At 74.8% G+C, this 44,102-nt stretch carries 36 protein-coding genes; 23 read left to right on the top strand and 13 right to left on the bottom strand.

Features of this window, described 5'->3' with window-relative positions:
- Positions 1–183: 183 nt before the first annotated feature.
- The 3 genes from ABZ234_RS26900 to ABZ234_RS26890 all read right to left on the bottom strand — a co-directional run bounded on the left by ABZ234_RS26900 (position 184) and on the right by ABZ234_RS26890 (position 5,650).
- A complete protein-coding gene (locus ABZ234_RS26900; protein ID WP_355013891.1) occupies positions 184–1,797 on the bottom strand; it encodes an MFS transporter in 1,614 nt (537 codons plus the stop codon).
- A gap of 286 nt (positions 1,798–2,083) precedes the next feature.
- Positions 2,084–4,879 carry an FtsX-like permease family protein gene (locus tag ABZ234_RS26895; protein WP_355013890.1) on the bottom strand — a complete coding sequence of 932 codons (2,796 nt, stop codon included), beginning with the start codon at positions 4,877–4,879 and terminating at the stop codon, positions 2,084–2,086.
- A gap of 3 nt (positions 4,880–4,882) precedes the next feature.
- On the bottom strand, positions 4,883–5,650 hold the full coding sequence (locus ABZ234_RS26890) for an ABC transporter ATP-binding protein (RefSeq protein WP_355013889.1): 768 nt from the start codon (positions 5,648–5,650) through the stop codon (positions 4,883–4,885).
- A gap of 366 nt (positions 5,651–6,016) precedes the next feature.
- Between ABZ234_RS26890 and ABZ234_RS26885 the strand changes: the two genes are divergently transcribed.
- The 7 genes from ABZ234_RS26885 (at position 6,017) to ABZ234_RS26855 (ending at position 12,108) form a co-directional block, all read left to right on the top strand.
- Positions 6,017–7,276 (top strand): histidine kinase, encoded by a 1,260-nt coding sequence (locus ABZ234_RS26885; RefSeq protein ID WP_355013888.1) that lies wholly within the window; start codon positions 6,017–6,019, stop codon positions 7,274–7,276.
- Between the two features lie 115 nt (positions 7,277–7,391).
- Entirely contained in the window at positions 7,392–8,051 is a 660-nt protein-coding gene (locus tag ABZ234_RS26880) for a response regulator transcription factor (RefSeq protein ID WP_355013887.1), read from the top strand.
- Positions 8,052–8,167: 116 nt separating this feature from the next.
- A complete protein-coding gene (locus ABZ234_RS26875; protein WP_355013886.1) occupies positions 8,168–8,536 on the top strand; it encodes a VOC family protein in 369 nt (122 codons plus the stop codon).
- Between the two features lie 249 nt (positions 8,537–8,785).
- Positions 8,786–9,490: a beta-ketoacyl-ACP reductase gene (locus ABZ234_RS26870; RefSeq protein WP_355013885.1), complete on the top strand. Its 705-nt coding sequence runs from the start codon at positions 8,786–8,788 to the stop codon at positions 9,488–9,490.
- Positions 9,491–9,589: 99 nt separating this feature from the next.
- Positions 9,590–10,354 (top strand): enoyl-ACP reductase FabI, encoded by a 765-nt coding sequence (fabI, locus tag ABZ234_RS26865; RefSeq protein ID WP_267949231.1) that lies wholly within the window; start codon positions 9,590–9,592, stop codon positions 10,352–10,354.
- A gap of 187 nt (positions 10,355–10,541) precedes the next feature.
- The gene (locus ABZ234_RS26860; protein WP_344184903.1) at positions 10,542–11,303 is read left to right on the top strand and encodes an SDR family oxidoreductase; all 762 of its coding nucleotides are present in this window, start codon (positions 10,542–10,544) and stop codon (positions 11,301–11,303) included.
- A gap of 178 nt (positions 11,304–11,481) precedes the next feature.
- Positions 11,482–12,108 carry a TetR/AcrR family transcriptional regulator gene (locus ABZ234_RS26855; protein WP_267949233.1) on the top strand — a complete coding sequence of 209 codons (627 nt, stop codon included), beginning with the start codon at positions 11,482–11,484 and terminating at the stop codon, positions 12,106–12,108.
- A 54-nt stretch (positions 12,109–12,162) separates the two neighbouring features.
- On the opposite strand, the gene ABZ234_RS26850 is transcribed toward ABZ234_RS26855, so the two are convergent.
- Both ABZ234_RS26850 and ABZ234_RS26845 read right to left on the bottom strand, forming a co-directional pair.
- Entirely contained in the window at positions 12,163–14,124 is a 1,962-nt protein-coding gene (locus ABZ234_RS26850; RefSeq protein ID WP_355013884.1) for a helix-hairpin-helix domain-containing protein, read from the bottom strand.
- 133 nt (positions 14,125–14,257) lie between these two features.
- Positions 14,258–14,803 (bottom strand): MarR family transcriptional regulator, encoded by a 546-nt coding sequence (locus ABZ234_RS26845; protein WP_355013883.1) that lies wholly within the window; start codon positions 14,801–14,803, stop codon positions 14,258–14,260.
- Between the two features lie 98 nt (positions 14,804–14,901).
- Between ABZ234_RS26845 and ABZ234_RS26840 the strand changes: the two genes are divergently transcribed.
- On the top strand, positions 14,902–17,178 hold the full coding sequence (locus ABZ234_RS26840; RefSeq protein WP_344184013.1) for an LLM class flavin-dependent oxidoreductase: 2,277 nt from the start codon (positions 14,902–14,904) through the stop codon (positions 17,176–17,178).
- Positions 17,179–17,250: 72 nt separating this feature from the next.
- Here the strand turns inward: ABZ234_RS26840 and ABZ234_RS26835 are convergent, their stop codons facing one another.
- Positions 17,251–18,204 (bottom strand): aldo/keto reductase, encoded by a 954-nt coding sequence (locus ABZ234_RS26835; RefSeq protein ID WP_344184014.1) that lies wholly within the window; start codon positions 18,202–18,204, stop codon positions 17,251–17,253.
- A gap of 245 nt (positions 18,205–18,449) precedes the next feature.
- Here ABZ234_RS26835 and ABZ234_RS26830 point away from each other — a divergent pair, with 245 nt between their 5' ends.
- From ABZ234_RS26830 to ABZ234_RS26810, 5 genes are all read left to right on the top strand, one after another.
- Complete coding sequence (locus ABZ234_RS26830; RefSeq protein WP_267949238.1) at positions 18,450–19,289, top strand: undecaprenyl-diphosphate phosphatase; 840 nt, start codon at positions 18,450–18,452, stop codon at positions 19,287–19,289.
- A 99-nt stretch (positions 19,290–19,388) separates the two neighbouring features.
- Entirely contained in the window at positions 19,389–20,180 is a 792-nt protein-coding gene (locus ABZ234_RS26825) for an MSMEG_4193 family putative phosphomutase (RefSeq protein WP_355013882.1), read from the top strand.
- A gap of 133 nt (positions 20,181–20,313) precedes the next feature.
- Positions 20,314–20,895 (top strand): DUF3090 domain-containing protein, encoded by a 582-nt coding sequence (locus ABZ234_RS26820; protein ID WP_344184017.1) that lies wholly within the window; start codon positions 20,314–20,316, stop codon positions 20,893–20,895.
- Between the two features lie 64 nt (positions 20,896–20,959).
- Complete coding sequence (locus tag ABZ234_RS26815) at positions 20,960–21,712, top strand: SCO1664 family protein (protein ID WP_344184018.1); 753 nt, start codon at positions 20,960–20,962, stop codon at positions 21,710–21,712.
- A gap of 222 nt (positions 21,713–21,934) precedes the next feature.
- Positions 21,935–22,735, top strand: a complete 801-nt coding sequence (locus tag ABZ234_RS26810; protein WP_267949242.1) for an HAD-IIA family hydrolase — start codon at positions 21,935–21,937, stop codon at positions 22,733–22,735.
- Positions 22,736–22,969: 234 nt separating this feature from the next.
- Here the strand turns inward: ABZ234_RS26810 and ABZ234_RS26805 are convergent, their stop codons facing one another.
- Positions 22,970–23,353, bottom strand: coding sequence for an RNA polymerase-binding protein RbpA (locus ABZ234_RS26805; protein WP_267949243.1), 384 nt, complete (start codon positions 23,351–23,353; stop codon positions 22,970–22,972).
- 900 nt (positions 23,354–24,253) lie between these two features.
- Here ABZ234_RS26805 and ABZ234_RS26800 point away from each other — a divergent pair.
- The 7 genes from ABZ234_RS26800 (at position 24,254) to ABZ234_RS26770 (ending at position 30,714) form a co-directional block, all read left to right on the top strand.
- Entirely contained in the window at positions 24,254–25,624 is a 1,371-nt protein-coding gene (locus ABZ234_RS26800) for an ATP-binding protein (protein WP_355013881.1), read from the top strand.
- On the top strand, positions 25,624–26,028 hold the full coding sequence (locus tag ABZ234_RS26795) for a roadblock/LC7 domain-containing protein (RefSeq protein ID WP_267949245.1): 405 nt from the start codon (positions 25,624–25,626) through the stop codon (positions 26,026–26,028). The genes ABZ234_RS26800 and ABZ234_RS26795 overlap by 1 nt, the downstream gene beginning before the upstream one ends.
- Entirely contained in the window at positions 26,025–26,384 is a 360-nt protein-coding gene (locus ABZ234_RS26790) for a DUF742 domain-containing protein (protein WP_267949246.1), read from the top strand. The genes ABZ234_RS26795 and ABZ234_RS26790 overlap by 4 nt, the downstream gene beginning before the upstream one ends.
- Complete coding sequence (locus ABZ234_RS26785) at positions 26,365–26,988, top strand: ATP/GTP-binding protein (protein ID WP_355013880.1); 624 nt, start codon at positions 26,365–26,367, stop codon at positions 26,986–26,988. The genes ABZ234_RS26790 and ABZ234_RS26785 overlap by 20 nt, the downstream gene beginning before the upstream one ends.
- Before the next feature lie 158 nt (positions 26,989–27,146).
- Positions 27,147–28,364 carry a cytochrome P450 gene (locus ABZ234_RS26780; protein ID WP_267949248.1) on the top strand — a complete coding sequence of 406 codons (1,218 nt, stop codon included), beginning with the start codon at positions 27,147–27,149 and terminating at the stop codon, positions 28,362–28,364.
- Positions 28,364–29,617 (top strand): cytochrome P450, encoded by a 1,254-nt coding sequence (locus ABZ234_RS26775; protein ID WP_355013879.1) that lies wholly within the window; start codon positions 28,364–28,366, stop codon positions 29,615–29,617. Before ABZ234_RS26780 ends, ABZ234_RS26775 begins: the two co-directional genes overlap by 1 nt.
- A 164-nt stretch (positions 29,618–29,781) precedes the next feature.
- Entirely contained in the window at positions 29,782–30,714 is a 933-nt protein-coding gene (locus ABZ234_RS26770; protein WP_355013878.1) for a hypothetical protein, read from the top strand.
- A 327-nt stretch (positions 30,715–31,041) separates the two neighbouring features.
- Here the strand turns inward: ABZ234_RS26770 and ABZ234_RS26765 are convergent, their stop codons facing one another.
- From ABZ234_RS26765 to ABZ234_RS26740, 6 genes are all read right to left on the bottom strand, one after another.
- Complete coding sequence (locus ABZ234_RS26765; RefSeq protein ID WP_355013877.1) at positions 31,042–32,391, bottom strand: hypothetical protein; 1,350 nt, start codon at positions 32,389–32,391, stop codon at positions 31,042–31,044.
- On the bottom strand, positions 32,388–33,056 hold the full coding sequence (locus ABZ234_RS26760; protein WP_355013876.1) for a hypothetical protein: 669 nt from the start codon (positions 33,054–33,056) through the stop codon (positions 32,388–32,390). The genes ABZ234_RS26765 and ABZ234_RS26760 overlap by 4 nt, the downstream gene beginning before the upstream one ends.
- Positions 33,057–33,137: 81 nt before the next feature.
- Positions 33,138–34,394 carry a hypothetical protein gene (locus tag ABZ234_RS26755; RefSeq protein ID WP_355013875.1) on the bottom strand — a complete coding sequence of 419 codons (1,257 nt, stop codon included), beginning with the start codon at positions 34,392–34,394 and terminating at the stop codon, positions 33,138–33,140.
- Between the two features lie 70 nt (positions 34,395–34,464).
- Positions 34,465–36,150 (bottom strand): ATP-binding cassette domain-containing protein, encoded by a 1,686-nt coding sequence (locus ABZ234_RS26750; RefSeq protein WP_355013874.1) that lies wholly within the window; start codon positions 36,148–36,150, stop codon positions 34,465–34,467.
- Between the two features lie 235 nt (positions 36,151–36,385).
- Positions 36,386–37,024, bottom strand: a complete 639-nt coding sequence (locus tag ABZ234_RS26745; protein WP_355013873.1) for an NUDIX hydrolase — start codon at positions 37,022–37,024, stop codon at positions 36,386–36,388.
- 30 nt (positions 37,025–37,054) lie between these two features.
- Positions 37,055–38,572 carry a hypothetical protein gene (locus tag ABZ234_RS26740; protein WP_355013872.1) on the bottom strand — a complete coding sequence of 506 codons (1,518 nt, stop codon included), beginning with the start codon at positions 38,570–38,572 and terminating at the stop codon, positions 37,055–37,057.
- A gap of 542 nt (positions 38,573–39,114) precedes the next feature.
- Between ABZ234_RS26740 and ABZ234_RS26735 the strand changes: the two genes are divergently transcribed.
- The 3 genes from ABZ234_RS26735 to ABZ234_RS26725 all read left to right on the top strand — a co-directional run bounded on the left by ABZ234_RS26735 (position 39,115) and on the right by ABZ234_RS26725 (position 44,001).
- Positions 39,115–40,950: an ABC transporter ATP-binding protein gene (locus tag ABZ234_RS26735; protein ID WP_355013871.1), complete on the top strand. Its 1,836-nt coding sequence runs from the start codon at positions 39,115–39,117 to the stop codon at positions 40,948–40,950.
- Positions 40,947–42,719: an ABC transporter ATP-binding protein gene (locus tag ABZ234_RS26730; protein ID WP_355013870.1), complete on the top strand. Its 1,773-nt coding sequence runs from the start codon at positions 40,947–40,949 to the stop codon at positions 42,717–42,719. Before ABZ234_RS26735 ends, ABZ234_RS26730 begins: the two co-directional genes overlap by 4 nt.
- 313 nt (positions 42,720–43,032) lie before the next feature.
- Positions 43,033–44,001: a TIGR03557 family F420-dependent LLM class oxidoreductase gene (locus ABZ234_RS26725; RefSeq protein WP_355013869.1), complete on the top strand. Its 969-nt coding sequence runs from the start codon at positions 43,033–43,035 to the stop codon at positions 43,999–44,001.
- Positions 44,002–44,102: the final 101 nt, after the last annotated feature.

The raw sequence follows: 44,102 nt of genomic DNA, 5'->3' as shown, positions 1-44,102 counted from the left end.
GGCAGCCCCTCCGGCCCCCGGGGCCGCGCGCTGCCCCGGCCCGGCGGGCGGGCGCTCCTCCCCGGCGGCAGTTCCGGGGTCCCGCACGCGGCCGGCCCCGTGTACCTCGGAAGGGCGGTGCGCCCCGAAGCCGGGGAAGGGGCCGGGGTCTCGCGCACAGTGTCCCTCAGGAGGACAGGTCCCTCAGGAGGGCGGCGCGCCCGGCCCCCGGCCGTCCGAGATCTCCCCGGCCGTCGAACCCGGGCACGAGCGCAGCGGCGGCCCCGCCACACCGCAGAACCGCAGCGGCTGGTCGTCGGCGCGCGGGGCCACGGCACCGGCCTCTTCGGCCATCGCACCGCGTTCGGCCGCCTCCGCGGCCTCGGGCATCCGCCCGCGCGGCAGCGCCAGCGCGCACAGGGAGGCCAGGACGCACAGGCCCGCCAGTATCAGCATCGCCGGGCCGAACCCCTGGGCGATCTCCGCCGACGCGGCGCCCGATCCGGACCCCTGGCTCCCGGAGCCGCCGATCCCCGCCAGGACGGGGACGGCGGCCACGCCGATGAGCTGCGCGGCGCGCGCGAACGTGTTGTTCACCCCCGACGCCAGCCCCGCGTGCCGCTCGGACACCGACGCGAGCACCGTCGCCGTCAGCGGCGCCACCGTCGTCGACAGCCCCAGCGCCACCAGGAGGACCCCGGGGAGCACCCCCGTCAGGTAGGGCGCGTCCGGGCCCAGGCGGGACAGCAGCACGAACCCCGCGGCCAGCAGCAGCGGGCCCGCCACCAGCTGGGGCCGCGGGCCGATCCGGGCGGCGAGCTTGCCCGAGCGCGCGGAGAGGGCGAGCATCAGGAGCGTGATCGGCAGCGACGCGGCCCCCGCCGCGACCGGCGAGTACCCGCCCACCTCCTGGAGGTGGATGACCAGCAGGAACAGGAGGGGCCCCAGCGATCCGTAGATCAGGACCGTCGCCGCGTTCGTCACGCTGAACGGGGTGGAGGAGAAGATCCCCAGGGGCAGCATGGGGTTCGCGGTGCGCGCCTCCACCGCGAGGAAGGCGCCCAGGGACAGCACGCCGACCACCACGCCGGTCCACACGGCCGGGGTGCCGCCGACCGCGCCCCACTGGATCAGCGCGTAGGTGATCCCGCCCAGGGCCACGACCCCCAGCAGCGCGCCCGGGTAGTCCAGCCTCCGGGGGGCCTGGGCGTCGCGCGACTCCGGCACCTTGAACCAGGCGATCGCCAGCACCGCCGCGGCGATCGGCAGGTTGATGAGGAAGATGAGGCGCCAGTCGCCGATCTGTACCAGCCAGCCGCCCACGAACGGCCCCACCGCCGAGGCCACCCCGGTCAGCCCGGACCACGCCCCGATCGCCCGTGCGCGGTCCTGCTCGCGAAAGCCCGCCTGGAGGATGGCCAGGCTCCCCGGGGTGAGCAGGGCGCCGCCCACGCCCTGCACCACGCGTCCGGCGATCAGCCACTCCAGGGTGGGCGCGAACGTGCACAGCGCCGACGCCAGGGCGAACACGGCCACGCCCGCCATGAACAGGCGGACCCTGCCGAACCGGTCCGACAGGGAGCCGCTGAGCAGGATGAGCGCGGAGAGCGTCACCATGTAGCCGTTGACGATCCACTGCAACCCGGACAGCCCCGTGTCCAGGTCCTCCTGGACGGCGGGCAGCGCCACCGTCACCACCGTCGAGTCGAGGAAGGCCATCCCCGAGCCGAGCACGGTGGCGGTCAGCATCCACCGGGCGGCCGGTGTCCCCCAGGCCACCGCGCCGCTCGTCGCCGGTACCGAAGCAGATCCAGACACAGCACACACCCCCGGTCCACAGTACGGCGCGGACCCCCCCCCCCCCGGGGGGGCGCCCGTCAGTTGTGCCCGCGTTTTGGAGGGGTTGTGCGGGCCCAACACGCAGGGGAGCGCCCCCCGGAGGGAGGCCGCCGGGGCCCCCCCCCGCCCCGGCCCCCATCGCGGCCGCTCCCCACCCATTCCCCACCACCCCCACCCCCCCGCGCCCCCGGTCGGGGGCGCCCCCCCCCCCGCGGGGGGGCCCCCGCGTCTCTTGTCCCCGAGTTGTGCAGGATGTGACCTGCCCCTACTCGCTGGCGAGCGCCCCCGTGATGGAGGCCCCGGCGGCCCGGCGGGCGGGCAGCACGGACGCCAGCAGGCCCGCGAGCACGGCCACGGCGATGAACACCGCGATCTGCCCGGCCGGAACGGTGAGCACCATGTCGGGCAGGGTCGCCGCGCCCGCCGCCCAGCCGAACACCACGCCCAGCACGATGCCGATGCCGGCGCCGATCAGGCACAGCAGGACCGCCTCGACGCCCAGCATCCGGCGCAGCTGCCCCTTGGCCAGGCCCAGCGCGCGCAGCAGGGCGGACTCGCGGGTGCGCTCCAGCACCGACAGCGCCATCGTGTTGGAGATGCCGAACACCGCGATGACGATCGCCAGGCCCAGCATCGCCGCGATGGTGTAGAAGGCGATGTCCATCATGTCCGAGAACTGGTTCTTCATCTCGGCCACCGACATGACCTGCATGGTCGGGTGGTCGTCCACCGCCGTGTAGACGGCGTCGCGCACCTCGGAGGCGTCGGCGCCCTCGGCCGCGCGGACGTAGACCATCTCGCTGTCGGTGGTGTCGGGGAACAGCGTGGCGAAGTCCTCCGGGGAGACGACCGCGCCCCACAGGGTCTGGGCGTCGGCCAGGACCGCGGCGACCTCCAGGTCGACCTCGCCGTCCGGGGACGGCAGGGTGAGGGTGTCGCCCACGCCCAGGCCGCCGGCCAGCCCCTCGGAGAGCAGCACCTCGCCGGGACCGAAACCGGAGATCTCGCCCTCGACGGTCTCGCCGGTGATGTCGACGCCGAGCTCGGCGCCGTCGTAGGTGCTGACGGAGAGCGAACCCACGGGGGAGGCGTCGTAGCCCTCGACCGTGCCTCCGCGCTGGGCGATCACCTTGTCCAGGAGGGGGCTCTCCGCGAGGGCGTGCTCGACCTCGGTGGGGACGAGGGGCATGCCGGTCTCCCCGGACGCGGACGTGTCGGCCCCCTCCTCCGGGGAGGCCGCGCCGTCCTCGGCCGCGGCGTCCTCGGGCGACGCGCCGTCGGCCGGGGCCTCGCCCTCCTGCCCCTCCTGCGCGCCCTCGGGCGGGGACTGCACGGTGTCCTCGGCCGGGGCGCCGTCCGTCCCGGCGCCGTCCTGCGCGTCCTCGCCGGAGGCGCCGTCCTCCGCGGGGGCTTCCTCGGCGACGGTGTCGCCGCCGGAGGCGCCGTCCATCGAGTACTGGGCGCTGACCTGGTAGTCCACCGGGAACTGCTCGTCGAGCATCCGGGTCATGGTGGACTCCAGGGAGGCGCTGACCACCGAGTAGCCCGTGATGAGCGTGGCGCCCACCGTCAGGGCGATCATCGCGGTGGCGGCCCTGCGCGGGCTGCGGGTGGAGTTGTCCACCGCCAGCATGCTGGGCACGCCGACCCTGCGCAGCGGGACGCCGACCAGGCGGACGATGCCGCGCACCAGGAGCGGGCCCAGCACGACCACGCCCACGAAGGCGATCAGGGCGGCCGCCGTCACGATGACCGGCCCCATCTGGTTCGGGCCGGACACCTGCGTCAGGGCCACCAGCGCGGCCGAGACCAGGAAGGTCAGGACGCCGAACACGACGCGCATCCAGCCGGTGCCCTTCTCCAGGCCGCCCGCGGTCGCGCTGGTGCGCAGCGCGGCCAGCGGCGGGACCCGGGTGGCCCGCGTGGCCGGGACCAGGGCGGAGCAGACGGTCACCACGGTGCCGACCGCCAGGCCCACGATCACGGCAGACGGCGTGATCACCACGGGGACCGAGCCGCCCATGCCCAGCAGCGGGCCGCCGAACGCCGCACCGGCCATGCCGATGCCGACGCCCGCCAGGACGCCGAGGGCGGAGGCGATCAGCCCGACCGCCACCGACTCCAGCAGGACGGACCGGAACACCTGGCCGCGCTTGGCGCCGACGCAGCGCAGGAGGGCCATCTCCCGCTGGCGCTGCGCGATGAGGATGGCGAAGGTGTTGTAGATGACGATCCCCGCCACGAACATGGCGATGAACGCGAACAGCAGCAGCGCGGTCCGCATCATCGCGGTGTCGCCGCCGGCGGACTCGGCCATCTCCAGGCCGAAGGCCTCGCCCGTCTGCACGTCCGCGCTGTCGCCCAGCAGGGCCGCGACGGCCTCGGCGGCCTGCTCGTCGGTGTGGCCCTCCGAGGCGAGCACGTCGATCTCGGTGTAGCCGGTGGCGCCGGTCATCTCCCCGACGGTGTCGGGGGAGAAGACGAGCGCGCCGCCGTAGCTGTAGCCCGGGTCCACGCCGAAGTCGACCAGGCCGGTCACGGTGAACTCGCGCTCCTCCTGCGCGGGGTCGAGCACCGTCACCGTGTCGCCGACCCCGAAGCCCGCCTGCTCGGCGGTGGAGCTGGCCAGGGCCAGCTCGTCGGGGCCCCCGGGCAGCTCGCCCTCGTCCGCGGAGAAGCGGCTGGTCTCCCCGATGGAGATGGCGGCGGGCGGCATGAAGCCGAACGCGCGGCCGTCACGGTCCAGGAGCACGGCCTGTCCGCTGACGATGCCGTCGGCCCCGGCCACCTCGGGCAGGGCCCGGACGCCGTCCAGCTGGGCCTCGGTCAGCGGTTCCGGCTCCGAGGGCTCCGCCGGGTCCGCCGGCTCCTCGGCGGCGGGGACCGCGATCGCGTCGACGCTGGTCGCGGAGCCCATGACGGACTTCTCGTAGTTGGCGTTCAGCGTGTCGGCGAACACCATCGTGCCGGAGACGAACATGACGCCGAGCAGGATGGCCATCACCGTGGTGAAGTACCGGGACTTGTGCATCCGCAGCCCGGCGAGTGTGGTGCGCAGCATGGATCAGACCTCTTCCAGCTTCAGCAGCCGCGCGGAGACCAGTTCGGCGGTGGGCTCGAGGACCTCGTCCACCAGGCGGCCGTCGCGGAGGAACACCACGCGGTCGGCGTAGGAGGCCGCGACGGGGTCGTGGGTGACCATGACGATGGTCTGGTGCAGGTCGCGGGCGGAGCCGCGCAGGAAGGCCAGGACCTCCGAGCCCGAACGCGAGTCCAGGTTGCCGGTGGGCTCGTCGGCGTAGACGACCTCGGGGGCGTTGAGCAGGGCGCGGGCGACGGCCACGCGCTGCTGCTGCCCGCCGGAGAGCTTCGCGGGCAGGTGGTGGAGCCGGTCGCGCAGGCCGACCACGTCGACGATGTGCTCGAAGCGCTCCTTGTCGACCGCGCGCCTGGCGATCTGGGAGGGCAGCAGGATGTTCTGCTCGGCCGTGAGCATCGGCAACAGGTTGAACGACTGGAAGATGAACCCGATCCGGTCGCGGCGCAGCAGGGTCAGCTCGGCGTCGCGCAGACCGGTGATCTGGGTGCGCCCCAGGTGCACGGTGCCGGACGTCGCCACGTCCAGCCCGGCCAGGCAGTGCATCAGCGTGGACTTGCCGGAGCCGGAGGGGCCCATGATCGCGGTGAACGCGCCCCGGTGGAACTCCACGTCGACCCCGGCCAGGGCGTGGACCTTGCTGTCGCCGGTGTCGTAGGTCTTGGTGAGGCCCCGCGCGACCACGACCGGTGGCGAGGCGACCGGGGGGACGGTTTTCACAGTGGACTCGGTCACGACAGACAGCTCCAGAGACGGTGGGACGACGGATGTACGGGAGGTGGTTGATCGGTGTTGCCCGCGCCGGGGGACCTCTCGTCCGGCCCGGCACACCACAACGCTAGGGCCGCGGGGGCCGCCGGGGCGTCCACCGCTGGGCCGATCCCGGGGTCGGCCGAAGGAGGGGTGCGCGGCGGGTTCGGGACTCCTTCGTCTGGCCGACCCGCCGACTTTCGTCGGGGGCGGCCCCGTCACTGTCCGTGTTATTCGGCCGACATGGCGGCTATGACCTGCGATGACGCGAAAGTCGAATGGTCGTGGCGGCGCGGCGGGACGGCCGTCGGACGCGGGGGACCGGCGGGAGCCGCCCGTAGAATCCGCACCATGAGGACCTGGGTCAACGACAGGGGGCGGTCCGTCGGCGCCCGGTGGCGGAGCAACTGGCAGTGGTGGTGGGACCGCAGGCTCCGCATCGCCGACTGGCTCTACGCCCTGGGGACCCTTCCGCTGAGCCTGCTCCTCCAGGTGGGCGCGAACGGTGTCTTCCGAGGTGCGTTCGAGTCCGGATCCGCCGTCCTCTCGCGCTCCGGGTCCGTGAGCGCGATGATCGCGCTGCTCGGCCTCGCCGTCGTCCTCTCCGTGGTCCCGGCCTTCGCGGCGGCCGCCGCCATCCTGTTCCGGCGCACCCGGCCCAAGTGGCTGCTCCTGATCGCGGTCGTCCTCCTGGCGGGCTTCGGCAACTTCGTCCCGGCCTCGATCGCCATCTACTCCTACGCCGTCTACTTCGACAACCGCAGGCTGGTCGCCGCCTGGTTCGCCCTGCTGTGCCTGGCCACCGGCGGCGGATACGGGACCAACGGCCTCACGTACGTCATCGCCGTGGTGTTCTTCCTCGTCGTCCCGGTGACGGCGGGCCTGTGGATCGGGACCAGGCGCCAGCTGGTCGAACGGCTCCACGAGCGGGCCGAGAGACTCGAACGCGAACAGCACCTGATGGCCGAGCAGGCCCTCACCACCGAGCGCACCCGTATCGCCCGGGAGATGCACGACGTGGTCGCCCACCGGGTCAGCCTCATGGTGCTGCACGCGGGCGGGCTGGAGGTGTCCTCGGAGGACGCCCGGACGGTGGAGGCCGCGGGTCTGATCCGCACCACGGGACGGGAGGCGCTGTCCGAGCTGCGCGGGATCCTCGGAGTGCTGCGCGACGAGACGACCGCCGCCGCGCCCACGGCGCCCCAGCCCGTCCTGGCGGACCTGGACCGGCTCGTCGCCGAGTGGAGCGCCGCGGGCATGGTCGTGCGCAGGGAGGAGACGGGGCGGGTGCGGCCCCTGGCGCCGGGGATCGAGCGCACCGCCTACCGGATCGTCCAGGAGGGGCTGACCAACGCGGCCAAGCACGCCCCCGGTGCGGAGGTCGCCGTGCGCCTGCACCACGGCCCCCGCCAGGTCGAGGTCGAGGTCGCCAACGAGCCCGCGCCCGCGCCGACCGTGCCCATGCCGCAGAGCGGGTTCGGGCTGACCGGCCTCCACGAGCGCGTGGTGCTGGCGGGGGGCAGCCTCAGCGCGGGGGTGTGCCCCGACGGGGGGTGGCGGATGCGCGCTATCTTGCCAACCGACGGCCGCCCGGACCGGGACGCGGAGTGAACCCCGCCGAGGGGCCCGGGCGCCCCGGCCCGCCGGGCCGCCGCGCCCGGGGCCGCCGACGGCGGCCGGCGCGGTCGCCGCTGCCTTCGCACACCGACACGAGAGGACCCGCACGGTGATCCGCACACTCCTGGTCGACGACGAACTCCTGGTCAGGTCGGGGTTGCGGATGATCCTGGACTCCGCCCCCGACATCGAGGTCGTGGGGGAGGGGGGAGACGGGGAGGAGGCCGTACGCCTCGCCGAGGAGCTCCGCCCCGACGTGGTCCTGCTGGACATCCGCATGCCCGGCACCGACGGGATCACCGCCGCCGGCCGCCTCACGTCCCTGTCCGAACCGCCCCGCGTGGTCCTGCTGACCACGTTCGACCTGGACGAGTACGTGCACAGCGCGCTGCGCGCCGGGGCGGTGGGCTTCCTGCTCAAGGACACGCCGCCGCGCGACCTCATCGCCGCGGTGCGCACCGTGCACGAGGGCCACGCCATGCTCGCCCCCAGCGTCACGAAGCGCATGCTCGAACGCTTCGCCTCGCCCGCTCCCGCCGACTCGGCCGCGGGGCGCGAGGAGGCGGCGCGGCGCCTGTCGGTGCTGAGCGAGCGGGAGCGGTCGGTGCTCGTGGCGGTGGCCCAGGGCATGTCCAACGCCGAGGCGGGCCGGGCCCTGGGGATGCGGGAGGCCACGGTGAAGGCGCACGTCAGCCGCATCCTGGCCAAGATGGGCATGTCCAACCGGGTCCAGGCCGCCATCCTCGCCCACGACGCGGGGTGGGCCTGAACCGTTGCGGGGAGCCCCGGCACGGGCCGCGGCTGTCGTCCGAGGCCCGGCGCGGCAGGAGGACATCCGTCTCCGACAGATCCCGCGCACGTCCACCGACCGGCACGGAGGTGCCCATGCCCCCACTGATGAAGTTGACCGCGATCACACTCGACTGCGCTGATCCTGTGGCCCTGGCGGCGTTCTACCAGCAGGCCACCGGCCTCGAACCCCACCCGGGATCGGGTGCCGACTTCGCCGGCCTCACACGGGGGGACGGGCTCTTCGTCGGCTTCCAGCGGGTCGACGGCTACCGGGCTCCGCGCTGGCCCGACCAGACCGTCCCCCAGCAGTCCCACCTCGACTTCGCGGTCGAGGACCTGGACGAGGCGGAGGCCCGGCTGCTGGAGCTGGGCGCGGGCAGACCGGACCACCAGCCGGGCAAGGGGGTGTGGCGGGTCCTCACCGACCCGGCCGGCCATCCCTTCTGCCTGGTGAGGGGCTGAGAGCCCGTATCCCGTCCGGCGAGACAACCGTCACTCCGCGCGGCGCGGCGACGGGCGGCGCCGCCCGCGCCGACGCGGTGGGGCCGCATCGGGGCAGGTCCGGCCGCTTGGTGGCGATATGGAGGGCGATGTCGCTCTCCGCCTCAGTTGCGTCTACCGGCCGGTAGCTCGGTACGCTGCAATGCGATCCCACCCCCGGAACATCACGTCGTGGCTGATCACAGCAGCCGCAGGAGAAGAGGAGCCCCTATGTCGCGCTCGGTACTGGTCACCGGCGGCAACCGCGGAATCGGCCTGGCCATCGCCCGTGAGCTGGCCGCCGGTGGAGACTCCGTCGCGGTGACCTACCGTTCCGGCGAACCGCCGGAGGGCCTGCTCGGCGTCCGCTGCGACATCACCGACTCCGCCCAGGTGGACGCCGCCTTCAAGGAGGTCGAGGAGGCGCAGGGCCCCGTCGAGGTGCTCGTCGCCAACGCCGGGATCACCAAGGACCAGCTCCTGGCCCTGATGAGCGAGGACGACTTCTCGTCCGTCGTGGACACCAACCTCACCGGTTCGTTCCGCGTCACCAAGCGCGCGGTGCGCGGCATGATGCGCAAGCGCTCCGGCCGCGTCGTCCTCATCTCGTCCGTGGTGGGCCTCCTCGGCTCCGGCGGCCAGGCCAACTACGCCGCGTCCAAGGCCGGCCTGGTCGGCTTCGGGCGCTCCCTCGCCCGCGAGCTCGGCTCGCGCAACATCACGGTCAACGTGGTCGCCCCCGGCTTCGTCGAGACCGACATGACCGCGGTCCTGAGCGAGGACCGCCAGGCGGAGATCAAGAAGAACGTCCCGCTGGGGCGCCTCGGCTCGGCCGAGGACATCGCCAGGACCGTGAGCTTCCTCACCGGCCCGGGGGGCGCCTACATCACCGGCGCCGTCATCCCCGTGGACGGCGGCCTCGGCATGGGGCACTGAGCCGCCCCGCCCGGCCGCCGGCCGTTCCCCGCACTCCGCAGACCGCAGCCACCGGAGCTCCCCCTCCGGAACAGCAAGACAGGACGGACCACCCGAACCATGGGAATCCTCGAAGGTAAGCGCATCCTCGTCACCGGGGTGCTCACCGACTCCTCCATCGCCTTCCACGTGGCGCGCCTCGCCCAGGAGCAGGGCGCCACGCTCGTGCTCACCGGTTACGGCCGGATGAGCCTGGTGGAGCGCATCGCCAAGCGCCTGCCCGAGACGCCCCCCGTCCTGGAGCTCGACGTCACCGACGACGAGCAGCTCGGCACCCTCGCGGCCCGCGTCGGCGAGCACGTCGACGGCCTCGACGGCATCGTCCACTCCATCGGGTTCACGCCGCAGGACGCCCTGGGCGGGAACTTCCTCAACACGGAGTGGCCGGACGTGGCCACCGCCATGCACACGTCCACGTTCTCCCTGAAGTCCCTGACCACCTCCCTGATGCCGCTGATGGGCGGGGGCGGCTCGGTCGTGGCCCTCGACTTCGACAACAGCGTGTCCTACCCCACCTACGACTGGATGGGCGTCGCGAAGTCCGCGCTCGCCTCCACCGCCCGCTACCTGGCGCGCTACGTCGGCGACCGGGACATCCGGGTCAACCTGGTCTCCGCCGGGCCGCTCAGCACCATGGCCGCCCGCAGCATCCCCGGCTTCGCCGAACTGGCCCAGAACTGGCCCGAGCGCGCCCCGCTGGGCTGGGACATGACCAACCCTGAGCCCGCGGCGAAGGCCGTCGTGGCGCTGCTGTCCGACTGGTTCCCGGCGACGACCGGCGAGACCGTCCACGTCGACGGCGGCTTCCACTCCACCGGGGCCTGACCCGGCCGCCGGAGGCCCGCACCCCGGTGCGGTAGGTTGACGCGGTCGGGGGTCCCTGGGCTCCCGACCGCGTGCCGTCCCGGGGCCGGTCGCGGCGTGTGCACCCGTGTGCCCGGCGCCTTCCGTGTGACCCTGGTGGACGGCCGCGAAAACCCGGGAAGCACGACGGCGTCGGAGGTACGGACGGATGGATCTGGGACTGTCAGGGGCACGGGTGGTCGTCACCGGGGCGAGCCGCGGGATCGGCCGCGCCGTCGCCCAGGCGTTCGCGGAGGAGGGCGCCGACCTCGCGATCTGCGCCCGCGGCCCCGAACCCCTCGCCCGGGCCGCCGAGGAGCTGCGCGGGACCGGCGTGAAGGTGTTCTCCCGCGAGCTGGACGTCACGGACCACGACGCGCTGCCGTCCTTCGTCGACGAGGCGGTGACGGCGCTCGGCGGGCTGGACGTGCTGGTGTCCAACGTGTCCGGCGGCAGCGCCCCCACCGCGGACCAGTGGCAGCGCGGGTTCGACGCCGACCTGATGCCGTTCGTGCGGCTGACCGGGGCGGCCGGCCCCCATCTGCGCGCCTCCGGGCGCGGCGGCGCGGTCGTGCTGGTCTCCACGACCTCCGCACTGCACACCACCGCGCCCGCCGGGCCGCGGTCCTACGGCGCCGTCAAGGCGGCGCTCAACCACCACGCGTCCTCGCTGGCCCGTGCGTGGGCGCCGGACGGGGTGCGGGTCAACACCGTCTCTCCCGGTCCGACCGAGTTCCCCGGCGGGGGGTGGGAGCGCCGCCGCGAGAACGACCCCGCGTTCTACGAGAGCATCCGCGAGCGCATCCCCTACGGACGCCTGGGCCGCCCCGAGGAGGTCGCCCGCTCGGTGGTCTTCCTCGCCAGCCCGGCGGCCTCGTTCGTCACCGGGCAGAACCTGGTCGTCGACGGGGGCTTCCTCGACCGGGTCTGAGCCCGGGGCACCGGTCGGCGGGGCGCGCACCCCTCCTCGGCGAGGGCGCACGGGCCACCGCCCGGCCACGTCGTCCTCCGGCTGCCCGATGCCGCCCTCCTCGCGGGCGCCCGCGCCACCGCCACCGCCACCGCCGTACGGCTGTATGGTCACGTCGGAGCCCTGGTACCGTCTTGCGGTGCCCAGAACCGCAGACCACGCCCACCGGCGGGCGCAGATCACCGGGGCCGTGTGCGAGCTGATCGCCGACAGCGGCCTCGGCTCCGTCACCGTGGCCCGCACCGCCGCCCGCGCGGGGATGTCGGTCGGGCTCGTGCAGCACTACTTCCCGTCCAAGGACGACATGCTGCTGCACGCGTTCGAGCGCGTCAGCGGCGACGTCGCCGCCCGTGTCGCCGACATCGTCAGGACGGGCGCCCGCCACGAGCGGACCATCGCCGAGATCCTCGGCGCGGCCCTGGCCGAGCACCTGCCGCTGGACGGGCCCCGACGCGCGGAGTTCCGCGTGATCCGGACCTTCGCCGGACGGGCGCTGGACAACCCGGCCCTGGCCGAGGTGGACGCCCGGGCCGGAGCCGCCATGCACGCCGAACTCGTCCGCGCCGTGGGCAACGGCGTGGAGTGCGGCGAGGTGGCGCCCGACCTCGACGCCGACGCGGCCGCCGCCCGCCTGGGCGCGGTCACGGAGGGGCTGGCCACCCGGGTCCACCGGGGGAGCCCCGGCGCCGCCGAGCTGGCGCGGGCGGTGCTCGGGGCCGAGCTCGCCTCCGTCTTCACGGGTGAGTGCCGCCAGTACGCCCGCTGAGGGCCGTCCCGCCCCGTCCCGGCCGGGACGCCGAGCCCGGGCGACCGAGTGGGGCTACCCCTCGCGCAGGATCCGGACCAGGAGGGTCGAGCGCTCCAGGGCGGCGTTGTCGCGCACGCCCGTCTCCAGCGCGCCCGCGGTGGCGTCCACGACCGACACGTGCCGGGTGGCGCGCGTCAGCGCCGTGTACACCTGAGGGCGTGACACGGGGACCTCGGGCGGGAACACCGCCACCACGGCGGGCCAGAGGCCGCCGTGCGCGGCGGCCACCGTCACCGCCCAGCCGTGGCGCAGCGCCGCCGGGTCGGCGACCCTCACCCGGGCGCCGCCGGAGAGCTCCACCACGGCCTCCCCGTCCACCTCGCGCAGGTACCCGGTGTCGCCCGGGGCGAAGCCGGGTCCCGAGGCGGCCAGCAGCACCCGGTCGCCGACGTCGAACCCCCCGTGCGCGCCGGGGCCGGGGTTCAACCGCTCCTTGCACCCGGCGTTGAGCGAGCGCGTGCCCGCCGGTCCGTCCTCGCGGGCGGCCACCACCTGGACGTCCTCGGAGCCGATGCCCAGCGCGCGCGGGATGGAGTCGGTCACCAGCTGTACCACCCGGTGCGCGGCCTCCTCCGCGGAGGAGGCGGGCACCCGCACGACCTCGCGCCCGGGCGCCTCCACCTCGGGGACGCCGCCGGAGGCCACGGCCGCCGCGAGTTCGGCGAGGGGCCCGGGGGCCTCGGCGCCGGCGATCTCCGCCACGTGCGCGGTCCGCGAGGCGGCGATGTCGAGCGCGACCCGCCCCGGTGCGGCGGACGGGGCCTGGTGGGGGTCGGCCACGAGGACCAGGTGGGCCCCGTCGGGGCACGCCGCGGCCAGTTCGGCGGCGCGGGCGGCGCCCACGGACATGGCCTCGCACAGCACGACGAGCCCGACCGCCAGGGGAGCCCCGGCCGTCAGGGCGGCCAGCGGGACCGCGCGCAGGGGCGCGGGCGCTGCGGGGCCGTCCCCGGCGTCCCCGCCCTCCGGAGATCCTTGTTCGCCGTCCCCGGCGTCCTCCCCGTCCCCGGCGTCCTCCCCGGGGGCGCCGGGGGTCCCGGAGCCCTCCTCCTCGGCCGGTCCGCCCCCGCCGCCGGGGTCCCCGGCCGGGGAGGGGGCCGCTGCCCGGTCCCCCTCGCCGGAGGCGTCCCGCGCGGGGCCGTCGCCGGGCCCGGCGTCCGTCCCGCGGACGCGCGCGATCTCGGCGTCGAGGGCCGCCGCGGCCTGTGCGGTCGGCGCGGCCACCGCGATCCCCACCCGGCTGTCGGCGGCGATCGCGTGCAGGCAGAGCAGGGCCCTGGCGATCTCCCCGGCGTCGCCCGGTCCGTGGCTCAGCACGGTCACCGGGCGCAGGGCCGCGGTCACCACGGCCTCGCGGGTCCGGTCGGAGACCGAGAACCCGCCCCGCTCCTCGGCGGCCTCCACGGTCTCCCCGGCGGTCGCCGTGTCCATGATCGGGTCGTTGCCGCTGATCAGCCGCAGCAGTTCCTCGCCCAGGCGCTGTTCGGCGCCGCCCACGTCCGCCAGGGCGTAGTAGCGGTCGGTGTCCTCGGGCAGCTCCGGGACCCCGCCCTCCTCGAAGTCGAAGTCGTCGTCGGGCTCGTCGGTGCTCTCCAGCACCACCGCGCTCCCGTCGGCCGCGGCCGCCTCCAGGGCCGCCGCGGGGGCGGCCACCCCGAGCTTGCCGACGGCCGCCGCGAGCCGCTTCTCCTCCACGACGGTGTTGCCGCGGCGTGCGGCCAGCCGCAGCACGTGGGCGGTCAGGGCCGTCAGGCGGCGGGGGTCGTCGGGGCGGGCGGCGTCGCCCAGGCGCCTGCGCGCGCAGAAGTCGGCCTGTTCCACGGTCACCTGCGGGAGGCGCAGCAGCAGCCAGGGGTTCGCGTCCAGGTCCGCGGCGGCGCCCGGTCCCAGTGCGGCCAGCAGCCGGGGAGCCAGGGCGCCGGGGGCGCCCATCCGGTCAAGGACGGCGTTGACCTGTTCGACAGCCTCGGACACCTCGGGTGGTTCCCCTCGTCACGCGGTTCGTGGACCCTGGGAGCCTATCGACTCGCGGTGACGTTCCGGTCCGGCGCCGACCCGCGCCGAGCTGCGCCGAGCTGCGGGCGGGCCGGCGGCGGGGTGCGTCCGCTCAGGCTCCGCGCCGAGCGCGCCCGCCCCCGCGCCCCCCGGCGGGCCCGTCGCCCCCGCCCACGACCTCGTGTACCGCGAGACAGGGGTCGGTGGTCGGGGAGGACTCCTGGATGCTGGTCGCCGCGCGCAGGGCGCTCGCGCGGAACAGGGCCCGGGAGGGCTCGTCCACGCCGGCCAGCACGCGCTCCTCGACGCGGTCCACCCGGTCGCGGGCGCCGGCCAGCACCTCGCGCCCGCGCTCGGTGGCGCACACCCGCCGCACCCGGCGGTCGCCGGGGTCGACCCGGCGGCGCACCAGCCCGGCCTCCTCCAGGTCGTCGAGCAGGTAGGTCATCACGCTGCGGTCGATCAGCAGGCGCTCGGCCAGGGCCGCCTGGGTGGGCGGCTCGGCGTGGACCGCCGCGGTGAGGACGTGGTAGCCGCGGCTGCCGTGCGGGATGTCGGTGAGCGAGGCCTCCGTGAGCTCGTGCCAGCGGCGCAGCACGACGGCCAGGGACCACCCCAGGGTCGTGCCGGGTCCGCTGTCCGGAGTGGTGGTCGTCATGTCCCCGAGAGTATCAGGAATACGTGGTGGCTAAGATAAGTTGTTGCCAACATCATTTGCTGAACAAACTAGTTTCGCCCCCTCCGAGGAGAAGCCCCATGCCCGACTACGGACATCCGCTGGAGTTCGGCGCCTTCGTCACGCCCGCGGCGCAGGACCCCGACCGGGCCGTCACCCTGGCCGAAATCGCGGACGAGGCGGGGCTGGACCTGGTCACCTACCAGGACCACCCCTACAACCCCGCGTTCCTCGACACCTGGACCCTGCTCAGCTGGGTGGCCGCCCGCACCACCCGGATCAGGGTGTCCGGCAACGTGCTCAACCTGCCCCTGCGCGGCCCCGCGATGCTGGCCCGCTCGGCGGCCAGTCTCGACCTGCTCTCCCGCGGCCGGTTCGAGCTCGGCCTCGGCGCCGGGGCCTTCTGGGACGGCATCGAGGCCATGGGCGCGCGACGCCTGACCCCGCGCCAGTCCGTCGACGCGCTCGGCGAGGGCATCGACGTCATCCGGGCCGTCTGGGACACCGACGCCCGCGGCGGGGTCCGCCTCGACGGCGAGCACCACTCCGTCCGGGGCATGAAGAGGGGGCCCGCCCCCGCCCACGACATCGGCATCCACCTCGGCGCCTACAAGCCCCGCATGCTCCGCCTGGTCGGAGCCAAGGCCGACGGCTGGCTGCCCAGCCTCGGCTACCTGCGGCCCGAGGACATGGCCTCGTCCAACAAGACCGTCGACGAGGCCGCCCTGGAGGCCGGCCGCGACCCCCGACAGGTCCGCCGGATGCTCAACCTCGCCCAGAACGCCTTCCTGCCGACGAACCGCGGCTTCCTCCAGGGGCCGCCCGAGCAGTGGGTGGAGGAACTGCTCCCGCTCGTCCTCGAACACGGCTTCTCCACGTTCATCGCCGCCTCCGACGACCCCCGCACCCTCCAGACCCTCGCGGCCGAGGTCGCCCCGGCCCTGCGTGAGGCCGTGGCCGCCGAGCGCGCCGGAGCGGGCACCCCGACGGGGCCGGTCCGCCCCGTCGCCGCCCTGGCCGCCCGCCGCACCGGCATCGACTACGACGCCGTCCCCGAGGCCCTGCGCGCCGACGCCGTCGAGCCCGGGGACAAGGGCTACGCCAAGGTCCGCCACGGCTACATGCAGCACGGCAGCCCCGGACTGGTCCTGCGGCCGGGCGACGCCGAAGGGGTCGCCTCGGCCCTGGCCTACGCACGGGCCCAGGACGCCCCGCTCCACGTCCGCAGCGGCGGCCACGGCATCAGCGGCCGCTCCACCGGCGACGGCGGCGTCGTGGTCGACCTCTCCCGCATGGACGGCGTCCGGGTCCTGGACCCCGGCACCGGACTGGTGCGGCTCGGCGCCGGGGCCCGCTGGGGCGCCGTCGCCTCCGCGCTGGCACCCCACGGGCTCGCGCTCGGCTCGGGCGACCACGGGGGCGTCGGGGTCGGCGGCCTGGCCACCACCGGCGGGCTGGGCTACCTCTCCCGCGCCCACGGGCTGACCATCGACAACATCACCGCCGTCGAGGTCGTCACCGCCGACGGGGAGCTCGTGCGGGCCGACGCCGACCACCGCCCCGACCTGTTCTGGGCGATGCGCGGCGCGGGCGCCAACTTCGGGGTGCTGACCGCCGTCGAGGCCACCGCCGCACCGCTCCGCGACGTCGTCCTCGGCCAGTTCGCCTACGACGCGAGCGACACGGCCGGGTTCCTGCGGGCCTGGGGCGAGATCGCCGAGGCCGCGCCCCGCGAGGTCACCGCGTTCCTCACCACCGGTCCCGGGCGCGGGGGCGGCGGCCCCGTCGCGCAGGCGATGGTGGTCTACGCCGGGGACGACACCGACCTGGCGGTGCGGGCCCTCGAACCGTTCCTCGCGGCGGGGCCGGTGCTGGACCAGCGCGCCCAGGTCGCGCCCTACCCGGCGATCCTGCCCCATGACGACGCCCCGCACCGGGGCCACGGGCTGCCCGCGTCGCGGAGCGGGCTGCTGCGGCACATCACGCCCGAGCTGGCCGGGGGCATGGCCGAGCTGCTCGCCTCCGGCGACACGTACTTCATGCAGCTCCGGCAGGTCGGCGGGGCCGTCAACGACGTCCCCGCCGACGCCACCGCCTACGCCCACCGGACCCAGAACTTCTGCCTGGCCACCATGTCCTCGGGGCCGCGCGTGCCGCGCATGGACGAGCGCTGGGCGGAGCTGGAGGAGCACCTGGAGGGGATGTACCTCAGCTTCGACACCAGGACCGGGCCGGAGGTCCTCGCGCGGGCCTTCCCCGAACCCGTCCTGGGCAGACTGCGCGGCCTCAAGGCCGAGTACGACCCCGGGAACCTGTTCGACAAGAACTTCCCGATCCCGCCCGCGACCCGGGACTGAGCGGGAGGGAGGGCGCGGCCGGGGGAGGGCCGGGGTGCGGCGTCCGACCGGGGGAGCCGGCGGCCGGAGGGGTCAGCGCTCCTGACGCGCCGTCGCGTCGTCGAGGGCGTCGCGGATCTCGGGCGGCAGTTCCACGCCCTCCACCCCCAGGACCTCCTCCAGCTGGGCGAGGGTCCGCGGACCGGTGACGGCGGCGGCCACGCCCTCCTGGTCGCGGGCCCAGCTCAGCGCGACCGCCAGCGGCGGCACGCCCAGGCCCTCGGCGGCCGTGCACACCGACTCCACGACGCGGCGGCTGCGGTCGTCCAGGTACGGCTCCACGTACGGGGCCATGTGCGGGAACGCCGCCCGCGAGTCCGGCGGCGTCCCGTTGCGGTACTTGGCGCTGAGCACCCCGCGGCCCAGCGGCGCCCAAGCGATCACGTGGGCGCCCGCGGCCGCGGCGGCGGGCCGCAGCCCCCGGTCGGCGCCCCGGTTGAGCAGGGAGTACTCGGTGCCCACGCTCACCAGCGGGACACGGCCGGGCTGCGCCCTCTGCCAGGTGGCCAGGGTGGCGAACTGCCAGGCCTCCAGGTTGCCCGCGCCCACGTAGCGCGCCTTGCCCGCCGCGACCGCGGCCTCCATCGCGGCCAGCGACTCCTCCGGCGGGGTGGCCGGGTCGAACACGTGGAGCTGCCACAGGTCGACGTAGTCCGTCTGCAACCGCCGCAGCGAGGCGTCCAGGGACGCCAGCAGGTGCCGCCTGGAGGCGTCCACCGGCCGGTAGCCCTCGGGGGTGTGGCCGGTCTTGGTGGCCACCACCACGTCGTCCCGGCGCACGGCCGCGCGCAGCAGCCGCCCCAGGATCCGCTCGCTCTGCCCGCCCGTGTAGATGTCGGCGGTGTCCACGAGCGTGCCGCCCGCGTCCACGAACGCGGTGAGCTGCTGCCCGGCCTCCTCCTCGGAGGTGTCCTTTCCCCAGGTCATCGTCCCGAGGGCGGTACGAGACACCCAGAGCCCTGATCTGCCCACCTGTCGCTGTTCCATGCGGCGGAGAGTACCCTGTTCACCCGGAGTCGGCCCCGAGTACACCCTCGCCGCGTAGTCTCGGCGCAGCCCGGACCGGGGACGTTCGCCACGATCGCGGCTCGAACACGGCGGGGACCGAACCCTCTCCGTCCCCCGGGCGGCACACAGCCCGCCCCTCCGCGTACGCGCGCCCCGGCCGGGCCGTTCCCCAGCAGTGCTCCGGCGCCCCCTGGCACCGGACTATCCAGAAAGTCCGAAACCGCGTGTCCATCTTCGAGGCGGTCGTTCTCGGCCTCATCCAAGGACTCACCGAGTTCCTGCCTGTCTCCTCCAGTGCCCACCTGCGGGTGTTCGCGGCCTTCTTCAACTGGCCCGACCCGGGTGCGGCCTTCACCGCCGTCAGCCAGATCGGCACCGAACTGGCCGTGGTCGTCTACTTCCGCCGACGCATCTGGGCGGTCATCACCACCTGGTGCCGGTCCCTGGTCGACCGCGACCTGCGCGGTGACGTCAACGCCCGCATGGGCTGGTACGTCATCATCGCCAGCATCCCCATCGGGGTGCTGGGCCTCCTCCTGGAGGAGCAGATCGACGGCGTGTTCCGCGACCTGCGGCTGATCGCGCTCTCCCTCATCGTCTTCGGCGTCATCCTCGGCGCCGTCGACCACTACGCCCGCCGCCAGAACGAGCTGGAGGACCTCACCCTCGGCCGGGGCCTGGTCTTCGGCATGTTCCAGTGCCTGGCGCTCGTGCCGGGCGTCTCCCGCTCCGGCGCGACCATCACCGGCGGGCGCCTGCTGGGCTTCACCCGGCCGGCGGCGGCGGAGTTCGCGTTCCTGATCGCGATGCCCGCCGTGTTCGCCTCCGGCCTCTACAAGATGCTGGACATCGGCGGCAACGAGTACGCGGGCTGGGGCGCCACCCTCGTCGGCACCCTGGTCGCGTTCGTGGTCGGCTACGTGGTCATCGCGTGGCTGATGAGGTTCATCTCCACCCACAGCTTCATGCCGTTCGTCATCTACCGGATCGCCCTGGGCGTCGTCATCCTCGCCCTGGTCCTCTTCGGCGTGCTCGCCCCGGAGGGCGGAGCCGGGGTCGGCTGACCGGCTTCCCCGAGCGGTCCGGGGGCGCGGCCCGCCCAATCGGCGGGCGCGCCCCCGGACTCCGGCCCGGCGGCCCCGACCGGGCCTACCCTGGTGCCCATGGCGACACCAGCACCCCACGAGACCCCGACCGCGCCCGAGGCGGTCACCCTCCTCCTCGTCCGGCACGGGATGACCGACGCCACAGGGCCCCGCCTGGCCGGGCGGGCCGCGGGGGTCCACCTCAACGACACGGGCCGCGCCCAGGCCGCCGACCTGGCCGCCCGCCTGGCCGGACTCCGCCCGGCGGCCCTGGTCTCCAGCCCGCTCGAACGCTGCAGGGAGACGGCCGGGGCCGTCGCCGAACGGCTCGGCGTCCCCGTCACCGAGGACGAGCGCTTCCTGGAGTGCGACTATGGCTCCTGGACCGGGCGCTCGCTGGCCGAGCTGTCCGGCGAACCCCTGTGGCGCGTCGTGCAGGACCACCCCAGCGCCGCCCGCTTCCCCGGCGGCGAGTCGCTCGCCGCCGCCTCGGCCCGCGCCGTCGGGGCCGTCCGCGACTGGAACACCCGCCTGCTGCTGCCCCCGGCGGGGACGGCGGTACCGTCCCCCGCCGGGGACGGGGAGGCACCGGCCGCGCCGCCCGTGTACGTGGTGTGCAGCCACGGCGACATCATCAAGGCGATCGTCGCCGACGCACTCGGCATGCACCTGGACCTCTTCCAGCGCCTGCGCGTGGACCCCTGCTCGGTCACCTCCATCACCTACGCGCGCACCCGCCCGTTCCTCAACAAGCTCAACGACACGGGCGAGGGCCTGGCCGCCGGCCTGCCCACCTCGGCGGAGGCGGGCGGGGAAGCGGCCGTGGGCGGGGGAGCGGGGAGCCGGGCGCCGGCCCCGGGCACCGCCTGAGGGGCCGGGGCCGGCGTGGGCGCCGGGACCCCGTCCGGACCCGGCGCCGGGCCGCCCCGCCCGGCCCTGCCGCTCCACCAGCGGATCCGGGGGGTTTGGCGCGGGGCCCGCGCTATCCCTTAAGGTTCTTTCCATGCCCGTCTTTCAGTTCAACCCGCCGGAGCGGTTCGTCGCAGGAACCGTGGGCCAGCCGGGAGACCGCACCTTCTTCCTCCAAGCGGTGGGAGAGGGGCGCATCACCAGCGTCGTGCTGGAGAAGGCGCAGGTCGAGGCGCTCGCCACCCGTATCGAGGAACTGCTGGAAGAAGTGCACCGGCGCTTCGGCTCCCCGCCGGACGACGTCGCCTCGCCCGAGGACGACGGCCCCCTCGAGCAGCCCATCGAGCAGGACTTCCGCGTGGGCACCCTCGCCCTGGCCTGGGACGCCGAGGCGGCCCGCGTCATCATCGAGGCGCAGGAGGTCGACGAGACCGCCGGCGAGGACCTGGTCGAGGACGACGAGGAGGAGCTGGAGGTCTTCGCCGAGGAGGCCCCCGCCCACCGCGACGTCCTGCGCGTCTACCTCACGCCCGGCGCCGCCCGCGCGTTCGCCGGACGCGCGATGAAGGTCGTCGCCGCCGGCCGCCCGGACTGCCCGCTGTGCGGGCGCCCGCTCGACCCCAACGGCCACATCTGCGCGCGCCAGAACGGCTACCGCCCGGACCGCCTCGTCTGACCTCGCCGTCGACGACGCCGCCGGCGGTCCCGACACGCTCACTCCCGACCCCCGGAGGGCCGCCATGAGGGACACCGCCGACGCCTTCGACGGCCTCAGCCCCTCCGTGGGGCTCGAACTCCTCCTCCACGGGGAGATCACCGTGGAGGGGCGCCTGACCGCCGCGTCCAACGCCACCCTGTACTGCACGGTCTCCGACGGCGTCCGCTCGGCGGCGTGCGTGTACAAGCCGGTGGCGGGGGAGCGGCCCCTGTGGGACTTCCCCGACGGGACGCTGGCCGGCCGCGAGGTCTCCGCCTACGCCGTCTCCGAGGCGCTGGGCTGGGCGGTCGTGCCGCCCACGGTCCACCGCGAGGGCCCCTTCGGTGAGGGCATGGTGCAGCTGTGGGTGCACGGCGACACGACGGTGGACCTGGTCGCCCTGTCGAGGGAGACCGACAACACCGGCCTGCGCCGCATGGCGGTGTTCGACGCGGTCGTCAACAACTCCGACCGCAAGATCGGCCACCTGCTGCCCACCCCCGGGGGGCACCTGTACGGCTGCGACCACGGCGTCACCTTCGCCGAGGACTACAAGCTGCGCACGGTGCTGTGGCAGTGGCAGGGGCAGCCCCTGCCCGAGGACGTCGTGGAGCGGCTGGAGGCGGTGGGGGCCCAGCTCGAGGACTCCGGCAGCGCCCTGTCCGCGACCCTGCGCCGCCACCTGACCGGCCCGGAGGCCTACGCGGTCCGCAGCCGGGTGGAGCTGCTCGTGCGCCACGGCATCCACCCCTACCCCGCCCCGGACTGGCCGGCCGTCCCCTGGCCCCCGGTCTGACCGCGGGCCGGGGGACGGCCCGCGCGGCGTCCCCGCCCGCGCCCACGCCCCTCCCCGGCACGCCGGTCTCCGGTGCGATGATCCGGACGCGGGGCGGGCGGCCGTGGGTGTCGCAAGCGTGGACGAGCGGTGTTCTCCCGCCCCCCGTCCCGGACGGGCGGGTGTGAGTCGTGTCCACTACCGGGGGGTAGGAATGGTGCACTACCGACCACGGCATGCACAATGGTGCACGTGAGCAACGAGTGGAACTACCTTTTCGACATGGACGGCGTCCTCGTACGCGAGGAACACCTGATCCCCGGCGCCGACACGCTGATCGCGGAGCTGCGCGAACACGGGACCCCGTTCATGGTGTTGACCAACAACTCCATGTACACCCCGCGTGATCTGCGCGCGCGTTTGCTCAACACGGGCCTGGACATCCCGGAGGAGTCCATCTGGACGTCGGCGCTGGCGACGGCGCAGTTCCTCCAGACCCAGCGCCCCGGCGGCTCCGCCTACGTCGTCGGCGAGTCGGGGCTGACCACCGCCCTGCACAACGTCGGCTACGTGATGACCGAGCGCAACCCCGACTACGTGGTCCTGGGCGAGACGCGCACCTACAGCTTCGAGGCCATCACCCGTGCGATCCGCCTGGTCCGCGGCGGGGCCAGGTTCATCGCCACCAACCCCGACGAGACCGGTCCGAGCGCCGAGGGCCCGCTGCCCGCCACGGGCGCGGTCGCCGCGCTGATCGAGAAGGCGACGGGGCGGCGCCCCTACTTCATCGGCAAGCCCAACCCCCTGATGATGCGGTCGGCGCTGCGCCGGATCGGCGCCCACTCCGAGAACACGCTGATGGTCGGCGACCGGATGGACACCGACGTGCTCAGCGGCCTGGAGGCGGGCCTGCAGACCGTCCTGGTGCTGACGGGCATCTCCGGCCGGGACACGGCCGAGCAGTTCCCCTACCGCCCCACACGGGTGCTCGAGTCGGTGAAGGAGCTCGTCGGCCACACGCAGGACCCCTTCAACCGCGGCTAGGAGCCGGCCGGGACCGCCGCCCGTGCGGTGTGAGGGCCCCCGGCCCGGATGACCTCGTACGTGCGGCCGGTGCCGACGCCGAACCCCGCCGCGGGTACGAGACCACGGGGCGGGGCCGCCGACCCCTTCGACCGGGGCCGGGGGCACGGCCCTCCGTCCCGCGGGGCGGACCCCCGCACACGACGACGGGGGCGGCGGACGCATCGTCCACCGCCCCCGTGTGTCGCGGGGTGGTCAGGCGCTCTGCCGCTGCTTGGCGAGCTCCTCCACCTTGGCCGCCTCCTCGCGGCGGCGGGCGCGCAGGAGGGCCAGGCGTTCGGCGAGGACCTCTTCGAGGTCCTCCATGCTCCGGCGCTCCAGCAGCATGTCCCAGTGCGTGCGCACCGGCTTGGTGTTCTTGGGCTCTTCGCCGTTGCCGTCCCGTCGGAGGGCGCGGTCGCCGCAGAAGCGGCACTCCCATTCGACGGGGATCTCGGCCTCGGTCGCGAACGTGACCGAGAAGCGGTGGCCCCGGGTGCAGTCGTAGGTGACTTCCTGCCGCGGAGCCAGGTCGGTGTTGCGGTCGTTCTCGTAGCTCGTCGCCCCGAGCCGGGTGCCGCGAAGTGCTCGCTCGGCCATCGTGTGGGTGCCTCCAGGCGCTTGTGCGGTCTCGCGGGGTGTAACACGTCGTTCCACGTCAAGATTCCCCGCTGACCTGAGGTCGAATCACCCCGGGAGCTCTCGGGGCCACTCGTCCTCGGAAACTTCGTCCGGCGCGCAGAGTCTGGCACATGTGACCTGCGGCACTCCAGGGTGCCCTTTTCGGGTGTGTCTCTATTCCGCGCGTCCTTGGAAGAAAAACATCCCGTACACCCCCTTTGTTCCATCGGTCGGCGCGTCGCGGTTCACGTGCCGGTCGCGGGCGCCGCGTGTCCGCCGGGGCGGGCCGGGTGCTCCGGCGCCGCGGGGTGGGGCGGTCCGACCGGCCGCCGCCCGCTCGGAGGCCGGTTCGGTCCACCCCGGCGGAACGGCGCGCACATGCACTCCGTGTCTGTCCGGTCGCCGCCGTTCCCGGGGTGCGGTCGCCCGCGTGGGGAGAGACGCGCCGCGGACGCGCGGTGCGGCGGGGCGGCCGCCCGGCTGTTCCGCGACCCCGTGGGCGCGCTAGTCACATCTGCCACATCTGTAACACGGGGCACTTGTGCATGCTGTCGTGGCTGTTCACGATATGTGCGCCCGGATTGTCCGGACAATGGCGTTTGCTCATTTTCCGAGGGGTCGCGAAAGTGCCTATCACGTTGGGGAAGTCCTCTGCCCGGCGGGATGCGGACGCCTGTGCCGTGTCCCCCATTGATTCTTCATTGTCCTGGCATGGTCGCTTCCATCGTCTGATGGTATGTTGACTCGCTGTGCGCCGAAAAGCGCTGGTTGAGACAATTACGTCCTTCCTTTCGGTGGACTCCCGTATGCGGAAAACGATCTTTCCGCGTGCCCTCGTGCACTGCCCGCAAGTGAAGACGCCGCCGGACGTGGAGCCCGATGACTGCCTGGAAGACCCCCCTCCCCCCGGGAGGCGTGCCGCAGGGGACGCGCGCCCCGCGCCGGCTCCTCCTGCTCCCGCTGGCCGCCCTGCCCTTCTGGGGCTGGACCCTGTGGGCCGTCCCCGGACTCCGGGAACTCCCGGCCGCCGCAGTGTCCGCCGCGCCCCTCCTGCTGCTCGCGGCCCTCGCCCTGCTCCTGGACCGCCGCGACCGCCGGGTCCGCGAGCTCGGCGCCGAGCTCGCCGGCCTGCGCGCCGACACCGCCGCGCTCGCCGACGAGCACCTGCCCCGGCTGGTCGAGCGCCTGCGCGCCGGGGACTCCGCCGAGACCGCCCTGCACCGGCTGCCCCGGATCGACGACCCCGGAGCGCACGCCGCGCTGAAGGCGGTCGCCGCGGAGATCGCCGCCGCCGAACGCCGCAGGTCGGCCGCCATGGTCGCCTGCGCCACCGCGGCCGGGCGGGTCCAGGCGCTCACCACCACGATGCTCGCCGACCTGCGCCGGATGCAGGAGCGCCACGGCGACGGCTCCGGCGACGACGTCCTCGGCGACCTCATGCACCTGGACCACAGCACCGCCCAGGCGGGCCGCATCGCCGACAGCATCGCCGTCCTGACCGGGGCGCGCTCCGGCCGCCGCTGGGGCCGCGCCATCGCGATGGAGAGCGTCGTCCGCGGAGCCATGGGGCGGATCGGCGCCTACCGGCGCGTCCGCGTCCACAACGTGTCCGAGCAGGCCGTCGCCGGGTTCGCCGCCGAGGGCGTCATCCACGCCCTCGCCGAGGTCCTCGACAACGCGGCCAAGTTCTCGCCGCCCACCGCCGAGGTCCACGTGCACGTGGAGGAGGTGCAGGCCGGGATCGCCGTCATGGTCGAGGACGGCGGGCTGGTCATGGGGGAGGAGGCCCTGCGCCGGGCCCGCAGCGCGGTCGAGAACCGCCTCGACCTCTCCGCCATCTCCGGCACGCGACTGGGGCTGTCGGTCGTGGGCCGGATCGCCCACCGGTACGGCCTGTCGGTCTCCTTCCGCCCCTCCTCGCGCGGCGGCACCGCGGTCGTCCTGCTCCTGCCCCGCAAGCTCGTCAAACCGCTGCCCGAGCCCCCGGTCCGCCCGGAGCCCGAGGAGGCCCCCTCCACCCCGGTCCGCCCGGGGACCGCGGACACCGGTACCGGACCGCTCCCCGCCGCGGCGCCGGCCGCCGCGGACGGCGGGCTGCCCCAGCGCCGCCGCGGGCAGACCCTCGCGGCGGCCGAGAGCGCCGGGCCCCGACCCCGTACGACACGTCCCGCCACCGCGGCCCAGGGGTTCGGCGCGTTCCGCTCCGCTGTGCGCGGCCAGGACCCGACCGGATCACCGAAGGACGCATGATGGACCTCGACACGTTGACCTGGCTTCTCGAAGGCCTCCTCGAACGCACGCCCGGCACCCGCCACGCGCTCGTCCTGTCACGCGACGGGCTCAAGCTGTGCCACAGCGCGGGCCTGCGCGCCGACAGCGCCGACCACCTCGCGGCCATCGCCGCCGGGGTGCAGAGCCTGGCGCACAGCGCGTCGGTGGAGTTCGGCGACGGAGGGGGCGGCGTCCGCCAGGCCATGGCCGAGTTCTACGGCGGGCTGCTGTTCATCGTCGAGGCGGGGCACGGGGCCCACCTCGCCGTCATCACGTCGGCGGAGGCCGAGCCCGGCCTGGTCGGGCACAACATGAACGAACTCGTCGAGCAGATGGGCGAGCACCTCACCACGCCGCCGCGCGCGGTCCCCGGACCGGCATGAGCGGCGCCCACCGCCACGAGGGACCCGACCGGCTCTACGTGATCACCTCCGGCCGGAGCGGGGGAGCCGACGAGTCGCTGGACGCGGTCACCCTCGTCGTGGCCGAGAGCGAGGCCGTGCCCGGCATGCAGTCCGAGCACGCCGAGATCCTGCGCCTGTGCCGGAACCCGACGGCGGTGGTGGAGGTGTCGGCGCACCTGCGCCTGCCCGTGGCGGTCGTGCGCATCCTGCTCACCGACCTCCTGGACACCGGCAGGATCACCGCGCGCCACCCCCGGCCGGCCCCCTCGCCGGCCCAGCCCCTCGCCTCACCGGACGTCCTGGAGAAGGTCCTCGTTGCACTCCACAACCTCTGAGCCCCCCGCACCCGGGCCCCGCACCGCCGAGGCGCCGCTGCCCGGGACCACGGAGCAGGCCCTCAAGATCACCGTCCTCGGGGGCTTCGGCGTCGGCAAGACCACCCTGGTGCGCTCGGTCAGCGAGATCCGGCCGCTCGACACCGAGGAGACCATGACGCGGGCGGGCGCGGCCGTCGACGACCTGGAGGGCGTCGAGGGCAAGCGCGCCACCACCGTCGCCTTCGACTTCGGCCGCATCACCCTGGACGCCACCGCCGTCCTGTATGTGTTCGGGGCGCCCGGCCAGGAGCGCTTCTGGTTCCTGTGGGACCGCCTCTTCGCCGGGTCGCTCGGCGCGGTCGTCCTCGTGGACACCCGCCGCCTGGAGGAGTCCTGGTACGCCATCGACCGCCTGGAGGCCCAGGGGACCCCCTTCGTCGTCGCCCACAACGACTTCGGGGAGACCTCCCACGGCCTCGACGAGGTGCGCGCCGCCCTCGACCTCGACCCGGCCGTCCCGCTCGTGCGCTGCGACGCCCGCGAGCGCGACTCGGCCAAGCAGGTCCTGATCTCGCTGGTCCGGCACGTCCGCTCCCTCGTCGCGGCGCGGAGCACCCGGTGAGCGGCCCCGGCGAGGCCCCCCGGCCCCGGCCGCCCGCGCGGCACTAGCACCGGTGCCGGCGCCGCCGAGGTCCGGCACACGCCCATCCCCAGGCCACGCGCGCGACCGGGCACGAGACGGTCGGCGCGGGGCAGCGCCCCCTCCAGGAGAGGAACCCCGTGCGAGGCCAGCCCGTCAAGCTGTACGACCCCGCGTTCAACGCCGACCCCGAGGGCTTCTACCGGTCCATGCGCGAGGAGCACGGGCCGGTCGTGCCCGTGCTCATGGACGGTGACGTCCCCGCCTGGCTGGTCATCGGCTACCAGGAGCTCCACCACGTGCTGAGCGACCACGGCGTGTTCGCCCGCAGCCCCCGGCGCTGGAACGCCTGGGACAGGGTGCCGGAGAACTGGCCGCTGCTGCCGGTGCTGGTCCCGCTCCCCAACCTGCTCTCGGCGGAGGGCGAGGACCACCGGCGGCGGGTGCGGGCGGTCAACGACGCCCTCGACGGCGCCGACCCGCACGAGCTGCGCATGGTCGCCACCCGCATCGCCGACCGCCTCGTCGACGGCTTCTGCGCCTCCTCCTCGGCCGACCTGCGCTCCCAGTACGCCCAGCGCCTGCCCTCCCTGCTCCTGTGCTGGATGTACGGCATGGACGACGACCGGGGCGAGAGGATCGCCTCCCTCATGGGGACCGTCTTCGACGCGGGCCCCGACTCCCAGAGGGCCCACGCCGAGATCGCCGCCGAGCTGGCCGGGCTGATCGCCGCCCGCAGGGCCGAGCCCGGGCCGGACGTGGTCTCCCGGATGATCGCCCACCCCGCCGCCTACACGGAGGAGGACCTGGTCGCCGAGCTCGTGGCGGTCCTGGGCGGGGCCCACCAGACCACCTCGGAGTGGATCGGCAACGCGCTGCGCCTGATGCTCACCGACGACCGGTTCTCCGCCTCCCTGTCCGGGGCGCGCAGCAGCGTCCAGGAGGCCCTGACCGAGGTCCTGTGGGAGGACTCCCCGTCGCAGATGAACGCCGGCCGCTTCGCCGTCCACGACGTGGAGCTGGGCGGGAAGGTCGTCCGCAAGGGCGACCTGCTGCTGCTCGGGTACGCCGCGGCCAACAAGGACCCGCGCGTGCACGCCGGCCCGCGCGCGCCCGGCGGCGGGACCAACCACGCCCACCTGTCCTTCTCCCACGGAGAACACGGCTGCCCCCACGCCGCGCGGGGGACGGCCGAGACCATGGCCATCACGGCCATCGAGGTCCTGCTCGACCGTCTGCCCGACATCGAGCTGGCGGTACCCGCCGACGAGGTCCGGTGGCGTCCGTCGCCCTGGGTCCGGGGGGTCGTCTCCCTCCCGGTCACCTTCACTCCAGCACCCCCCCAAGGAGTCATCTGATGCCCTGTCCCGTTCAGCACACCCCCGACGGAGCGGTCCTCGTCCACGCGGTGCCCGAGGACGTGCAGGCCGACCGCGAGCGCCTGTACCAGGAGGGCCCGGTCGTCCGGGTGGAGCTGCCCGGCGGCGTGCGCGCGTGGGCCACCACCCACCACGAGGTCAGCCGGGCCACGCTCAACGACCCCCGGTTCGTCAAGAGCGTCGCGCACTGGGCCGACTTCCGGAGCGGCGCGGTCACCGCGGAGTGGCCGCTGATGGGGACCATCCCCACCGACGACACCAACATGCTCGCCCTGGACGGCGCGCCGCACCGCAGGATGCGCCGGCTCATCGCCAGCCCCTTCTCGGCGCGCCGGGTGGAGAGGCTGCGCCCACGCATCGAGGCACTGACCTCCAAGGCCCTGGACGCGCTGGAGGAGCGGGCGGGCGAGCGGCTGGACCTGAGGTCGGAGTTCACGTTCAAGGTGCCCATGGCCGTGATCGGCGAGCTGTACGGGGTGGCGGAGGAGGAGTACACCAACCTGGGCGAGATGTACGCCAAGCTCTTCTCCGGCACCACCGAGGAGGGGGAGCACCTCCAGATCTACGCGACCCTGTTCCAGTTCTTCGCGGAGATGACGGCCCGCAAGAGGGCGGCCGTGGACGAGCACGACGACTTCACCGCCGACCTGCTCAGGGCGGGCGAGGGGGAGGACGACCCCCTCAGCGACACTGAGATCGCCGTCACCCTGCTGACGGTGGTGGCGGCCGGGCACGAGACGACGGTCAACCTGCTCAACAACGTGGTGCGCGCGCTGCTCGCCCACCCCGGGCAGCTCGACCGGCTCAGGCGCGGCGAGGTCACGTGGGACGCGGTGGTCGAGGAGACCCTGCGCTACGACCCGCCCAACAACGTCATGATGTTCCGGTTCGCCACCGAGGACGTCGAGATCGGCGGCCAGACCATCCGCAAGGGCGAGGCGCTGATGACGCACTACGGCGCCGCGACGCGGGACCGGCAGGAGTTCGGGGAGGAGCCGCACCCGTCGGTGTTCGACCCGGACCGGACGCAGGGCCGCCACATCTCCTTCGGGTACGGTCCGCACATCTGCCCCGGCGCGCCCCTGTCGCGCCTGGAGGCCGGGATCATCCTGCCGATGCTCTTCGAGCGCTTCCCCGACCTTCGCCTGGCGGTCCCGGACGAGGAGCTGGAGGTCGTGGCGGCGCTGTCGGTGACCAGCCTGCGGGAGTTCCCCGTCGTCCTGCGCCCGTAGACGGTCCGGCCGGGGCAGGGGCCGTCCAGGGAGGGGCGGCCCCTGCCCCGGCGGAGCGGGAAACCGTCGACAACTCCTTACACCGACAAACCCCTGCATTGACGACGCCGAGTCATAAGATCGGCGGGTCGTGGGTTCTCGCGGAGAACACGGGGGAAACGGGAATGGCGTCGATCCGGCTGGCCGCCGCCGCGGCCGTCATCCTCCTCGGGACCGCCGCGGCCGGCTGCGACGCCGCCGGGGTGCGCCTCCCGCCCGGCGGCGGGCACGCGCCGGCCGCGCCGTCCGAGCCCGACGGCGCGCGCCCGGCGCCCGGGCCCGCCCGCACCCCCGGCGGGGAGGAGGGGCCCCGGACCGGTCCGGGGACGGACCCCGAGGAGCGGCCCTCCGCCTCCGACCCCGCGACGGGGGAGGCGCAGGAGCCGGAGGAGGCCCCCGAGGAGGCCGTCGCGGCGTACATGGAGGCGCTCGCCTCCGGCGACCCCGCACGGATGGCCGCCGGGCTGGCGTACGCGGCCGAGGACTCCACGGCCCACGACTACCTCGCCCACCAGGTGTCCGTCGCCCGCGCCGGGGCCGACGGGGGCAGCCCCGCCGCGGCCTTCGAGGTCGAGCGCACCGCCCACGGCTGGAAGCTGTGCCGCGGGTCCGACCCCGGCGGCGCGCCGGGCTGCTCCGGGTACCGGGGCTTCACCGCGCAGGACGGGCTGGTCGGCGGCCTGCGCGTGAACGGCGGCGACCCCGGCCCCGGCCTGCTGGTCCCCGCCCCGGGCACGCGTCCCCGGGCGGAGTCCGCGGGGGTGAGCGCCACCCTGCTGACCGCCTACCGGTCGACCACGGCCAAGGCCCTGGTGGTGACGGTCGGCTTCGAGACGCGCGAGAACGCCGACCTCGACCTGGGGCAGGCCGTTTACCGGAGCGGGAGCGGACACGAGAGCCGGGTGGACGCCGTCGCGGGACGCCGCGAACTCGACGCGGGGACCCTCGCCCGCGCCGCCTTCCACCTGCCCGGGGCCTCCTCCGGCGGCGTCCTCCGGGTGGGCGGCTGCCTGGAGGAGTGCTCCTCGCTCGTCGAGCTGGCGGTGCCCGTCCGGTGAGCGCCGGGGCCGTGGCGGAACCGGGCGGGAGCCGCCCTTCGGCGTCGCCGGGGCTGTGGCCCCACGGAGGCCCCGGTGATAGATTGTGGCGCCACACGGCGCAATTCGTACGAAAGCTATGAGGACCCCGGGCTCGCGCCCCCGGTCCGGACACCGCGGGTGACCACGCGGCCCGGCGCCCGGCCGCCGCGCAGACGGGCCGGGTCGCTCCCCCTACCCCCCGGGGGAGCGGCCCGGCCTCCCGCCGGGAGCGCCCGGGGGACGGACCCGGTGGACGCCGCCGACAGGGCACGACCGGGCGGACAGGAAGCCGGGGAGGCCCGGACCTCAGACACCGACCCTGCGTCGGACCAGCTCGAAGGCAGTGTCCGGCGTGTAGGCGGTCCTCGTCCAGAAGTCCCCGGCGCGGGCGGGGCCGCCGCGCGGCCCGGGTGAGGCCGGACCGGCGAGGTAGCCCCTCCGTCTCCCCTTCCGCCGGTCCACCGCGGCCGAGCACCGGGAGCACAGGTGCCACGACCGCCGGTCGGGCCCCCACCCCGCCCGACGCCGACCGGTCGCCGGCCCGTGCAGCGCGTTGGCCTCGCACGGGGCGTTCAGCGGGCTCTCCGGATCGTCCAGGAACTGCTCCCCGTAGCGGACCAGGACGACGGCGCAGACCAGCGCGGTGACCGGCATCCCGGGCGACCGGGCGATCAGGCCGGCCGCGTCGTAGGCCTGCCGGGCGCCGACGGCCCCGGCGCGGTCGGAGGGCAGCCGCTCGACACGCCGGCGGAGGCGTCCGAGTTCGAGGGCCAGGAGGGGACGGACGAACCAGCGCCGGGGCCGCGCCGGCGCCATGTGCACGCGGGTCCTGGCGGAGGCGGGTACCTCTCCGCCCGTGCGCGCCGCGTCCCGGCGGCCGGACCGCACGGCACCGCGCAGGCCCAGGAAGGCGGCGGCCGACACCACGCCGGCCGCCACCCCGTACGGGAGGAACCAGGGCACCAGGAAACCGCGGAGGAGGGAGGAGCGGCCCCCGTCGGGCGCCGCGTCCTGATCCGGGGCCCCGGGCCGGGTCGTGAACTCCATCGGGGCCCAGAACATCTCCGCGTCCGGGTCCGGGGTGATCCCGGTCGACGCCGCGGGCCCCGTCGGGGCGTCCTCCAACCGGTCCAGGACCTGGTCGGCCCTGCCCACGAGTCCCTCGGAGGGATCGAGCAGCGCGGGTTCGACCTCCGGGGGCCGCAGAGTGCTGCCGAAGGCCTCCACCGCGATCCGGCTGTCGACGGTCAGGGCCACGTACACCCCGTCGCGCCCCGAAACCTCGTGCAGCGCGTGCAGGAACAGCGACGGCTGCCCCCCGGTCTCGTCGGAGGGCACGGACGGGTACACGACCACGTGGACGGGGTGGTCCGCGAGGGGAGGCGAGCCGAGCCGCGCTCCGATCCGTTCCAGGTCCTCCTCCGACCAGTGGCCGACGGTTCCGTGGTGGACGTAGAGGGGCGCCCGCTCCAGTTCGGCGGCCACGCGCTCCACGCGGGCCAGGTCCCCGATCTCCCCGACGGTCGTCGGGGGGCCCGTGTCCGCGGCCGCCCCGGGGGCGGCCGCCGTCCACACCGCCAGGCAGCAGGACGTGAGGAGGACCGTGCGAAGGAGTCTCCGGAGGCCGGGGTACGGCGGACACGGGGCGCGGTTCACCGCTTCCACCGCCCGGCCGCGCGCTGCCCGGCCACGCAGGCGGCGACCAGGCCCCACCCGGCGAAGAGCCCGGCCGAGACCCCCGCTGCCCCCGGCCACACGGACCCGGGGGCGGCGTCAGGCCCCGGGCCGTCCCCGTGCCCGTCGGACGCCGCGTGGTACTCCGCCTCGGCTGCCAGGGCCATCTCCTCCACGTCGGGGTGGTCCGCCACCCGCAGGACGTGGTTCAGCTTGTCGGCGGGGTGCTCGGGCCGGACCCCCGTGTACGAGGCGTGGTCCACCGCGGCGCCGGGGATCCCCGACGCGTCGAGGTTGGCCCGGCCGATCATCGCCGTGTCGAGGGAGAGGACGAGGACCGGGTCGGCGCTCTCCTCGGTGGAGATCCGCGCGATCCGGTCGAGGGTGCCGAGGTCGGACACCCCCGAGACCACCAGCAGGCTGAGCCGGACATCGTAGCCGTCGGCGACAGCGCGGAGGCCGTCGGCGGTCTCCTCCCGGTCGAGGACCCCGGCGAGCTCCTCGTCCACGAACACGCCGTCGTGTTCCTCCAGCATGAGGGCGTAGAAATCGCCCACGGGGTCGGCGTGTGCGGGGGCGGACGCCCCGACCAGGACGGCCGACAGGGCCGCCAGGGCGAGGGCCGGAAGGAGCGGGGGAGGGATCATGTGCGGTCCTTCGGCTCGGGGCGGGGCTCCAGCTCGTCCGCGCAGGGGCCGCCCCGCTCGGGCCCCGCGCGTACCGTGCGGTCAGACGCCGCGCCGCTTGCCGCGGTGCCCGCCTTGCATGACGCGCCCCGGAAGGTCGGAGCCGAGGGTTCCGTATCCGGTCGCCGCCCATACGCTCTCCTCGGGCGGTACCGCGTAGTAGGGCAGGGGGCGCGCACCGCTGGAGTCCGGCACGGCGGCGGGTGTCCGGTGCGCCCGGACCTCCTTGCGGCACGCGCGGCAGGCCAGGACCCTGACCGAGTCGAACGAGGCGGGGGCGCGCCACCGGACGTGGGCGGTCCCGCCGTGGTGCCGCGGGTCGAAGAAGCAGTGCGGGGGAGGGGGCCCGCCGTCGAGGGCCGCGTCGCACATGTCGAGGAGGACGTGCGCTCCGACCAGGTCGGACATGTCGTCGGCGGCGTCGAGGACCTTCGCGGCGGCGTCGTAGGCCTCCAGCGCTGCCCCCATCCGCCCCGGGCCGGAGGTGTGGGACGCCACGCGCTGACCGCACCCGGTGAGGCGCTCGGCGAGCCGCTCCCGGTACTCGTCCTGCTGGGCCCGGTCGACGGTTCGCACGACCTCCTCGGTCAGGGGTGCCACGCGGACCGGTCTGCGCGCCCAGCGCAGCACCAACCGCCAGGCCCCCGCGCAGAGCAGCACGCCCACGAGGACGGAGGCCGCCGCGGTGAGGACGGAGGCCCAGCCGGGGGCCCCGGTCGGACCACCCCGCTCCACGAGGTCGACCGCACGGCCGAGGCGTTCGTCCAGCGGGGCGCCGATGAGGCCCCGGTCGGCGTTGACCGCCTCCGCCGTCAGCCGGGCCGGGTCCTCCTCCCGGTCCGACGCCCCGTCCGTTCCCGAGTGCAGGCCGTGCAGCGTCTCCCCGTCCCGGCCCACGACGAAGAAGTGGCCGTCGGCGTCGGAGTGCCGGGCCAGGTCGGCGACGTAGTCGTCCAGACCGGCGTCCCGGCCGATGAGGACGACGTACACGGGGACGTCCGCCCGGGCCAGGCGTGCGCGCAGGGCCTGCGCGTCCTGCTCGGCCAGGTCGCCGGCGTGCAGGGGGCCGACGTAGAGGGGGTCCTCGGACAGGGCGGCCGCCCGGACCGTGGCCATCTCCTCGTAGCTCCAGTCCCCGGCCGCGGCCGGGGACGTCGGTCCGAGGGCGCACAGCACGGCGAGGGAGACAGGGAGGAGCGCCCGCACCGCCCGCGTCCCGGGTCTTCTCCGCCCGCCCGCGGGGGCGGGCTCGGAGGACGCCGGGGGCAGGGGGCGTGCGGGCCGAGGGGGATGCGGCATGGGGATTCTCCGGTGGATCCGGGGGATTCCCAGGAGGATACCCCCCGCCCGGGCCAGGGACGCGCCCGCCCTACCTCGCGCGGCGCACCCGCGCCTCGTCCCACACCGGCTCGGGGGCCTCGTACACGCTCCCGTCCGCGCCGAACACGACGAACCGGTCGAACCCCCGCGCGAACCACCGGTCGTGCGTGACCGCCAGGATCGTGCCCTGGTAGGCCTCCAGCGCCGACTCCAGCGCCTCCGCCGACACCACGTCCAGGTTGTCCGTCGGCTCGTCCAGCAGCAGCATGGTCGTCCCCGACAGCTCCAGCAGCAGCACCTGGAACCGCGCCTGCTGGCCGCCGGACAGCGTGTCGAACGCCTGCTCCGCGGCCGGCGCCAGCTCGTAGCGGTCCAGCGCCCGCCCCGACTCCTCCCGCGGGATCCCCCGCCGGGACCCCTCGCCCCGGTGCAGGATGTCCAGGAGCGTGCGGCCCGCGAACTCCGGGTGCTCGTGGGTCTGCGCGAACCACCCGGGCAGCACGCGCGCGCCCAGCCGGGCCGTCCCGGAGTGCTCCACGGAGGGCACCCGCGCCCGCTCCTCCTCCGACAGCGGGGTCGACGCCGGGTCGCTGCCGCCCCCGGCCAGAAGCCGCAGGAAGTGCGACTTCCCCGACCCGTTCGAGCCCAGCACGGCCACCCGCTCGCCGAACCAGACCTCCAGGTCGAACGGGCGCATCAGCCCCGTCAGCTCCAGCCCCGCGCACACCAGGGCCCGCTTGCCGGTGCGCCCGCCGCGCAGCCGCATCCGCAGGTTCTGCTCCCGGGGCAGGTTCTCCGGCGGCCCCGCCTCCTCGAACCGGCGCAGGCGGGTCCGGGCCGACTGGTACCGCGAGGCCATGTCCGAGTTGTAGGACGCCTTCTGCTTGTAGGTGGCCACCAGCGCCCTCAGCTTGGCGTGCTCCTCGTCCCAGCGCCGCCGCAGCTCGTCCAGGCGCTCGAACCGCTCCCGGCGCGCCGCGTGGTAGGTGTCGAAGGCGCCCCCGTGCGTCCACGCGGTGTTGCCCGCGGCGCCCAGCTCGACCGTGACGATGCGGTCGGGGACCCGGCTCAGCAGCTCGCGGTCGTGGGAGACGAACAGCACGGTCTTGGGGGAGGCCAGCAGGGCCTCCTCCAGCCACCGCTTGCCGGGCACGTCCAGGTAGTTGTCCGGCTCGTCCAGCAGCAGGAGCGGCGACGGCCCCCGCAGGAGGGCCTCGATGACCAGGCGCTTCTGCTCACCGCCCGACAGGGTGCGCACCTCGCGCCACCGGCAGCGCTCGTAGGGGACGCCCAGTGCGGCCGTGCAGCACTGGTCCCACACCACCTCGGCCTCGTAGCCCCCGGCGTCCCCGTACCGGGCGATCGCCCCGGCGTAGCGCATCTGCGTCTTCTCGCCGTCGTCGACCATCATCGCCGCCTCGGCGGCCTCCACGTCGGCGTGCGCCTCGCGCACCGCCGCCGGCGACACCGACACCAGCAGCTCGTGCACGGTGGTCTCGTCGCGCACGTGCCCGATGAACTGCGGCATCACCCCCAGCTCGCCGTCCAGGGTGACCGCTCCCTCCCCGGGGCGCTGATCGCCGCGCACGATCCGCAGCAGGGTGCTCTTGCCCGCGCCGTTGGCCCCCACCAGCGCCGTCTTGGAACCCTCGCCCACCCGGAAGGACACCGCGTCCAGCAGGACCCGCCCGTCGGGAAGGGTGTGACTGACCTGGTTGACGTCGATGTAGCCCAAGACCGCTCTCCACGTGGGGTTCTGCCGGGACGCGCGGGGTCGCCCGGCGCGTCCCGGAAGGCTTCCACGCCCCGCTCCGCGTCGGCAACCCGTTTTCCGCGGGGCGCGGTCCCGCCCGTCCGGCCCGGCTGCCCGGCTGCGCCGCCGGGTCGGCCCGGGGTCCCGGAGGAGTCCCCGTCCAGGCCCTCGCCGAGGGCGGCCACCGCCGCCCGGCCGGGACCCTCCGCCGCCGGACTCAGTCGAGGAGCCCGTGCATCCGGGCGCGTGTCAGGATCGCGATGGTGAAGGCGTCGGTGATCCGCCCGTCGCGGACCATCTCCTCGGCCTCGCCCGGGGACACCACCAGGGAGCGGCGGAGGCCCTCTCCGACGTCGACCGGGCCCAGCGACGCCACCCGCGCGGCCCACAGCCGGGCGTGCCCGCCGAAAAGCCCCGAGTCCGGGTGCACGGAGCCCAGGTCGAACAGCTCCGAGGCCTCCGTGCCGAGCTCCTCGCGGAGCTCGCGGCGCACACCCGCCTCGCCGGGCTCGCCGTCCTCGCCGAACCCGCGCGGGGCCTCCACGTGCCAGGCCCGGGTGGCGTGCCGGAAGTGCTCGACCAGCACCACCGAGTCGCCCAGCAGGGGGAGGACGACGGCGCCGGGCTCCCGGTCCGAGCCCAGCACGCGCACGTAGGCGCCCAGCCGGCCGTCCGGGAAGCGCACGGCGTCCCGCACCACCGTGACGTACTCGTCCGCGTAGACGACGCCGACGCTCCCGCCCGCGCGCTCCCGCGCCTTGGCCACGTCCTCCGGGTCGGTGAGGATCTCGATCCCCCCGGAGAGGTTGGCGAACTCCTCCGGGCGTGAGGCGCGCAACGCGGTGTAGGGATCCACGGGTCTCCCACGGTCGGTCCCGTCCAGGGGTCACTCCTCGTCGTTGACCTGCTGGTCGGAGGGGCGTCCGGCGACACGGTCGTCGGCGTGGACCCGGCCGCGGTCCTCCCTGAACAGACGGACGATGTCGTCGAGGTCGCTCTTGGCGTTCCCCAGCCGCATGGTCGGAAACGTGATGCTGTGGGACAGGCTCCTCGCGGCGGGCGAGAACCGGTCGCGGAACACCAGGCGCGCCACCAGCGGCGCCTGGGCGGCGGCCACCCCCAGCCCCGCCAGGACGAGGTTGTCCTCCGACAGGACGGTGACCGTCATCCCCGGCGCCTGGAGGACCAGGTCGGTGACGATCGAGCGGGGACCGCCCCGTTCGGCCGCCGGACCGCCCAGCCTGCGCGCCGTGCGCAGCATCTGCGCGTGCGACCGGGCCGCGGCCCTGGTGAGTTCGGCGAACTCCTCGGCGTCGGGGACCCGGTCCCAGCTCAGGCCGGTGGTCAGGCGGCCCACCGCGTCCGTGTAGGCCCTCCACTCCGCGCTCGCCCTGAGCCGGACGACGGCCTGCAACGACAGGTCCGTGTAGGAGTTGGGCCCGTCGAGGGCGCGGTACAGGGTGTCGGCGTAGACGCCGCGGAAGGTGGTGAGCAGGCGGGCCAGGGCCTCGGGGTCCGCCTCGGGCCCCGCGCCGTCCAGCTCCTGGAGCACGCTCCGCGGGGGCGACTGGGGAGGGGTGTGGGCGTTGGCGCCGCCCAGGGTGGGCAGGGCCGTGTTGTACACGAGGTCCACCAGGTGCTTGACGGGCACGACGTGGTCGCCCTCCCGGAGCAGGCGCTCGTGCGGCAGGGTCCCCTCCCGGGTGAGGAAGCGCTGGTAGACGGTGCTGCGGGTGACCTGCCCGGTGTCCTGCTCGGCCCCGGCCGCGAAGGCCGCGACCTCCCGCAGCAGGGTCCGGCGCATGTCGTCCACCTGTTCGCGCGGCAGGTCCAGGCCCTCGGCCAGACGGTGGGGGGCGAGCTCGTGGACGCGTGCCACGCGCTCGGTGAAGAACCGGTTGGTGTCGGCCGTGAAGGCGGAGTTGGCCTCGTCGTCCCAGGAGTAGCGCAGGCAGGCGGGACGGGTCTGGCGCACGAGCTCGGTCCACGCGTCGAAGACGCCGTCGTCCACCGTGAACGCGGGCCTCTCGTCGGCCGACCGCTCGTAGAGCAGGTAGGGGATGATCGCGCGTTCGTCGAGCAGGGCGGCCAGGGCCGCCCGCTCCCCGGGATCGCACCCCGGGGCGTAGTGGCGGTTGAGCACCGGGTTGTTCAGCAGGAAAGCACGGTTGACGAGCAGCGTTCCGCTGTTGACCAGTGCGCGGCGCAGCTCCGCGCCTGCCGCGGCGTCGACCTCGTCCGTGCCGTCCCACGGCCTGGCGTCCTGGCGCTCGGCCGCCAGGTCGGGGGGCATCCACTGGTTGTCCAGGGCCTGGGCGAAGGCCGGGGCGTCGGGCAGGTCGTCGAAGTCCAGCCTGGTGCCGTCGTCGGGGGAGCGGTCGTCGGTGACGGGCGGAGGGGGCATGGGGGCGGCCCTTCCTCGGGAAGCGCCCGCGGGGCGGAGCCGGGGCGGAGTGGCCGACCCGCGGACCGGGAGGGCCTCCCCGTCGCCTCTCGGACAGCGGGGGCTCCCGGCGCGCCCCGGAGGCCTTCGCCCCCCGCTCCGCGGCGGCGGCCCGCTCTTCACGCGGCGCGGACCCGTCCCGCGGCGCGGACCGGTGCGCGGACCGGCGCACGGGCCGACTCGGCCGCTCCGGGAACACCGGCCGCGCCGGCCCCGGCCGGGGGCGCCCATGCCGTGTGCCCACTCCTGCGAGCGGGGCGGACCCCTCCGGCACACCACGCTCCGGACAGCCGCCGGAAAACCTGTCGCCTCCCGAGCGGTTCCCCCGTAACGTCCTCCTCGCAGAACCTCCGGCTCCGTCCACCCGCAAGGCACGGCAGTGACGGCGTGCCGGGGCTCGGGAGCGGCCGGGCAGCAAGCACCCGCAGCCGACCAGGAGGAAAGATGCCCAGCACCCGCTCCGGCGACACGAGCGCCCGCAGCCCAGGCGACGGGGAGCGGGCGTGACCGCGGACGCGAGCCCGCTGCCGCCCCCGGCGACGCGGTGGGTGCTCCCCGCACTGGTCCGCTACTCCTTCTCCGTGGCACCTGGCGCGGCCACACTGACCACGGTGCTGGCCGTTCTCGCCGGCGCGGCCCCGGTCGGCATCACCATCGGGATCGGCGGGCTGGTGGACGGGCTCACCCCGGCCATCGGCCAGGGGCTGGACACCCCGGCGGCACGGGAGTGCTACCGCTGGGTCGCCCTCGTCGTCGCACTGTTCTTCCTCGCGCATGTCACCGAGTCGGCGCGGACGGCTCTGGGGCGGGACCTCGGCCGGCGGGTCACCGGCCGGCTGAGCGAGCGCGTGATGACGGCCGCCTCGGAGCCGGCGACCATCGGCCACCTCGAGGATCCGGCCTACCTGGGCCGTCTCGCGCGGGCGCGGGGCAACGGGACCATCGACATGCCGCCCGGTGAAGCGGTCTTCGGCTTCTCGGCCAAGGCCTCCCTGTGGGTGACCGGCGTCGGCTCCGCGGCTCTGCTCACCCAGGTCACCTGGGGGCTGGGGCTCATCGTCTTCGCCGTCTTCGCCGTGCTCCACGTCCGGCTGGTCCGGAACTACAGGACCGCCGTCATCGAGACCGTGAACCAGACGGAGAAGCTCCGCCGGACGTCCTACCTGCGGGATGTGCCGACCACGCCGGGCGCGGCCCGGGAGGTGCGCCTCTTCGGTCTCACGTCCTTCTTCCGCGACGCCTACCACGCGGAGTGGCGCGTGAACATGGCGGAGGTCTGGCGGCGGCGGCATGAGCACCGCCTGTTCGTCGTCGTGGTCGTCGTGGTCACCGGCGTCACGGTCGCCTCGGTCCTCTACTACCTGGCGTACCGGGCCGCCACCGGAGGCACGACGGTGGGCGACCTGGCGCTCGGCGGCCTCGCCCTGCGGGCCCTGCTCCAGGTGCTCCGAGCGGACGAGGACGACCTCCGCACCGGCTTCGGCTCGAAGGCGGCCGCCGAGGCGTTCGCCTTTCCGGTCGTGGAGTCGCCGGACGGGTCGGACACCGCCCCCTGGGCCGCACCGGTCGCGGCCGTCTCCTGCGAGGACCTGCGCTTCCGGTACGGCGGCGCCGCGGACGAGGTGCTGCGCGGCATCGACCTCGACATCCCCGCTGGCCAGTCGCTCGCCGTCGTCGGTCTCAACGGGGCCGGCAAGACGACGCTGGCCCGGCTCCTCGCCGGCCTGGACGCTCCGAGCGGGGGGTGCGTGCGCGTCGGCGGGACTCCGGTCGAGGACACCGCCCGCCGCAGCTGGCAGCGCCAGGTGGTCGCCGTCTTCCAGGACTTCGGCCGCTACGAGCTGACCGTGCGGGACAACATCGCCTTCGGTTCCCTGACTCACGCGGACGACGGGGAGGGCCTGCGGGCCGTGGCGAGGCAGGCCGGACTGCTGGAGTTCATCGAAGGACTTCCGAAGGGCTGGGACACGGTGATGTCCGGTGGGTACGCGGGCGGGGTCGACGCGTCGGGCGGCGAGTGGCAGCGCATCGCCATCGCCCGCGCGCTGTTCGGCCTGCGGCACGGCGCGCGGCTCCTGATCATGGACGAGCCGGCCGCGAGCCTCGACGCACGTGCCGAGGCCCAGCTCTACGACACGTTCCACGAGCTGACCGCAGGGGCCACGACCGTCGCCATCTCCCACCGGTTCGCGACCGTGCGCAAGGCCGAGCGGGTGGTCGTGCTCGATCAGGGCCGGATCGTCGAGGACGGCGCGCACGACGACCTGATGGCCGCCGGTGGCAGGTACGCCGAGCTGTTCCGCCTGCAGGCGAAGCGCTTCGAGGAGGCGTCGTCGTGATCGGCGCACTGCGCTTCGTCCTCACGACCGGTCCACGCATCGACCGGTTCCGTTCCCTGGCCGTGGTGGCGGTGGCGATCCTCGAACAGGCCACCGGGATCGGCCTCGCCTTGGCGATCGGACTGTTCAGCGAGGCGGCGAGCGGGCATTCGACCAGAGGCCTGGTGGCGGTCGCGCTGTGCACGGCGGTCTTCGTCATGCTCACCCAGGGCACCTTCATCGCCGGCTACTTCACCCGCCTGCGCCTGCAGGAGGAGATACAGAACGAGGTCGAGCACCGGTTCATCGACGTGGTCGGCACGACGCCGACCTTGGAGGTCCACGAGCGTTCGAGCCGCTCCGACAAGGCGGCGGTGGTCCGCGGGGCGCGAGGCGAGATCGGGCCGGGCTTCGACCGGCTGATGTGGCTGGCCGGAGCCGCGCTGGCCCTGATCGCCTCGGCCGTCCTGATGGCCTCGGTCGTCCCCGTCCTGGCCGTCCTGCCGCTCTTCGCCGTCCCCGCGGTGCTGGCCACCCGGGCGGCGGACCGGAAACGGGGCCGGGCCGTGGAGCGTGCTGCGCCCCGGACCCGGCTGGCCGACCACTTGTTCACGCTCGCCACGACGGCCGCACCCGGCCGCGAGACCCGCCTCTTCGGCCTGGCGGGCGAGCTGCGGCGCAGGCACCGCGAGGAGTGGGACTCCGGAGGCCGGGACATCGCCGAGACCGACCGGCTGGCCCGGGTACCGGTCGCACTGGCCTGGATGCTCTTCGTGCTGGCGTACGCTGCCGCCGTCGTCCTGATGGTGCGGGCCGGCCTGGCCGGCGATGCCCCGCTCGGCCTCATCGTCGCGGCCGTCGCCGTCAGCAGCCAGATCACGGGCCAGGTGCAGGGTTTGCTGAACCTGTCCTTCTGGACGCTGGAGTCGCTCCGGGCGACCCGGGCGTTCCTCGACGTGGTCGAGGACGGCGCCGCGGAGCGGGCAGCCGTCGTGCCGGCCGCGACGGTGGCGGTACCCGCCCGGCTGGAGGGCGGCATCGAGGTGGAGGGGCTCGGCTTCCGGTACTGGAACCGCGATCGGCCCGCGCTGAGCGGCATCGACCTCGCACTCCCGGCCGGCGCCGTGGTGGCCCTGGTCGGTGAGAACGGCGCGGGGAAGTCGACGTTCGCCAAGATGCTCAGCGGTCTCTACCGGCCCGGTGAGGGGCGCGTCCTGGTGGACGGGACCGATCTCGCGCAGTTCGCCCCGGACGAGTGGCGCGCCCGGATCACGGCGGCCTTCCAGGACCCGGTGCACATCGAGATGTCCCTGCGGGACGCGGTCGGGCTGGGCCGACTCGAGCACCGCGCCGACCCGGAGCGTGTCCTCGAGGCGCTGCGGACTGCCGGCGGCGACAGGCTCCTCGCCTCGCTGCCCGAGGGCCTGGACACCCGGCTCGGGCGGAGGTCGTGGGACGGCGAGGGGCTGTCCGGCGGCCAGTGGCAGACGGTCGCCAACGCCCGGTCGGCCATGCGGCGGGCGCCGCTGCTGCGGATCCTGGACGAGCCCACCGCCAGCCTCGACGCACGGGCCGAGGAGTGGCTGTTCCAGCAGTACGCCGACCTGGGCCGACAGGAGGGCGGCGTGACCGTCCTGGTCACGCACCGCTTCACGACCGCCCGGGCGGCTGACCTCATCGTGGTCCTGGACGGCGGCCGTGTCGTCGAAACCGGTGACCACGACGCGCTGATCCGGGCCGACGGGCTCTATGCCGAGCTGTTCCGCCTCCAGGCCCGGTACTTCGTCTGACCGGGTGTGCCGGACCCGTGGTGCCGGGAGGAAGGCGGCCGTCCGGGATACCTTCCCGCCCGCGGTCGTCGCGACCCCTCCCGGTCACGCCCGGACACCGTTGACCTGCCCGAACACGGTCGGACGGACTCGCCGCCCGGGGGCGGGCCCCACTGTGTGTCGGAGCGCCGCCCGCGCCCCGCGCGATAGTTGTATGGGTGCTCGGGGAGAGGGGACGGGGGCCGGGGCGCCCGTCCGACGCCCCGTACGTGAACGGGGCCGGGCCGGGGGAGTGCGGCCGGGCGCCCGGGACCACCACCGAGCAGGGGGACGCATGCAGATCGGGTACAAGCTGGCGACCGAGGCCTTCGGGCCCGAGGAGCTCATCCGGCAGGCGGTGCTGGCTGAGCGCGCCGGGTTCGACTTCGTGGAGATCAGCGACCACTACCACCCCTGGCTGGACAACCAGGGCCACTCGCCGTTCACCTGGACCGTGCTCGGCGCCATCGCGGCCAGGACCGAGCGGATCGGGCTGGTGACCGGGGTGACCTGCCCGACGGTGCGCTACCACCCGGCGATCATCGCCCAGGCCGCCGCGACCCTGGCCCTGGTCTCCCAGGGGCGCTTCGTCCTCGGCGTCGGCTCCGGGGAGCGGCTCAACGAGCACGTCGTCGGCCAGGAGTTCCCCGACTCGGTCCACGTGCGCCACGACATGCTGCGCGAGGCCCTGGAGATCATCCGCCTGCTCTGGAGCGGCGGCTACCAGTCCTACGAGGGCGACTACCTGCGCCTGGAGGACGCCCGCGTCTTCGACCTGCCCGACACCCTGCCGCTGATCGCCGTGGCGGCCAGCGGAGGGGTGTCGGCCGGGCTCGCGGCCGAGTTCGGCGACGGGCTGTTCGCCACCGAGGCCAAGGGCGAGATCGTGCGCGACTACCGCGACGCCGGCGGCGACGGTCCGGGCTACGCCGAGGTGCCCATGGCCTGGGCGCAGGACGAGCACACCGCCGCGCAGGCGGCCCTGGAGACCTCCCGCTGGGCCCTGACCGGGTGGAAGGTCATGAGCGAGCTGCCCAACCCGGTCAACTTCGCGGCCGCCACCACCACGGTCCGGGAGGAGGACGTCCTGGCGCACTTCGCCTGCGGGCCCGATCCCGAGCGCTACGTCGAGGCCGCCCGCAAGTACGTGGACGCGGGCTTCGACCGCCTGGTCATGCAGAACGCGGGGCCCGACCCCGACGGGTTCGTCGACTTCTACCGGCGCGAGCTGGACGGACCCCTGCGCGCGCTCTCCCCGTCCTGAGCCGTGCCGTCCGCCGGGCCTGCCGGCGCACCGCACGACCCCGCGCACACCTCTGGGAGGACCCGTTGACAGGCGACCACAGCCCCGGCGCACACGGCGGA

This window comes from Nocardiopsis sp. NPDC006198, from assembly GCF_040613895.1.
GTDB lineage: Bacteria > Actinomycetota > Actinomycetes > Streptosporangiales > Streptosporangiaceae > Nocardiopsis > Nocardiopsis tropica.
The sequence above is the reverse complement of the archived record's forward strand: the minus strand, read 5'-3'. Positions and strand labels throughout refer to the sequence as shown.

Excerpts from the sequence above, each read along its gene's own strand:
- ABZ234_RS26790 (WP_267949246.1), top strand. The coding sequence starts at position 26,025 with ATGAGCGGCGCCCACCGCCACGAGGGACCCGACCGGCTCTACGTGATC.
- ABZ234_RS26755 (WP_355013875.1), bottom strand. The coding sequence starts at position 34,394 with ATGCCGCATCCCCCTCGGCCCGCACGCCCCCTGCCCCCGGCGTCCTCC.
- ABZ234_RS26760 (WP_355013876.1), bottom strand. The coding sequence starts at position 33,056 with ATGATCCCTCCCCCGCTCCTTCCGGCCCTCGCCCTGGCGGCCCTGTCG.
- ABZ234_RS26740 (WP_355013872.1), bottom strand. The coding sequence starts at position 38,572 with ATGCCCCCTCCGCCCGTCACCGACGACCGCTCCCCCGACGACGGCACC.
- ABZ234_RS26875 (WP_355013886.1), top strand. The coding sequence starts at position 8,168 with ATGCCCCCACTGATGAAGTTGACCGCGATCACACTCGACTGCGCTGAT.
- ABZ234_RS26885 (WP_355013888.1), top strand. The coding sequence starts at position 6,017 with ATGAGGACCTGGGTCAACGACAGGGGGCGGTCCGTCGGCGCCCGGTGG.
- ABZ234_RS26860 (WP_344184903.1), top strand. The coding sequence starts at position 10,542 with ATGGATCTGGGACTGTCAGGGGCACGGGTGGTCGTCACCGGGGCGAGC.
- ABZ234_RS26840 (WP_344184013.1), top strand. The coding sequence starts at position 14,902 with ATGCCCGACTACGGACATCCGCTGGAGTTCGGCGCCTTCGTCACGCCC.
- ABZ234_RS26805 (WP_267949243.1), bottom strand. The coding sequence starts at position 23,353 with ATGGCCGAGCGAGCACTTCGCGGCACCCGGCTCGGGGCGACGAGCTAC.
- ABZ234_RS26820 (WP_344184017.1), top strand. The coding sequence starts at position 20,314 with ATGCCCGTCTTTCAGTTCAACCCGCCGGAGCGGTTCGTCGCAGGAACC.
- ABZ234_RS26815 (WP_344184018.1), top strand. The coding sequence starts at position 20,960 with ATGAGGGACACCGCCGACGCCTTCGACGGCCTCAGCCCCTCCGTGGGG.
- ABZ234_RS26770 (WP_355013878.1), top strand. The coding sequence starts at position 29,782 with ATGGCGTCGATCCGGCTGGCCGCCGCCGCGGCCGTCATCCTCCTCGGG.
- ABZ234_RS26895 (WP_355013890.1), bottom strand. The coding sequence starts at position 4,879 with ATGCTGCGCACCACACTCGCCGGGCTGCGGATGCACAAGTCCCGGTAC.
- ABZ234_RS26795 (WP_267949245.1), top strand. The coding sequence starts at position 25,624 with ATGGACCTCGACACGTTGACCTGGCTTCTCGAAGGCCTCCTCGAACGC.
- ABZ234_RS26870 (WP_355013885.1), top strand. The coding sequence starts at position 8,786 with ATGTCGCGCTCGGTACTGGTCACCGGCGGCAACCGCGGAATCGGCCTG.
- fabI (WP_267949231.1), top strand. The coding sequence starts at position 9,590 with ATGGGAATCCTCGAAGGTAAGCGCATCCTCGTCACCGGGGTGCTCACC.
- ABZ234_RS26775 (WP_355013879.1), top strand. The coding sequence starts at position 28,364 with ATGCCCTGTCCCGTTCAGCACACCCCCGACGGAGCGGTCCTCGTCCAC.
- ABZ234_RS26725 (WP_355013869.1), top strand. The coding sequence starts at position 43,033 with ATGCAGATCGGGTACAAGCTGGCGACCGAGGCCTTCGGGCCCGAGGAG.
- ABZ234_RS26845 (WP_355013883.1), bottom strand. The coding sequence starts at position 14,803 with ATGACGACCACCACTCCGGACAGCGGACCCGGCACGACCCTGGGGTGG.
- ABZ234_RS26835 (WP_344184014.1), bottom strand. The coding sequence starts at position 18,204 with ATGGAACAGCGACAGGTGGGCAGATCAGGGCTCTGGGTGTCTCGTACC.
- ABZ234_RS26800 (WP_355013881.1), top strand. The coding sequence starts at position 24,254 with ATGACTGCCTGGAAGACCCCCCTCCCCCCGGGAGGCGTGCCGCAGGGG.
- ABZ234_RS26810 (WP_267949242.1), top strand. The coding sequence starts at position 21,935 with ATGGTGCACGTGAGCAACGAGTGGAACTACCTTTTCGACATGGACGGC.
- ABZ234_RS26825 (WP_355013882.1), top strand. The coding sequence starts at position 19,389 with ATGGCGACACCAGCACCCCACGAGACCCCGACCGCGCCCGAGGCGGTC.